Here is a 49,972-nt window from a genome sequence, read left to right on the forward strand (position 1 = left end):
GCCCGCCTGTTCAACGGCGGCGACAAGGACGAGGCGCCGCGCGGGCTCTACGTCCATGGCGAGGTCGGTCGCGGCAAGACCATGCTGATGGACCTGTTCTTCCAGCACTCGAATGTCGAGCACAAGCGCCGCGCGCATTTCCACGAATTCATGGCCGACGTGCACGAGCGCATCTACGACTACCGCCAGAGCATCGCGCGCGGACAGATCCCCGATGGCGACGTCATCGCGCTGACGGCGCATGCGATCTTCGAGGAGAGCTGGCTGCTCTGTTTCGACGAATTCCACGTCACCGACATCGCGGACGCGATGATCCTCGGACGCCTGTTCGCAAAGCTGTTCGAGCTCGGCACCGTCGTGGTCGCAACCTCCAACGTCGCGCCCGACGATCTCTACAAGGGCGGCCTCAACCGCGCGCTGTTCCTGCCCTTCATCAAGCAGATCACCGACCACATGGACGTGACACGGCTCGACGCGCGCACCGACTTCCGGCTGGAAAAGCTCCAGGGCGTGCCGATGTGGCTGACGCCGGCGGATGGCGATGCCGACACGGCGCTCAACCGCGCCTGGGCGAAGATGACGGGCAATGCCAAATGCAAGTCGCGCGATATCCAGATCAAGGGCCGCACCCTGCACGTGCCGTGCTCGGCTCACGGCGTCGCGCGCTTTGCCTTCGCCGATCTCTGCGAGAAGCCGCTGGGCGCATCCGACTACCTCAGGCTGGCGCACGACTATCACACCATCCTGGTCGACCATATTCCAGTGATGGACTTCTCCCAGCGCAACGCCGCCAAGCGCTTCATCACGCTGATCGACACGCTCTATGACAATGCCGTGAAGCTGATGGCCTCGGCCGACGCCAATCCGATCTCGCTCTACATCGCCGATGAGGGCACCGAGGCGATGGAGTTCAAGCGGACCGCCTCGCGCCTGATCGAGATGAGCTCGGAATCCTATCTGGCGCTGCCTCATGGCCGCAAGGACTCCACCGCCAGCGGCTCCACCAAGGGCCTGGTCGAGACTTAAGTCCTATCTTTCCGTCATTCCGGGGCGCGCGTCAGCGCGAACCCGGAATCTCGCGCGACAATCTCGAGATTCCGGGTTCGCCCGCGCAATGGCGCGGACGCCCCGGAATGACGGCCTGGGTTGTGCTGGCCGGAAACGCGGCAAGCCCGACAAATGGGCATCCACCGACTTGAACGGGGGAAGCGAAAGGGATAACCACCCTCTCAGTTTTCCCCTCCTCACGTGTCTAAAGGACAGGTTCACATGGCGCGCGACAAGATTGCTTTGATTGGCTCCGGCCAGATCGGCGGAACGCTGGCTCACCTCATCGGCCTGAAAGAGCTGGGCGACGTCGTGATGTTCGACATCGCCGAGGGCGTGCCGCAGGGCAAGGCGCTCGACATCGCGCAGTCCTCCCCGGTCGACGGTTTCGACGCGCATTACACCGGCGCCAACTCCTACGAGGCTCTCGATAACGCCAAGGTCTGCATCGTCACCGCCGGCGTGCCGCGCAAGCCCGGCATGAGCCGCGACGACCTCCTCTCCATCAACCTCAAGGTCATGGAGCAGGTCGGTGCCGGCATCAAGAAGTATGCTCCCGACGCCTTCGTCATCTGCATCACCAATCCGCTCGACGCCATGGTCTGGGCGCTGCAGAAGGCTTCCGGCCTGCCGCACAAGAAGGTCGTCGGCATGGCCGGCGTGCTCGACTCCGCGCGCTTCCGCTACTTCCTGGCCGACGAGTTCAACGTCTCGGTCGAAGACGTCACCGCCTTCGTGCTCGGCGGCCATGGCGATACCATGGTGCCGCTGGTGAAATACTCCACCGTCGCCGGCATCCCGCTGCCCGACCTCGTCAAGATGGGCTGGACCTCGCAGGCGCGCCTTGACGAGATCGTCGACCGCACCCGCAACGGCGGCGCCGAGGTCGTCAATCTGCTCAAGACCGGCTCGGCCTTCTACGCCCCGGCCGCCTCCGCCATCGCGATGGCCGAGAGCTATCTGAAGGACAAGAAGCGCGTGCTGCCCTGCGCCGCCTATCTCAACGGCGAGTACAGCGTGAAGGACATGTATGTCGGCGTGCCCGTCGTGATCGGCTCCAAGGGCGTCGAGCGCGTCGTCGAGATCGAGCTCGCCGGCAAGGACCGCGAGGCCTTCGACAAGTCGGTCGGCGCCGTGCAGGGCCTGGTCGATGCCTGCAAGAAGATCGCCCCCGATCTTCTCGGCCGTTAAGGCGCAACAATCCCGCCGAAGACCGACACCCGGTCTTCGGCGGTTTCACTTCCGGACCCCTGATGCAATCCTTGCTGAAGGCTGGGCGGGGTCTGGGTCCAGGATATCCGACGAGAGAGAATCCGGGTTGCAGTTCCTGTGGTATATGGTATGCCAGCCACAAGACTGAGGTGGGCCCATGAGGTCACCGCCCGCGGCTTCAGGGAGCGACCATATGAATATTCATGAATATCAGGCCAAGGCGCTGCTGAGCGAGTTCGGTGTGCCGATCTCCAAGGGCGTTCCGGTCCTGAGTGCCACGGACGCAGCTGCCGCAGCCATGGCGCTGCCCGGTCCGGTCTGGGTGGTGAAGAGCCAGATCCACGCCGGCGGCCGCGGCAAGGGCAAGTTCAAGGAAGCCTCGGCCGGCGACAAGGGCGGCGTCCGCATCGCCAAGTCGGCCGCCGAAGTCTCCGAATTCGCCAAGCAGATGCTGGGCGCCACCCTGGTGACGGTGCAGACCGGCCCGGCCGGCAAGCAGGTCAACCGCCTCTACGTCGAAGACGGCTCCGATATCGACAAGGAGTTCTATCTCTCGATCCTGGTCGACCGCGAAACCTCGCGCGTTTCCTTCGTCGTCTCGACCGAAGGCGGCGTCAACATCGAGGACGTTGCGCACAACACCCCTGAGAAGATCGTGACCTTCTCGGTCGACCCGGCGACCGGCATCATGGGCCATCACGGCCGCACCGTCGCGAATGCCCTGAAGCTCTCGGGTGATCTCGCCAAGCAGGCGGAAAAGCTCACCGCGCAGCTCTATGCGGCCTTCGTCGCCAAGGACATGTCGATGCTGGAGATCAACCCGCTGGTCGTGACCAAGCAGGGTCAGCTCCGCGTGCTCGACGCCAAGGTGTCGTTCGACGACAACGCGCTGTTCCGCCATCCCGAGGTGCTCGCGCTGCGCGACGAGACCGAGGAAGACGCCAAGGAAATCGAGGCGTCGAAATACGACCTCAACTATGTCGCCCTCGACGGCAATATCGGCTGCATGGTCAACGGCGCCGGTCTCGCCATGGCGACGATGGACATCATCAAGCTCTACGGCATGGCGCCGGCGAACTTCCTCGACGTCGGCGGCAGCGCCAGCAAGGAGAAGGTCGCGGCCGCGTTCAAGATCATCACCGCCGACCCCAACGTGAAGGGCATCCTGGTCAACATCTTCGGCGGCATCATGAAGTGCGACGTGATCGCCGAAGGCGTCACCGCTGCGGTTCGCGAGGTCGGCCTCAGCGTGCCGCTGGTGGTTCGCCTCGAAGGCACCAATGTCGAGCTCGGCAAGAAGATCATCCGCGAATCCGGCCTGAACGTGGTGCCGGCGGACAATCTCGACGACGCCGCGCAGAAGATCGTGAAGGCCGTCAAGGGAGGCTAAGGCCATGGCCCAGGACCATCTCTCCGCATCATCTCCACTTGCAGAGCATGCGCGTCTCGCCGCGTTCGCCGGCGAATGGAATGGTGAAGAGATGGTCTTTCCGTCGCGCTGGACTGCGGGCGGACCGGCCACCTCGCGCACCGTCGCGCGCATGGATCTCAACGGGTTCTATCTGATCCAGGACTCGGTGCAGATGCGCGATGGCAAGGAGGTCTTCGCCACCCACGGCCTCTTCACCTACGACCGCGACGACCGGACCTACAAATTGTTCTGGTACGATTCGCTTGGCTACACGCCGCCCTCGCCCGCATCAGGCGGCTGGGTCGGCAACACCCTGACGCTGGTGCGCGGCTCGCTTCGCGGCAATGCGCGCCACGTCTATGAGATCATCGACGACGTCTCTTACTCGTTGAAGATTCAGTTCTCGCCGGATGCGGAAGGCTGGGCCGACGTGCTCACCGGCATCTACCGCCGCATCCATTGACCCTCTCACTCCGTTAGTTTCGCGAAAGCAGACCTCATGTCCATCCTGATCGACAAGAACACCAAGGTCATCTGCCAGGGCTTCACCGGCAAGAACGGCACCTTCCATTCCGAGGCTGCGATTGCTTACGGCACCAAGATGGTCGGCGGCACTTCGCCGGGTAAGGGCGGCTCGACCCATCTCGGCCTGCCGGTGTTCGACACGGTGCGCGAGGCGCGGGAGAAGACCGGTGCCGACGCGTCGGTGATCTACGTGCCGCCGCCGGGCGCGGCGGATGCGATCTGCGAGGCCATCGACGCCGAGATCCCGCTGATTGTCTGCATCACTGAAGGCATTCCCGTCATCGACATGGTGCGCGTGAAGCGCTCGCTCGCCGGCTCGAAGTCGCGCCTGATCGGGCCGAACTGCCCGGGCGTCATGACCGCCGGCGAGTGCAAGATCGGCATCATGCCCGCCAACATCTTCAAGACCGGCTCGGTCGGCATTGTCTCCCGTTCCGGCACGCTGACCTACGAAGCCGTGTTCCAGACCACCCAGGAAGGCCTCGGCCAGACCACCGCGGTCGGCATCGGCGGCGACCCGGTCAAGGGCACCGAGTTCATCGACGTCCTCGAAATGCTGCTGGCCGACGCCAAGACCGAGTCGATCATCATGATCGGCGAGATCGGCGGTTCCGCCGAGGAGGATGCCGCCCAGTTCCTCAAGGACGAGGCCAAGCGCGGGCGCAAGAAGCCGATGGTCGGTTTCATCGCGGGCGTCACTGCCCCTCCGGGCCGCCGCATGGGCCATGCCGGGGCGATCATTTCGGGCGGCAAGGGCGACGCCGGTTCCAAGACCGAAGCGATGAAATCCGCAGGTATTACAGTGTCGCCGTCGCCGGCACGCCTCGGCCACACGCTTGCCGAAAAGTTGAAAGGCTAATTCACTCCTTCGTGCTTTTCCGGGCGAAGTTTCGCAGCAAATGGGGTAAAGGGTGCCTGTCGCGTCGAGCCCTGTCGGGGAGCTCGGCGCCAGCGCCGTTTGTTATGCGCGAACCGAAATCGCCAGGAACCCAGTATGTCTCGCCAGGACGCGAACGCAGCCTTTGCCCTGTCATCATTTTTGCAGGGCACCAACGCCACCTACATCGACGAAATCTACGCCCGCTACGAGAAGGACCCGTCCTCGGTCGACGCCGAGTGGCAGGAATTCTTCAAGAGCCTCAACGACCAGCCGGCTGACGTCCTCAAGAACGCCGAAGGTCCGTCCTGGGAGCGCGACAACTGGCCGCTGACCCCCAAGGACGACCTGACCTCCGCGCTCGACGGCAATTGGGCCGAAGTCGAGAAGGCGGTCGGCAGCAAGATCGCCGCCAAGGCGCAAGCCAAGGGCGCCGACATCTCCTCCGCCGACCTGCTCCAGGCCACGCGCGACTCCGTCCGTGCGCTGATGCTGATCCGCTCCTATCGCATGCGCGGTCACTTCCACGCCAAGCTCGATCCGCTCGGCATCGAAGCCCAGCGCAACCGCGAAGAGCTCGACCCGCGCACCTATGGCTTCACCGAAGCCGATTTCGACCGCAAGATTTTCCTCGATCACGTGCTCGGCCTCGAATATGGCACCTTGCGCGAGATCACCGCGATCTGCGAGCGCACTTACTGCCAGACGCTCGGCGTCGAGTTCATGCATATCAGCAATGCCGCGCAGAAGGCGTGGATCCAGGAGCGCATCGAGGGGCCGGACAAGGAAATCTCGTTCACGCGGGAAGGCCGCCGCGCCATCCTCACCAAGCTGGTCGAAGCCGAAGGCTTCGAAAAGTTCTGCGACACCAAGTTCACCGGCACCAAGCGCTTCGGCCTCGACGGCGGTGAAGCGCTGATCCCCGCGCTCGAGCAGATCATCAAGCGCGGCGGCAATCTCGGCGTGAAGGAAATCGTGCTCGGCATGCCGCATCGCGGCCGCCTCAACGTGCTGACCCAGGTGCTGGGCAAGGCTCATCGCGCGCTGTTCCACGAGTTCAAGGGCGGTTCGGCCAACCCCGACGCGGTCGAAGGCTCCGGCGACGTCAAGTACCACCTCGGCGCCTCCTCGGACCGCGAGTTCGACGGCAACCGCATCCATCTGTCGCTGACCGCCAACCCCTCGCATCTCGAGATCGTCGATCCCGTCGTGCTCGGCAAGGTGCGTGCCAAGCAGGACCAGCACGGCGATCCGCCGGACCAGCGCATCTCGGTGATGCCGCTGCTCATGCATGGCGACGCGGCATTCGCGGGCCAGGGCGTGGTGGCGGAATGCTTCGGCCTGTCGGACCTGAAGGGCTACCGCACCGGCGGCTCCGTGCACTTCATCGTCAACAACCAGATCGGCTTCACCACCTATCCGCGTTATTCTCGTTCGTCGCCTTACCCGTCGGACGTCGCGAAGATGATCGACGCGCCGATCTTCCACGTCAACGGTGACGATCCGGAAGCCGTGGTGTTCGCGGCCAAGGTCGCGACCGAGTTCCGGCAGAAATTCCACAAGCCGGTCGTGATCGACATGTGGTGCTATCGCCGCTACGGCCACAACGAGGGCGACGAGCCGGCGTTCACCCAGCCGGTCATGTACAAGCGGATCGCGGCGCATCCGTCGACGCTGTCGCTCTATGCCAAGCGCCTGATCGCCGAGGGCGTGGTCACCGAGGGCGAGGTCGACAAGCTGAAGGCCGACTGGCGCGCGCGGCTCGATGCCGAGTTCGAGGCCGGCACCTCCTACAAGCCGAACAAGGCCGACTGGCTCGACGGCAAATGGGCCGGCTTCAAGATCGCCGACCAGGAAGAGGATGCGCGGCGCGGCGTCACCGGCGTCGACATCGCGACGCTGAAGGATATCGGCCGCAAGATCACCAAGGTGCCGGACGGCTTCCGCGTTCACCGCACCATCCAGCGTTTCCTCGATAATCGTGCCAAGGCGATCGACAGCGGCAACGGCATCGACTGGGCGACCGGCGAGGCGCTCGCGTTCTGCTCGCTGCTTTCCGAAAACCACCACGTCCGCCTCTCCGGACAGGATTCGGAGCGCGGCACCTTCTCGCAGCGCCATTCGGTCCTGATCGACCAGGAGGACGAGAGCCGCTACACGCCGTTCAACCATCTCGGCAACGAGCAGGGCCATTACGAGGTCATCAACTCCCTGCTGTCGGAAGAAGCGGTGCTCGGCTTCGAATACGGCTATTCGCTCGCCGAGCCGAACACGCTGACCCTGTGGGAAGCCCAGTTCGGCGACTTCGCCAATGGTGCGCAGGTCGTTTTCGACCAGTTCATCTCCTCGGGCGAGCGCAAATGGCTGCGCATGTCCGGCCTCGTCTGCCTGTTGCCGCACGGCTATGAGGGCCAGGGACCGGAGCATTCCTCGGCGCGCCTCGAGCGTTACCTGCAGATGTGCGCGGAAGACAACATGCAGGTGGTCTACCCGACCACGCCGGCGAACTACTTCCACGTGCTGCGCCGTCAGCTGCATCGCGAGATCCGCAAGCCGCTGATCATGATGACGCCGAAATCGCTGCTGCGTCACAAGCGTGCGGTCTCGCGTCTCGAGGAGCTGGCGAAGGGAACGACCTTCCACCGCATTCTCTACGATGACGCCCAGATGCTGCCGAACGAGCCGATCAAGCTCGTTCCGGACGAGAAGATCCGCCGCATCGTGCTGTGCTCGGGCAAGGTCTATTACGACCTCTACGAGGAGCGCGAGAAGCGCGGCATCGACGACATCTACCTGATGCGCGTCGAGCAGCTCTATCCGGTGCCGTTGAAGGCGCTGGTGGCCGAGCTGTCCCGCTTCAAGAAGGCGGAAGTGATCTGGTGCCAGGAAGAGCCGCGCAACATGGGTGCCTGGCACTTCATCGAGCCCTATCTGGAATGGGTGCTGAACCAGGTGAACGGTGCGAGCCGGCGTCCGCGTTATGTCGGCCGCGCCGCTTCCGCCGCGACCGCCACGGGTCTGATGTCCAAGCATCAGGCGCAGCTGAAGGCGTTCCTGGACGAAGCACTGAGCTGAACTTTTTTGAACTGCGTCATGTCCCGCCGAAAGGCGGGTCATTCAGTAGGTCGCGACTGCGAACGTCCGGCCTGCTGGATGGCTTGCTTTTTGCGGGCGATGACACCTGAAAATTCTCGACCGCACCGGCGATCTCCTTAAGGAAAAGACCATGACTGAAATTCGTGTGCCGACGCTCGGCGAATCCGTCACCGAGGCCACCATCGGCCGCTGGTTCAAGAAGGCCGGCGACCCGGTCGCCGTCGATGAGCCCTTGGTGGAGCTCGAGACCGACAAGGTGACCATCGAGGTCCCGGCGCCCTCGGCCGGCACGCTGAGCGAGATCATCGCCGCCGATGGCGCGACCGTCGCAGTCGGTGCGCTGCTCGGCCAGATCACCGATGGCGCCGGTGCTGCCAAGTCCGCCGCCGCACCCGCCAAGCCTGCTGCAGCTGCTCCGGCGCCTGCCGCTGCCGCTCCGGTTGCCGCCGCTGCGCCAAAAGCGCCGCCGGCCGATGCGCCGCTCGCTCCGTCCGTGCGCAAGATTTCGGCCGAGAGCGGCATCGATGCGTCGACCGTTCCGGGCTCCGGCAAGGATGGCCGCGTCACCAAGGGCGACATGCTCGCTGCGATCGAGCGTGCGGCCTCCGCGCCGACCCCGGTGAACCAGCCCGCCGCCGCCGTGCAGGTCCGCGCGCCGTCGCCTGCCGATGACGCCGCGCGCGAAGAGCGCGTCAAGATGACCCGCCTGCGCCAGACCATCGCGCGCCGCCTCAAGGACGTGCAGAACACCGCGGCCATGCTGACGACCTTCAACGAGGTCGACATGACCAACGTCATGGCGCTGCGTGCGCATTACAAGGATGCGTTCGAGAAGAAGCACGGCTCCAAGCTCGGCTTCATGGGCTTCTTCACCAAGGCCGTCGTGCAGGCGCTGAAGGACGTCCCGGCCGTCAACGCCGAGATCGACGGCACCGATTTGATCTACAAGAATTACTATCACATCGGCGTCGCCGTCGGTACCGACAAGGGGCTCGTCGTGCCCGTCGTGCGCGACTGCGATCAGAAATCGATCGCCGACATCGAGAAGGCCATCGCCGATTTCGGTCGCCGCGCTCGTGACGGCCAGCTCAAGATCGACGAGATGCAGGGCGGCACCTTCACCATCACCAACGGCGGCATCTACGGCTCGCTGATGTCGACCCCGATCCTGAACGCGCCGCAGTCCGGCATCCTCGGCATGCACAAGATCCAGGATCGCCCGGTGGTCGTCGGCGGCAAGATCGAGGTCCGCCCGATGATGTATCTGGCGCTGTCCTACGACCACCGCGTCATCGACGGCAAGGAAGCCGTCACCTTCCTGGTTCGCGTCAAGGAGAGCCTGGAAGATCCGGCACGCCTGGTGCTCGATCTCTGATCCCCGATGCTTTGAAGACGCCGTCGCCTGCATGGGCGACGGCGTTTGTCGAATGATGGAGGCGGACGTGACCGATAAAGTCGTTGTCATCACCGGCGGCAGCCGCGGCATTGGTCGCGCCACCGCGCTTGCGGCCGCCGCGCGCGGCTATCGCGTCGTGGTCGGCTATGCCAGCAACAAGAAGGCTGCCGACGAAGTGGTAGCTACGATCGAGGCCAGCAACGGCAAGGCGATCGCGGTGAAGTGCGACGTTGCCGAGGAACGCGACATCATCGACCTGTTCAAGCAGGCCGACAAATTCGGCACGCTTGGCGCGCTCGTCAACAATGGCGGCATTGTCGGTAGAAGCGGGGTGCGCGTCGACGAGATGACGGCCGAGCGCATCCAGCGCGTGCTGGCGGTCAACGTCACCGGCTCCATCCTCTGCGCGCGCGAGGCGGTCAAGCGCATGTCGACCAAGCATGGCGGCAAGGGCGGCGTCATCGTCAATCTGTCGTCGGTCGCCGCCAAGCTCGGCGCGCCCAACACCTATGTCGATTATGCCGCGTCCAAGGGCGCGGTCGATTCCTTCACCATCGGCCTCGGCTATGAGGTCGCTAGCGAAGGCATTCGCGTTGCCGCGATCCGCCCCGGCCTGATCGACACCGAAATTCACGCCTCCGGCGGCGAGCCCGACCGACATCATCGCCTGGCCCATATGGTTCCGATGAAGCGCGTCGGCACTGCGGACGAAATCGCCAATGCCATCGTCTGGCTGCTGTCGGACGATGCCTCCTACGTCACCTCAGCCATTCTCGATGTGTCCGGCGGACGCTGACGCGCCGCGCGGACGCTGACACATCCTCATCACGCTAAACTTACGGGACTTTCTCTCATGGCACCCTTCGATCTCGTCGTCATCGGCACCGGACCTGGCGGTTATGTCTGCGCGGTGCGCGCCAGCCAGCTCGGCATGAAAGTCGCCGTGGTCGAAAAGAACGCGACGCTAGGCGGCACCTGTCTCAACGTCGGCTGCATGCCCTCGAAGGCGCTGCTGCATGCGTCCGAGATGTTCGAGGAAGCCGGGCACTCCTTCGCCAAGATGGGCGTGTCGGTGTCGTCGCCGAAGCTCGATCTTCCCGCGATGATGAACTTCAAGCAGCAGGGCATCGACGGCAACGTCAAGGGCGTCGAGTTCCTGATGAAGAAGAACAAGGTCGACGTGCTCAAGGGCACCGGCAAGATCCTCGGCACCGGCAAGGTCGAGGTCTCCGCCGACGGCAAGTCGCAGCTGATCGAGACCAGGAACATCGTGATCGCGACCGGCTCGGACATCGCGCGCCTCAAGGGCATCGAGATCGACGAGAAGCGCATCGTCTCGTCGACCGGCGCGCTGTCGCTGGACAAGGTGCCCGGCAAGCTCCTGATCGTCGGTGCCGGCGTGATCGGCCTCGAGCTCGGCTCGGTGTGGAAGCGGCTCGGCGCCGAAGTCGTCGTGGTCGAATTTTTGGATCGCATCCTGCCCGGCATGGACGGCGAGATCGCAAAGCAATTCCAGCGCATCCTCGAGAAGCAGGGTTTTGCCTTCAAGCTTGGCGCCAAGGTCACCGCCGTCGACACCTCAGGCAAGGCGCTGAAGGCGACCATCGAGCCTGCCGCCGGCGGTGCCGCCGAGACGCTGGAAGCCGACGTCGTGCTGGTCTGCATCGGCCGCGTGCCCTACACCGAGGGCCTCGGGCTGAAGGAAGCCGGCGTTGCGCTCGATGCGCGCGGCCGCGTCCAGATCGATCCGCATTTCGCCACCAGCCTGAAGGGCGTCTACGCCATCGGCGACGTCGTCGCCGGCCCCATGCTCGCGCACAAGGCCGAGGATGAAGCCGTCGCGGTTGCGGAGATCATCGCAGGCCAGGCCGGCCACGTGAACTACGACGTGATCCCGGGGGTGGTGTATACCACCCCGGAAGTGTCCTCCGTCGGCAAGACCGAGGAAGAACTCAAGCAGGCCGGCGTCGCCTACACCGTCGGGAAGTTTCCTTTTACCGCCAACGGCCGCTCCAAGGTCAATCAGACCACTGACGGCTTCGTGAAGATTCTCGCAGATGCGAAGACCGACCGCGTGCTCGGCGTGCACATCATCGGCATCGAAGCCGGCGAAATGATCCATGAGGCCTGCGTTCTCATGGAATTTGGCGGCAGTGCGGAGGATCTCGCCCGCACCTGCCACGCGCATCCGACCCGCTCCGAGGCCGTCAAGGAAGCCGCGCTTGCAGTCGGCAAGCGGGCCATCCATATGTAGGTCACGCTCAGGGCCGAATCGGGCGGGACATCACATGCTACGCCGCCTTCTTCAACCGGTCTGGGTCCTGCTTGCGATCATCTTTTTGATCGAAGCCTGGCTGTGGGACCATCTCGAGCCTGTCGTCGCGCGGGCGGTCGCACTGATCCCGCTCGCCCGCGTGAAGGAGTGGCTGGCCGACCGCGTCGATGCACTGTCCCCGGCGATGACGCTGATCGTGTTCGTGGTGCCGATCATCCCGCTGTTTCCGCTCAAGCTGATCGGCCTGTGGCTGCTCACGCATCAATACTGGCTGACCGGCGTCTCCACGTTCCTGTTCGCAAAAATGCTGGGCGTCGGCGTCACCGCCTTCGTATTTGACGTCACGCGCGACAAGCTGCTGGAGATGCACTGGTTCGAGCGCCTCTACGAGCTGGTGCTGCGGCTGCGTGCCAAGGCGACCGAACTCGTCGAGCCGATCAAGCGGCGCATCCGCGAGCTGATCAAGGGCGACGGCGAAGGCTGGTCCTCGCGCACGCTCCGTTTGATCCAGCGCTTCCGCAAGAGCGTGCACGAAGCGCGGTAGAGCGGCGGTCACCGCTCTATCCTCCGTCATTGCGAGCGAAGCGAAGCAATCCAGAATCTCTCTGCGGAGGCAGTCTGGATTGCTTCGTCGCATCCGCGCAAAATTGCTGCGCAATTTTGTCGCGAGCTCCTCGCAATGACGCGGCGAGAGCCGTGTTTCCCCCTACCCATGCAGATGCAAGAGATGCGGCGCCCAGGCGCCGAGCATGGTCATGCCGAGTCCAGCGATCGTCAAGAGCCCGGCGATCCAGGCCAGCGGCAGCATGCCGGTGATGATCGTCGCCGACGCCAGCACGATGCCGATCTGGAACGCGGCCGAGGCCAGCTCGAAATGATGATATTTCGCGGTCGCCTCGTCGCGCTCGTGCTCGGCGTGCTTGGCCTTTTCGGCGAGCTGCTCGGTACCTTCGCCGGTCTCGGGCTCGGAGCGGTAGCGCGCCGCGGTCTTGGTCCAATCGTCGATCTGCTTCTGCACCGCGGCCTTCATGGCGTCGTCGGTGGCAGCACCCAGCGTCAGCTTGCCCTGCTCGGCGGCGGTCTGCACCACGGTGCGGCGGATGCTCTTGGCCTGGAAGAACGCCCAGAGATTGGAAGCCTCGACGTTCTTGCTGATCGACTCGGTCTGGGCGCCCTTGCCGAGCGTTTCCGAGATCGCCAGGAACAGTGCCAGCACCGCGATCAGCAGGGCGATCTTCTTGTTCTCGCCCGATGCGTGCTCGGCATGCTCGGCGTGCTCCATGCTTTCGTGTGCGCTCATGATCCCTCCTGTCGCGGCTCCGCAACGATTGACCGAACCGCGCGGCTCGCGCAAGAGGCATGCTTGCCAGGAGCGAGCCATGACAGCTTGATGTCAGCAATTATCGGCGCGGATGCGCGCTCGCATAGACTTCCAGCAGCCGCTCGGAATCGATCCCGGTATACACCTGCGTAGTCGACAGCGAGGAATGGCCGAGCAATTCCTGGATGGCGCGCAAGTCCCCGCCGCGCGAGAGCAGATGCGTGGCGAAGGAGTGCCGCAGCGCGTGCGGCGTGGCGCTGTCGGGCAAGCCCAGCGCGCCGCGCAGCCGCTCCATCGCGAGCTGGATGATGCGCGGGCTCAAGGGACCGCCGCGCGCGCCGACGAAGATCGGTCCCTCCTGCGGCAACGCATGCGGGCACATCGCGACATATTCGTCGATCAGCGCCAGCACGTTCTGCAGCACCGGCACCATGCGCGTCTTGTTGCCTTTGCCTGTGACGACCAGAACGTCGCCTTCGCCGGCCTTCGGCACCTCGCGGCGCTTCAGCCCCAGCGCCTCGGAGATGCGCAGGCCCGATCCATAGAGCAGCGCCATCACCGCGGCGTCGCGCACCAGGATCCAGGTCTCACGTTCCTCGCCGGCGCGCTCGTCGGCGTCAGCCAGGCGCTTTGCCGATGCCATCGGCAGCGGCTTCGGCAAGGTCTTTGCGACCTTCGGTGCGCGGATCGCGGAGAGCGCGCCGACCTTGCCCTTGCCCTCGCGCTCAAGGAAGCGGCCGAACGAGCGCAGGCCCGCCAGCGCGCGCATCAGCGAACGGCCGGCAATATCATCGGCGCGGCGCATCGCCATGAAGGCGCGCACGTCGGTGGCTTCAAGCGAGGCGAACCGCTCCAGCGTCACGCGCTCGCCCCAATGGCTACACAGGAAATCCAGGCATTGCCTGAGGTCGCGGCCATAGGCTTCCAGCGTCTTCGGCGACAGCCGCCGCTCGGCGCCGAGATGCGACAGCCAGCGCGCCATCTCCTGCGCGATCGAGGGATCGGCGCTGGCGAGTTCGATGTGGGGGGCGGCCGCTTTGCTCATGCGCTCTGGACGTGGTGATTCCGCACAGTATATCGCATCCCACCAGTTTACTGTTCGCTAAGGCGGCTCCACAGCGCTAGCCTGAACGCCACTAGGTTCCGATTCTCCGTTCATGGATCACACCTCGCGCAGCTCGACCGCCCCCGCCAACGCAACCCGCATGGTCGACGTGCTGGTGCCTGTCGCGCTCGACCAGACCTATTCCTACAAGGTCCCTGTGGGCATGGAGCTGAAGGCCGGCGATCTCGTCGGTGTGCCGCTGGGGCCGCGCGAGGTGCTCGCCGTGGTCTGGGGCGAGAACGCCAATCCCGATCCGCGCCTGCACAATCGCCTCAAGGAGGTCAGCGAGAAGCTCGACGTCCCGCCGCTGAAGGGCGAGCTGCGCGCCGTCGTCGACTGGGTCGCCAATTATACGCTGAGCCCGCGCGGCATGGTGCTGCGCATGTGCCTGCGCATGGGCGAGAGCCTCGGCCCCGAACGGGTCCGTGCCGGCGTGCGGCTGACAGGCGATCCCCCACGGCGGCTGACGCCGGCGCGCTCGCGCGTCATCGAGGTGCTGTCGGACCGGCTGCTGCACGGCAAGTCCGAGGCTGCCAAGGAAGCCGGCGTCTCCGCCGGCGTGATCGACGGCCTCGTCGATGAGGGCACGCTCACGGTCGAGCCGATGCCGCCGCCGCCCCCGCCGCCCGCGCCCGATCCGGAGTTCGGCCGGCCGGATTTCTCGCCGCTGCAGCGCGCCGGCGTCGATGCGATGCGCGCGCTCGCGGCCAACGGCACCTTCCATGTCGCGCTGCTCGACGGCGTCACGGGCTCCGGCAAGACCGAGGTTTATTTCGAGGCCGTGGCGGAAACCATCCGCCGCGGCAAGCAGTCACTGATCCTGATGCCGGAGATCGCGCTGACCGGCCAGTTCCTCGATCGCTTCGCGCAACGTTTCGGCGTGCGCCCGATCGAATGGCACTCCGAGCTGACGCCGCGCACCCGCGCGCGCAATTGGGCTGCAATCTCCGAAGGCACCGCGCCGGTCGTGGTCGGCGCGCGCTCGGCGCTGTTTCTCCCTTACGCCAATCTCGGCCTCATCGTGGTCGATGAGGAGCACGACCAGGCCTACAAGCAGGACGAGGGCGTGCATTATCACGCCCGCGACATGGCAGTGGTGCGCGCGCATATCGCCAAAATCCCGATCGTGCTGGCCTCCGCCACGCCCTCGGTCGAGTCAGAGGTCAATGCGCGCAAGAACCGCTACCAGCGCATCGCGCTGCCCTCGCGCTTCGGCGGCCAGCACATGCCTGAAATCGAGGCCATCGACCTCAGGCGCGAGCCGCCCGCGCGTGGCCGCTACATCTCGCCGCGCCTGGCAGGCGAGATCAGAAAAGCCATCGAGAAGCGCGAGCAGGCGCTGCTGTTCCTCAATCGACGCGGCTATGCGCCGCTGACGCTGTGCCGTGCCTGCGGCCATCGCTTCGCCTGCACCATCTGCGATGCCTGGCTGGTCGATCACCGCTTTCGCCAGCGCCTCGTCTGCCATCATTGCGGCTTCTCGATGCCGCGGCCGCCAACCTGTCCACATTGCGCGGCGGAGGAATCGCTGGTGGCCGTCGGCCCCGGTGTCGAACGCCTGCAGGAGGAAGCGGCGGCGCTGTTCCCGGAAGCGCGCACCATGGTGCTGTCGAGCGATCTCATCACCTCGATCGAGACGATGCGCAGCGAGCTTGCCGAGATCGCGGAAGGCCGCGTCGACATCATCATCGGCACGCAGCTCGTCGCCAAGGGCCACAATTTTCCGCGGCTCAATCTCGTCGGCGTGGTCGATGCGGATCTCGGCCTTTCCAACGGCGATCCGCGTGCGGCAGAGCGCACCTGGCAATTGCTCAACCAGGTGATCGGCCGCGCCGGCCGCGAGCAGGGCCGCGGCGTCGGCTATCTGCAGACCCACCAGCCCGATCACCCCGTCATGAAGGCGCTGATCGCCTGCGACCGCGAGGCCTTCTACGACAGCGAGATCGATCTGCGCGAGAAGACGCTCTATCCGCCGTTCGGGCGCCTTGCCAGCCTGATCATCTCCGCCGGCGATCGTCCGAGCGCCGAGGGCCTCGGCCGCAAGCTCGTTGCACTCGCGCCGCGCGACGAGCGCGTCGTCGTGCTCGGCCCCGCCGAAGCCCCGCTCGCCGTCATCAAGGGCCGCTACCGCTTCCGCATCCTGGTCAAATCGGCCCGCGGCTTCGATCTGTCGGACTATTTGCGCAATTGGCTCGCGGTGTGCCCGAAGCCGACCGGCAACCAGAAGCTCGAGGTGGACGTCGATCCGCAGAGCTTTTTGTAAGGCCAAGCCGCGGCCATATCCGTCGTCATTCCGGGGCGCGCGTAGCGTGAACCCGGAATCCATTCATCCACCAACTCTGTCGCACGATGGATTCCGGGTTCGATGCTGCGCATCGCCTCGGAATGACGGGTCAATATTGGCGACGAAGTCAAACAAAAAGCCCGTGGTCCCCCAAGACCACGGGCTTGTTTCATTCGCGCAGCAAAACTGATGAAAACTGCGCAAGCGGGCCGAAGGCGCTTCTCGCGCCGTTAGGAGACGACTTCCGCTGTGACGCGGCCGACGCCGGCACCGGTGAGGCCGATGGCGCGGGCTGCACCCGTGGAGAGGTCGAGCACACGGCCGCGCACGAACGGGCCACGGTCATTGATGGTGACGATGACGCTCTGGCCGCCATGGGTCACACGAACCTTGGTGCCGAACGGCAGGGTCCGGTGCGCCGCGGTCATGGCGTTCTGGTTGAAGCGCGCGCCGGAGGCGGTGCGGCTGCCGGACTCGTTGCCGTAATAGGAGGCCATGCCGGAGAAGCTGTGGCCGGTGCCCTGCGACGGCGTCATCGACGCATTGGCGTTGAACCAACCGGAATTCGCGACGGTGTCAGCCTGGGCCTGGTGGCTGTGGTGGTGAGAACCCCGGTGGTGATGCCTGGATTTGGCGGAAGCTTCGGTGGCAGTTCCACCGACGAAGAGAGTTGCAGCGACGAAAGCAATCGCCGTACGCGGCCGGGTCACAGTTCCCAGCGTCTTCAATGACAGCATTTAATGGTCCCTACGCTAGTAATGCCACATATGTGGCAAGTGGAGCCCCCATCAGTTTGTGAGCGAGTTGGCGTTTCGATTCGCAATGAGGCGTGAATTGGGCAGTAAATCCGATCAATGTCGTCATGAAATATCTCGTGATCTGAATCGATATTCACCCAAAGTTCCGTGATCTTTCCCTTTAATGATTCATTAACTGATCGATTACTTGCGAATACTGTAAAACCAAGTTTGTTACTCTTCGAATTTAGAATTGGGTAAGTATTCGGCGGGCGGGAACGGCGCGCACCTGAACACGGCTCAGCGATCCGTGTTCATGGCCGCTATGCGCTGACGGCAGGAACGAAAGGGCACGCCGCCGACGAAAGGTTCGCGGCAATTCCGTGGCATGGCAGGTCGTCGCAATGATCGCGGTGAGGTGGGCCGCAACGTGCGACGAACTGGCGACAGAAGGTCGTGCCTTTAATTTGGCGTCATGTTGCACGTGCGCGCCTGCTATGTTAGCAAAGCCGCGATTTTAACGAGCCCGGCACTTCCCGTGCTGGTCGAAAATCGAAGTCCCGCTTGAATTCCAAGGGCTTGGATCGCTAGGCGCCGCTTTGTGGCGACGGTTTTTCCCTTGCGAATTTGACAGCTAAAAGAGCGCGTCTGTGGCTGCAGAAGATACGTCCGTTTCAGGTGTGTCGGGCCGTTATGCAACGGCCTTGTTTGAACTGGCCCGCGACCAGAAAGTGGTCGACGAGGTCAAGGCCGACCTCGACAAGTTCGAGGCTCTGCTGAACGAAAGCGCCGATCTGAAGCGCCTCGTCCGCAGCCCGGTCTTCGCGGCTGACGCCCAGTCCAAGGCCCTCTCGGCCGTGCTGGACAAGGCCGGCATCGCCGGCATCACCGCCAATTTCCTCAAAGTGCTGACCGCCAACCGCCGCCTGTTCGCGGTGGCTGACGTCATCCGCGCCTATCGGGCCCTCGTCGCCAAGTTCAAGGGCGAGGCGACCGCTGACGTCACGGTCGCGGAAGCGCTGTCGGACAAGAATCTCGACGCTCTCAAGGTTGCCCTGAAGTCGGTGACCGGCAAGGACGTCGCGCTCAACGTGAAGATCGATCCCTCGATCATCGGAGGCCTCGTCGTGAAGCTTGGCAGCCGCATGATCGATAGCTCGCTTCGCACCAAACTCAATTCGATCAAGCACGCGATGAAAGAGGCAGGCTGATGGACATCCGCGCCGCGGAAATTTCCGCGATCCTCAAGGACCAGATCAAGAATTTCGGCCAGGAAGCTGAAGTCTCCGAAGTCGGACAGGTGCTGTCCGTCGGCGACGGTATCGCCCGCGTCTACGGTCTGGACAACGTCCAGGCCGGTGAAATGGTCGAGTTCGAGAACGGCACCCGCGGCATGGCGCTGAACCTCGAAACCGACAACGTCGGTGTCGTTATTTTCGGTGCCGACCGCGAGATCAAGGAAGGCCAGACCGTCAAGCGCACCCGCGCCATCGTGGACGCGCCGGTCGGCAAGGGTCTGCTCGGCCGCGTCGTCGACGCGCTCGGCAACCCGATCGACGGCAAGGGCCCGATCCAGGCCGAGAAGCGCATGCGCGTCGACGTCAAGGCGCCCGGCATCATTCCGCGCAAGTCGGTGAGCGAGCCGATGGCGACCGGCCTCAAGGCGATCGACGCCCTGATCCCGATCGGTCGCGGCCAGCGCGAGCTGATCATCGGCGACCGCCAGACCGGGAAGACCGCGATCGCGCTCGACACCATCCTGAACCAGAAGCCCCTCAACGCGCAGCCCGACGAGAACATCAAGCTGTACTGCGTCTACGTCGCGGTCGGCCAGAAGCGTTCGACCGTCGCGCAGTTCGTGAAGGTGCTGGAGGAGCAGGGCGCGCTCGAATATTCGATCGTCGTCGCCGCCACCGCGTCCGATCCGGCGCCGATGCAGTACATCGCGCCCTTCACCGGCTGCACCATGGGCGAGTACTTCCGCGACAACGGCATGCACGCGGTCATCATCTATGACGATCTGTCCAAGCAGGCCGTCGCCTACCGCCAGATGTCGCTGCTGCTGCGCCGCCCGCCGGGCCGCGAAGCCTATCCCGGCGACGTGTTCTATCTGCACTCCCGCCTGCTCGAGCGCGCGGCGAAGCTGAACAAGGACCAGGGCTCGGGCTCGCTGACGGCGCTGCCTGTGATCGAAACCCAGGCCAACGACGTGTCGGCCTACATCCCGACCAACGTCATCTCGATCACCGACGGCCAGATCTTCCTGGAAACCGACCTTTTCTTCCAGGGCATCCGTCCCGCGGTGAACGTCGGTCTGTCGGTGTCGCGCGTCGGTTCGTCGGCGCAGACCAAGGCCACCAAGAAGGTCGCCGGCAAGATCAAGGGCGAGCTCGCGCAGTACCGCGAAATGGCGGCGTTCGCGCAGTTCGGCTCCGACCTCGACGCCTCGACCCAGCGCCTGCTCAACCGCGGCTCGCGCCTCACCGAGCTCTTGAAGCAGCCGCAGTTCTCGCCGCTGAAGATGGAAGAGCAGGTCTGCGTGATCTGGGCCGGCACCAACGGCTATCTCGATCCGCTCCCGCTCAACAAGGTGAAGGCGTTCGAGGACGGCCTGCTCTCGCTGCTGCGCGGCAAGCATGTCGACATTCTCAACGCGATCCGCGACAGCCGCGATCTCTCCGACGACGTTGCCGCGAAGCTGAAGGCTGTGGTCGAAGGCTTCGCGAAGAGCTTCGCGTAATCACGAGCCGTCATGGCCGGTTCGCCGGCCTTGATCGTTTCGCGAAAGGCACAACAACAAGAAGCGTGCCCGGCGCCCGGCCGGGCATCGCGGTAGGGACAGGCTAGCGGTCCGACATCGCGTCGAACCGCCGGGGTGAACGAAGAATGGCGTCACTTAAAGACATGCGCGTCCGCATCGCCTCCACCAAGGCGACGCAAAAGATCACCAAGGCCATGCAGATGGTCGCGGCCTCGAAGCTGCGCCGCGCGCAGACCGCGGCGGAAGCCGCCCGTCCCTATGCCGACAAGATGAGCGCGGTGATCGCCAACATCGCCAGCGCTGCCGCGGGGTCGCCCGGCGCCCCTGCGCTGCTGGCCGGCACCGGCCGCGACCAGGTTCATTTGCTGCTGGTCTGCACCGGCGAGCGCGGCCTGTCGGGCGCCTTCAACTCGTCGATCGTGCGCCTCGCCCGCGAGCGCGCGCTGGCCCTGATGAACCAGGGCAAGGAAGTGAAATTCTTCTGCGTCGGCCGCAAGGGTTACGAGCAGCTCCGCCGCCAGTTCGACAAGCAGATCGTCGAGCATCTCGATCTGCGCAGCGTACGCCAGCTCGGCTTCGCCAATGCCGAGGACATCGCCAAGAAGGTGCTGGCGCGTTTCGAAGCCGGCGAGTTCGACGTCTGCACGCTGTTCTACTCGCGCTTCAAGTCGGTGATCGCGCAGATCCCGACCGCCCAGCAGATCATCCCGCTGGTGGTCGAGGAAGGCGCTCCCGCCAGCACGACGTCCTACGAATACGAGCCGGAAGAGGACGAGATTCTCACCCGTCTTCTGCCGCGCAACCTCGCGGTCCAGATCTTCCGCGCGCTGCTCGAGAACAACGCCTCGTTCTACGGCGCGCAGATGAGCGCGATGGACAACGCGACGCGCAACGCCGGTGAGATGATCCGCAAGCAGACGCTGGTCTACAACCGCACGCGTCAGGCGCAGATCACCAAGGAACTGATCGAAATCATCTCGGGCGCCGAGGCCGTCTGATCACGGCGCATCGACACCCATCACACGCAACATCGCGGTCAGGCTGATCGCGGCTTAGAAGTTCGGATCGAAGGAGACATTCAATGGCAGCCCAGGTCGGTCGCGTCACCCAGGTCATCGGCGCCGTCGTCGACGTGCAGTTCGAAGGCCACCTCCCGGCCATTCTCAACTCGCTCGAGACCAAGAACGGCGGCAACCGCCTGGTGCTCGAAGTCGCCCAGCATCTCGGTGAGTCCACCGTCCGTACCATCGCGATGGACACCACCGAAGGTCTGGTCCGCGGTCAGGAAGTCACCGACACCGGCGCTCCGATCCGCGTTCCCGTCGGCGAAGGCACGCTCGGCCGCATCATCAACGTCATCGGCGAGCCGATCGATGAGGCCGGTCCCGTCAAGACCGCAGGCCTGCGCGCGATCCACCAGGAAGCGCCGACCTACACCGACCAGTCCACCGAGGCTGAAATTCTCGTCACCGGCATCAAGGTCGTCGACCTGCTCGCTCCCTATGCCAAGGGCGGCAAGATCGGCCTGTTCGGCGGCGCCGGCGTCGGCAAGACCGTGCTGATTCAGGAGCTGATCAACAACGTCGCGAAGGCGCACGGTGGTTACTCCGTGTTCGCCGGCGTCGGCGAGCGCACCCGTGAAGGCAACGACCTCTATCACGAGTTCATCGAGTCCAAGGTCAACGCCGATCCGAAGAATCCGGATCCGAGCGTGAAGTCGAAATGCGCGCTGGTGTTCGGCCAGATGAACGAGCCCCCGGGCGCCCGCGCCCGCGTCGCGCTCACCGGTCTCACCATCGCGGAAGACTTCCGCGACCAGGGCCAGGACGTGCTGTTCTTCGTCGACAACATCTTCCGCTTCACCCAGGCCGGCTCGGAAGTGTCGGCGCTGCTCGGCCGTATTCCTTCGGCGGTGGGTTATCAGCCGACGCTCGCGACCGACATGGGCGCGCTGCAGGAGCGCATCACCACCACGCAGAAGGGCTCGATCACCTCGGTGCAGGCCATCTACGTTCCGGCCGACGACTTGACCGACCCGGCGCCGGCGACCTCGTTCGCGCATCTGGACGCGACCACCACGCTGTCGCGCTCGATTGCTGAAAAGGGCATCTATCCGGCGGTGGACCCGCTCGACTCGACCTCGCGCATGCTCTCCCCGCTGGTCGTCGGCGAGGAGCACTACGCGGTCGCCCGTCAGGTCCAGCAGGTGCTGCAGCGCTACAAGGCGCTGCAGGACATCATCGCCATTCTCGGCATGGACGAGCTTTCGGAAGAGGACAAGCTGACCGTGGCCCGCGCCCGCAAGGTCGAGCGCTTCATGTCGCAGCCGTTCCACGTCGCCGAAATCTTCACCGGCTCGCCGGGCAAGTTCGTCGACCTCGCCGACACCATCAAGGGCTTCAAGGGCCTGGTGGAAGGCAAGTACGATCACCTGCCGGAAGCCGCCTTCTACATGGTCGGCACCATCGAAGAGGCGGTCGAGAAGGGCAAGAAGCTCGCGGCGGAAGCCGCCTAAGCTCTTCACCTCGTCATCGCCGGGCTAAAGCGCGAAGCGCGTCTTCAAACTGAAGTCCCGGCGATCCATCGAAAGAGAATTTTGATGGATGGACCCGCGGGTCGAGCCCGCGGGTGACCAGCAAAGCAAGCGGAAACACCATGGCCACCTTCCACTTCGATCTCGTCTCTCCGGAAAAGCTCGCCTTCTCGGGTGAGGTCGACCAGGTCGACGTCCCCGGCTGGGAAGGCGATTTCGGCGTGCTCGCCGGGCATGCCCCCTTCGTGGCTGCGGTGCGGCCGGGCATCCTGACCATCATCGCCGGTGGCCAGAAGCAGAAGGTCATCGTGCTCGGCGGCCTTGCGGAAGTTTCCGACGATCGTCTCACCGTGCTCGCTGACGTCGCGACCTCGCTGGACGAGCTCGATCGGGCGCAGTTCGCCGACAAGATCGCGGAAATGCATGAGAAGCTGTCGGAGCACGAAGGCTCCGAGCTCGATCTCGCGATTGCGCGGCTCGACCACTACAAGAGCATCCAGCAGGAGCTCAACACGACCGCGATGCACTAACGCCGGCGTCGCACTTGTGATCGCCGGCGTCGCACTTGCGATCGCCGGCGTCGCACTTGCGATAGCGCGCGCCGCGTTCGCGGTCACGCCCCGCGGCGCCGGCCTTTCAATTTCCGCAGCAAAATCAGCGCTCGTCACAGACCGTGGCGGGCGCTGAAACTTTGTTGCACCGCGCCGGCGATAGCGGCATTCTGCCGCGGCGAAGAGGTTCCAGGGCAGGTCGCAGATGAAGCGCAAGATCGCGGCGATTTTCGCGGCCGATATTGCCGGCTACTCGAGGCTCGTTGCGGAAGACGAGGAAGAGACGCTGCGGCGCCTGGCGTCCTATCGCTCCGTCATCGACGATTTCATCGCAAAGGCGAACGGCCGCATCTTCAACACCGCAGGCGATGCCGTGCTCGCGGAATTCCCGAGCGCGGTCGACGCGGTGCGCTGCGCGATCGACATCCAGGAGTCCTTGCGAACCCGCAACATGGCCTATCCGCCGAGCCGGCAGATGTCGTTCCGCATCGGCATCACCATCGGCGACGTCGTCGAGCGCGACGGCGATCTGCTCGGCGACGGCGTCAACATCGCAGCCCGGCTCGAGGGGCTCGCGGAGGTCGGCGGCATCTGCATCTCGCGCGCCGTGCATGAGCAGGTCGCCAACAAGCTGTCGGTGCAGTTCGCCGATATCGGCGCACAGGAAGTGAAGAACATCCCGACGCCGGTGCACGCCTACATGGTCGCGATGCGGCGCGAGGACGGGACTTACGCAAGACCGCAGCTGAAGAAAACGATCAAGGCTGCGCCTGCGCCGAACTGGATGTGGCCGCTGGTGGTCGGCGTGGTCTCCGTTGTCGCCATCGGCGTCGGCGGCTTCCTCTATTTCACCAAGCTCGAGACGGCGCAGGTCACGTCCAGTCCCGCGACGTCCACTGCCGCGGCACCCGCGCCGGGTTCGCTCACTGCGCCGTCACCCAGCCCGACGCCCACGATGGCGGCGAAGGCGCCTTCGCCGGTGCCGACATCGACGCCGACCCAAGCGGCTGCCGCGACACCGACGCCGATGTCGTCACCGCCCGCTGCCTCCACCGGCAAGATCGCGGTGGACGCGGTGCCGTTCATCGGCGAGCGCCAGCGTGCATTTCTCAGCAACGAATATGCGGCCGCCGGGGATTACAAGGCTTACGCCCTGAACATCGGCGGCTTCTTCGGCTCCGCGCTCAATAAGCCGACCGAGGAGGAGGCGCGCAACGCCGCGCTCGACCAATGCCAGAAGCGCGCGGACGCCGCCCAATCGCAGCGGCGCTGCGAGCTCTATGCCGTCGGCAACAAGGTGATCTATGGCCATGGGGAGCCGCCGATGCCGCCGAAGCCCTGGTATCGGCACGACGCCATCACCGAGCGCGCGTTCGTGCCGAAAGATTTTCCGATGCTGCGTGATCAGTTCAAGACCCGGCTCGAAAACATCTACATGACGGCGGCGAAATCGCGCACGATAGCGCTCGGCCCGGGTGGACAATATTTCATGGGGCTTGGCGGCACGACGGTCGACGATTCGGCGCGGCGCGCGCTGGAGTCCTGTGGCGCGATCGCAGGCGCGGCCTGCATGATCGTGGCGGTCGACGACGTCTTCGTCGTGCCGATCCCGACCCTGCTCCGGGTCACCGGCTTCTTCCACGCCGCGACCAATCCCTCGATCGTGGCCGATGCGCGCGACGAGGTCGTGCGCAAGCTCGGCGACGGCACGGGCTGGAATGCGGTCGCCGTCGGCATCGCCGGCCGCCCCGGTCTCGGCCTGAAAGCCGCCGACGAGCAGACCGCGGTCAACACCGCGCTCGCCGACTGCGCCAGGCATGACAGCGACTGCCACGTCATCGCGATCGGCCCGTTCGCGGTCGGGCCGATGAATTGATACGCGAGGCTATTTGGCGAAGGGTGCGAACTGCTCGGCCACCGCCCGGTAGACCTCGCGGCGGAACGGCACCACGAGGTCGGCGACGCGGTCGAGCTGCTCCCACCGCCACGCGTCAAACTCCGCGGGCTGGTCATTGCGCGGCGTCAGCGGGTCGATCTCGTCGTCCCTGCCGGTGAAGCGCAGTGCGAACCACTTCTGGCGCTGGCCGCGAAACTTTGCCAGCCGATGCGTCTGCGGTCCGTCATAGGGCGGGAATTCGTAACTGAACCAGTCGGTCTCGCCGAGATAGCAGGCGCTGACGACACTGGTCTCCTCCCACAGCTCGCGCATGGCCGCATCGCGCAGGTTCTCGCCCTCGTCGACGCCGCCCTGCGGCATCTGCCAGTCGAGCCCGGGCAGGATGATCTCGGGGCCGTCGCCCTTGAAGCGGTGCCCGATCAGCACGCGGCCATCGGCGTTGAACAGCGCTATCCCGACATTGGGGCGGTAGGGTTTTTCGGTGGTCACTTGCAAATGTCTCTCGTCGTCATTCCGGGGCGATGCGTAGCATCGAACCCGGAATCTCGAGGTCCCGGATTCGATGCTGTCGCATCGCCCCGGGACGACAATAAGGATCAACCATCCGCCAGCGCGGAAAATTCCTTCACCACGCGCTCATAGACCGGGCGCTTGAACGGGATGATCAGTGAGGGGAGGTTCTTCATCGGCTCCCAGCGCCAGCTGACGAATTCGGCCTTGTGGCCGCCGCCGCCGGGATTGGCGACATTGATCTCGCTGTCCTTGCCGGTGAAGCGCACTGCGAACCACTTTTGGCGTTGGCCGCGGTAGCGGCCCTTCCAGGCGCGCCCCGCGACCGTGCGCGGGATGTCGTAGATCAGCCAGTCCGGCACCTCGCCGAGCCGCTCGATCGAGCGCACGCTGGTCTCTTCATAGAGCTCGCGCTTGGCGGCTTCCCAATTGTCCTCGCCGGGATCGACCCCGCCCTGCGGCATCTGCCAGACATGGTTGTCGTCGACATGCTCGATGCCGCCGGCTCTGCGACCGATGAACACCAGGCCTTCCTTGTTGAGCAGCATCACGCCGACGCAGGTTCGGTAGGGCAGATCCTCATAACGCGCCATTCCGCCAAACCTCTCGCGTGCTGCCGGCCGGGCCATCGGGAAGCCCTGCCGTACCAATTCTTTGATTTAGCTGGATTTTGATTTCAGCATCGCGGATGTCAATGGCACCAATAGAATACCCCGGTCGTTCAATGTCTTGATCCAGGCCCCGATCCGCTCGATCGAGACCGGCAGGGCCGAGGCCGTGCCGATGGCGACGCCGCGCTCCCGCGCCGTCGATTCCAGCTTGTTGAGGGCGCGGTCGATCTCGGTCGGGGTCGGCACCGCGTCGAGCGCGATGTCGCCCCTGCCGAACGGCACCGCGAGGCTCCCGGCCGCCTGTGAGGCGATGCTGCGGGGCGAGGAGCCGTCATCGAAGAAGCCGAGGCCACGCCTGCTGGCCTCGCGGATGATCGGCTGCATCGCCGCGTCCGTCGCGATGAAGCGGGCGCCCATGAAATTGGTGAGGCCGGCATAGCCCTGCATCCGGCTGAGGTGCCAGTACAGGCGGTCGGTGTTCTGGTCTGCCGTCAGCGAGGTCAGCAGCGTCTGCGGGCCGGGATCGTTGTCGGGGAAGTCGTAGGGCTCCATCGGGATCTGCAGGAAGATCTCGTGGCGCTGGGCGCGGGCGCGCTCGGCGAGCTTGGCGGGATCGGACCCATAAGGCGTGAAGGCCAGCGTCACCGCGCCCGGCAGCTTCATGATGGCGTCGGTGGTCTTGGCGGCGCCGACGCCGAGGCCGCCGATCACGATCGCCACCACAGGCATTTTCGCGGCCTTGGCCCGGTCGGCCTCGGCGGCATAGACGTTGAACGGCTTGAGGTCGCCCGAGATCGCGGGGATCATGCCGTAGCGGGACTTCTCCAGCAGCTTTGAATCGACCCCGTTCATGACGGGCGGGGCTGCGGAAGCCGCCTCGCCTTTGTCGGCGGCCTCGCCCGCGCCGATCACCACGTCATGGCGTGCGCCGGTGGAGCCGTCGATCATGGTGACGGTCTTCTGCTCGCTCGCCTGCTTCGGCGCCTCCTTGGTCTCCTGCTTGCCTTCCTGCTTGATCTCCTGGCCATGACCGGAGGCGATAGGCTTCTCGTCGGTGGCCTTGGGATCGCGGATCGCGATCCGCATCATCGGCTCGCCCCCGAGCGGGTCCTTGTTGAAGATGGCAAAGCCGGCAAAGGTGACCAGGAACAGGCCGAGCATGACGGCGATCAGTTGCATGGCGGTGAACGGCAGCCGCAGCCGCCGTTTCCGGCGCGGCTTGTCCTGTCCGAGCGGGGCGCTCAGATCATCGGCCGTTTCAGTCATGCGAGATCCCGAATCACTCGACCCGACGATACCACGTCGAGGTCAAGCGGCGGCAGGCCGGGATAGGCCGGGGAGACCAGGAGTTCCCAAGCAAAAAGGGCGGCCTCCTGAAGCCGCCCTTTCGTCAGATCGGATAGGTTGTGCCTAGCTCGCCGCCTTGGTTGGCTGCCTTAGTTCGCTGCCTTAGTTCGCGGCCTTGGGCTTGTCCGCCGGTGCGGCCTTGTTGTCGCTGCCAGGCGTCGGCGCTGCGGAGGCGCTGTTCTTGATGCCGTGGAGCAAATCGTCGGCCATCTTGAGCGCCTTGTCGTCCTTGGCGTCCGGCGGGACGTAGGATTGCGAACCGGTCTTCTCGTCGCCGTCGTTCTTGAGGTGACCGCGCAGCGAAGCTTCGCCCTTGGTATCGGTGCGCGCCTTCAGCTCATCAGGCACGTCCTGCAGCACTTCGATATCGGGCACGATGCCCTTGGCCTGGATCGACTTGCCCGACGGCGTGTAGTAGCGCGCCGTGGTGAGGCGCAGCGCGCCGTTGCCGCTTCCGAGCGGGATGATGGTCTGCACCGAGCCCTTGCCGAACGAGCGCGTGCCGACGATGGTCGCGCGCTTGTGGTCCTGCAGCGCGCCGGCGACGATCTCCGACGCCGAGGCCGAACCGCCGTTGACGAGCACGATGACAGGCTTGCCCTTGGTGAGGTCACCCGCGTGCGCGGTGCGGCGCTGGGTCTCCTCGGCGTTGCGGCCGCGGGTCGACACGATCTCGCCCTTCTCCAGGAACGAATCGGACACGGTGACGGCTTCCTCGAGCAGGCCGCCCGGATTGTTACGCAGGTCGATGATGTAGCCCTTCAGCTTGTCGCCGATCTGGCTCGAGAGGTTGGCGACCTCCTTCTTCAGGCCTTCGGTGGTCTGTTCGTTGAAGGTGGTGATGCGGATATAGGCGATGTCGTCGGCCTCGACACGCGCGCGCACCGAGCGGACGCGGATGTTGTCGCGCACCAGGGTGACGTCGATCGGATTGTCCTGGCCCTTGCGGATGATCTTGAGCTTGATCTTGGTGTTGACGGGGCCGCGCATCTTCTCGACCGCCTGGTTCAGGGTCAGGCCCTGCACCGCTTCATCGTCGAGATTGGTAATGATGTCGTTGGCCATGACGCCGGCGCGCGAGGCGGGCGTATCGTCGATCGGCGAGACCACCTTGATCAGGCCGTCTTCCATCGTGACCTCGATGCCGAGACCGCCGAACTCGCCGCGGGTCTGCACCTGCATGTCGCGGAAGCTCTTGGCGTCCATGTAGCTCGAATGCGGATCGAGGCCCGAGAGCATGCCGCTGATCGCGGATTCGATCAGCTTGGTGTCGTCGGGCTTCTCGACATAGTCGGAGCGCACGCGCTCGAAGACGTCGCCGAACAGGTTGAGCTGGCGATAGGTGTCCGCTGTCGCGGCTCGCGCGCTGGAGCCCATGAACACCGCGCGCGGCTGGGTCACGAACAGCGTCAGCGCCGCACCGGTGGCCGCGCTGAGGAGGATAACTGAAGTCTTGCGCATCATCCGCGAACCTTCTCGCCTTCATTTGCGGCCCACCATGGGCCTGGATCGATTGGAGTGCCGTCTTTGCGGAACTCGACATACAGCACAGGTTGACTCGCGTTGGTGGCGAGAATGGAGGCGACTTGAGATGTCGACCCCATGGTCGCGACCGGCTCCCCCGTGAGCACAAACTGTCCGATGTTTACCGAAATGCGCTCCATCCCGGCGATCAGGACATGATACCCGCCCCCGGCATTGAGGATCAAGAGTTGTCCATAGCTGCGGAACGGGCCGGCATAGACCACCCAGCCGTCGCACGGGGTCGTGACCTGGGAGCCGGGCTTGGTGGCCAGCGAAATGCCCTTCTGGACCCCGCCGACCCCGTCGGAACCGCCAAAGTCCCTGATCTTGTTACCGTTAACCGGCAGCGGCAGGAGCCCCTTGGCCGAGGCAAACAGGATCGCCGGGCTGGTCCGGGAGCGGTCCTTGAAAATGGCCGGGCCCGGTTTGGCATTGGCCGCCGCGTTTGCAGCCGCAGCTTTCGCCTCTTTGGCCTCGGCCTGCCTGGCGGCCTCGGCGGCCTTCTCGGCCGCCTTGGCGGCACTTTGCAGGTCCTGCTCCATCTTGGCGATCAGCCCCTGGAGGTCGCCGACCTGCTTTGACAGCGTGATGGCGCGCGAATTCTCGGCGTCGAGGTCCTTTTCGCGCGAGGCCTGCTGGCGCTGCCGCTCCTCGACCAGGGCGGTGAGCCGGGTCTGGTCGCTGCGGATCCTGTCGCGGTCGGAGGCGAGCTGGTCGCGTTCGCTCGCGATGGTCTTGCGCAAGGCAACAAGCTCGCCGAGCTCGCTTGCGATCGTCTCGGCGCGGCCGCGCAATTCCGGCACGACGGCGCCGAGCAGCATCGCGGTGCGCAGCGATTGCAGCGCATCTTCCGGCCGCACCAGCAGCGCCGGCGGCGTACGCCGTCCGGCGCGCTGCAGGGCCGCCAGCACCTCGACGATGTCGGCGCGGCGCGAATCGAGCGAAGCGCGCGCCTGCTGCTCGCGGCCGTTCAGCGTCTTCAGCCGCGCCTCGGCCTCGTCGATCTTGGTCTCGACGGTGCGGACATTGGCGGCGGTGTCGATCAATTGCTGATTGAGCTGGGTGCGGTCCTGGCCGAGCGAGGCGATCTCGGCCTTCAGCTTGGCCTGCGCCTCCTCCGCGCTCTTCTGCCGGGCGCGCGCGGCTTCCAGCTCCTGCTCGCGCTGCTTGATCGCGTCGGGTGAGATCGCCGCGGTCTGCGGCGCCGGTGCGATTGCCTGACCTTGCATCTGAGCTTGCGCGAGGCTTTCTTCAGCGAAGAGGCTTGCGCCGGCGCAGCTCGCCATCAGCAGCAAATTGAGGATCGGCGCTCGCATCTGTTGCGCAAGGTGCTCGTTGTGGCGCGAATCACGCGCGATGGTAGGGGTGGCCGGCCAGAATGGTGGCGGCCCGATACAGCTGTTCCAGAAGCATGACGCGGACCATTTGATGCGGCCAGGTCGCAGAGCCGAACGCGATCGTGAGCTTGGCCTTACGGCGCAATTCGGGCGAAAGTCCGTCCGCCCCTCCGATCACGAAGATAGTATGACCGACGCCCTCGTCGCGCCAGCGTCCGAGATTCCGTGCGAATACGGTGGAATCGAGGTTCTGGCCGCGCTCGTCCATCGCCACCAGAATCGATTTTTCGGGAATGTGCGCCGATATCGCCGCGGCTTCCTCGGCCATGCGGGTTGCGGTGTCGCGCGCGCGGCTCTCGGGGATTTCGTGGATGGTCAGCTCGCGGAATCCGAGCTTGCGGCCAACCTCGTCGAACCGCTCGAAATAGCGGTCGGCAAGCTCCCGTTCGGGGCCCTGCTTCAGCCGGCCCACCGCAATGACTGCAACACGCATGAGGCTTCAGAGTCGTGTTTTCATGACCGCGCGCATTCCGCGCGCGCACGACGCTAGCATGCGCGTCAGCCGATTCGAAATCGGCCAAGCAGGCCGACCGGTCGAGCCTAGATCGCCTTCGCCGCCCCTGGGCCCTGCGTGTACAACCGCTCCAGGTTGTAGAACTCACGGACCTCGGGTCTGAACACGTGCACGATCACATCGCCGGAATCGATCAGCACCCAGTCGCAATTGGGCAAGCCCTCGACGTGGATGTTCTTGATGCCGCTTTCCTTGAGGCTCTTCGTCACGTTCTCCGCGATCGCGCCAACGTGCCGGTTCACACGGCCCGTGGTGACGATCATGTAGTCGGAGTATGCCGATTTGCCGCGAAGGTCGATGGTGACCGTCTCTTCCGCCTTCATATCCTCGAGGCGGGAGAGGATCAGGCTCAGCGTCTTGTCGGCGTCGGGTTGCGCCTTCAAGGCCGCAGCTTGGGTCGATGTTTTACGCGTAGGCTTAGCAACCTTGGGTAAAACAGACTTGGACAATACAGACGTGGTCAGGGACCATTCCTTTCACTGTATCGCGAACGCCGAATCCGGCGTCCACTGGCTACACTACATCATGTGGGGTTAAGGGTTTCAATATGCCAGAGAGCCCGTAAGTCCCCACATTGCGTCTCACTTCGTACCTTTCCAGCTTCCGTCCGGGTTCCTCAAGCCCGTCGAGGAGAGGTTGAGCTTCAATCCGGTCAGGAACACCCAGGCCGGCGCCGGCCGATCCGCAAGCGAGGCGGCTTCAATCTCCGGCAGGCGATAGCGCGCGAGCGCCTGGGCGGCGGGGGAGGCGAGGGCGCGGAAACTTTGCGGCGGACGGTCGATCACTGCCATCGGGACCTGGGCGGCGATGCGCCGCCAGTCCTGCCAACGATGGAATTGAGCGAGGTTGTCGGCGCCCATGATCCAGACAAAGCGCAAGCCCGGGAAGCGGCGGCGCAAGGTGTTGATCGTGTCGATAGTATAGCGGGTGCGAATGACGGATTCGAGACAGCTCACCTCGATCCGCGGGTCATCAGCGACGTCACGCGCCGCCTGCATGCGCTCGCCGAGCTCGTGCAGATTGCCGTTCTCCTTGAGCGGATTGCCTGGGGTCACCAGCCACCAGACGCGATCGAGTTGCAATCGCGTAAGTGCGAAGCGGCTGATCGCGCGATGCGCCTGATGCGGCGGATTGAACGAGCCGCCGAGCAGGCCGATGCGCATGCCCCCGGTATGGGGCGGGACCGCTTGCGCCACGAAGCGCGGCACGACGAAATTTTGACTCAATGCCCCGCGCCTCGCGACATCGCTTACGGCCGCGTCTGTCCGGTGCCGTGAACGCGATATTTGAAGCTCGTCAATTGCTCGGCGCCAACAGGACCACGGGCGTGGAAGCGGCCGGTGGCGATGCCGATCTCGGCGCCAAAGCCGAACTCGCCGCCGTCGGCGAACTGCGTCGAGGCATTGTGCAGCACAATCGCGGAATCGACTTCGCTGAGAAATTTTCTCGCCGCAGCCTCGTCCGAACTCACGATCGCATCGGTGTGGTGCGAGCCGTGGTCCTGGATATGCGCGATCGCGCCGTCGACGCCGTCGACCACCTTTGCGGCGATGATCGCGTCGAGATATTCCGTGTCCCAATCGTCTTCGCTGGCAGGCTTTACGCGCGCATCCGTCCCTTGCACGGCATCGTCACCGCGCACTTCGCAGCCGGCCTCGAGCAGCATCTCGACCAGCGGCTTCAGAGCCTTGCCAGCAGCGGCGCGATCGACCAGCAGCGTTTCAGCGGCGCCACAGACGCCGGTGCGGCGCATTTTTGCGTTGAGCACGATCTCCTTCGCCATGGCGAGGTCGGCGCTGGCATCGACATAGACGTGGTTGACGCCTTCGAGATGCGCGAACACGGGCACGCGCGCTTCCTGCTCGACGCGCGCGACCAGGCTCTTGCCGCCGCGCGGCACGATCACGTCGATCGAGCCGTTCAGTCCGGACAGCATCATGCCGACCGCTGCGCGGTCGCGCGTCGGCACCAGCGTGATCGCAGCTTCGGGCAGGCCGGCTTCGCGCAGGCCCTGGACGAGACATTCGTGGATCGCGCGACAGGAGCGAAAGCTATCCGAGCCACCGCGCAGGATCACGGCATTGCCTGATTTCAAACAGAGCACGCCGGCATCTGCCGCAACGTTGGGACGGCTCTCGAAGATCACGCCGACGACGCCGAGCGGCACACGCACGCGCTCGATGGTCATCCCGTTGGGTCGCTGCCAGCTCTCGGTGACGATGCCGACGGGGTCAGTGATGCCGCGCACGATTGCGATGCCCTCGGCCATGCCCTCGACTCGCGCCGGCGTCAGCGTCAGGCGATCTATGAAGGCGGAGGTCGCATCGCCCGAGGCACGGGCTTCCGCAACATCCTCGGCATTGGCGGCGAGGATCGCAGCTGCGTTGGCGCGGATCGCTCGTTCCATGGCCTCCAGCGCCCGGTTCTTCTGCTCCGGCGGCGCCAGCGCCAGCACGCGCGCGGCGGCGCGGGCACGGCTAGCGAGATCGGACATCAGCGCCTGAAGATCGGCATTGCCGTCAACGGCTTTGAGGGGGGCGGCCATGGGAGTTCAACCTTCTGCTAAGGCGGTGTCCTAGCACGGAAATCCCGCTTTTGCGAAGGGTGGGGAGGGTATGGCTGGGGCCCGGCTGGTGCTGCCGAGTCGGCCAATGGCCTGGTCAGGCCCGAAGCTGGACAGGTGCTTGCCAGGCGACCAAATATCAATAAATATCATTATCTGATAACGGAGCGGTCCCATGGCAAGCAGCTACAGCATCGGCAAGCATTTCGAGGACCTGATCGACAATCTGGTCGAGAGCGGCCGCTACGCCACCGCGAGCGAGGTGATGCGCGAAGGCCTTCGGTTGGTCGAGGAGCGCGAAGAGCGGCGCAAGATCAAGCTGGAAGCGTTACGGGAGGAAATCCAGAAGGGGTTCGACAGCGGACCGATGGAAGAAGTCGGTGACATGTTCGAGCGGATCAAGTCAGAAGGTCGGAAGCGTCTGGCGGCCAAGAATGGCAAAAAGACCGCTTAAGAGTCCGCAGACAGAAATCGACCTTACGGCGATCTGGGATTATATCGCCGCAGATAATCCGCGAGCGGCCGACGCGCTGCTTGATCGCATCGACGCAACATTCAATATGTTGGCAGGCACACCATTTGCCGGCCGCGATCGCAGCGAATTGCGCGCCGAGCTGCGTAGTTTTCAAGTCGGCAACTATTTGATCTTCTACATACCCACAGCTGACGGTGTTGAAGTTGTCCGAGTGATGCACGGCCGGCAGGATATCGGCGCCGACGACATGCAATAGTTGGCGGCCGGTTCGCCCTTACCCGCCCACCACCAGATCATCGCGGTGGATCATCTCGGACCTCCCGCTGATGCCGAGGATAGTCATCACCTCAGGCGAGGAGCGGCCCTTAATCCGCTCGGCGACCTCGGCGTCATAGGCGATCAGGCCGCGGCCGATTTCGCTGGTGTCGGGGCCGCGGACGATGACGGCATCGCCGCGGGCGAACTGGCCCTCGACCTTGATCACGCCGGCCGGCAGCAGGCTGGCGCCGGCGCGCAGCGCGGTCACCGCGCCCGCATCGATGGTCAGCGTGCCCTTCGGCTCCAGCGTGCCTGCGATCCAGCGCTTTCGCGACGTGATGGGATTGGCCGGGGTCAGGAACCAGGTGCAGCGGCCGCCATTGGCGATCGCCTGCAGCGGATGCTCGATCTTGCCCGATGCGATCAACATATGCGTGCCGCCAGTCGTGGCGATCTTGGCGGCCTCGACCTTGGTGCGCATGCCGCCGCGCGACAGCTCGGACTCGGCATCGCCAGCCACCGCCTCGATCTCCGAGGAGATGCTCTCGACCACCGGGATCAGCTTTGCGTTCGGGTTGTTCTTCGGCGGCGCGTCGTAGAGGCCGTCGATGTCGGACAGCAGCACCAGCAGATCGGCGCTTGCCATGGTGGCGACGCGCGCGGCGAGGCGGTCATTGTCGCCGTAGCGGATCTCGGTGGTGGCGACCGTATCGTTCTCGTTGATGACGGGGATGGCGCGCCACTCCAGGAGCTTGCCGATGGTGGAGCGGGCATTGAGATAGCGACGGCGCTCCTCGGTGTCCTGGAGCGTCACCAGGATCTGTCCGGCGCCGATGCCGTGGGCGCCGAGCACCTCCGACCAGATCCGCGCCAGCGCGATCTGGCCGACGGCCGCGGCGGCCTGGCTCTCCTCCAGCTTCAGCGGGCCGCGCGGCAGCTTGAGCCGGCTGCGGCCGAGCGCGATCGAGCCGGAGGAGACCACGAGGACGTCGCGGCCCTCCCTGTGCAGCCTGGCCATGTCGTCGGCGAGCGCGGCGAGCCAGGAAGCACGCACCTCGCCCCTGTCGGAATCGACCAGCAGCGCGGAGCCGACCTTGACGACGATGCGGCGGAATTGACTGAGTTCGGGACTGGCCATGTGCGGATGTTTTGGCGCTACGGAAATTGTTCCGGTGAGGCCCCGCTTTTGCAGCAGGACGATGGCCGGCGCAAGGCGGGCAGAACGGTAAAGGGCGAAGGTCGGCCTTGTCTTGCCGGCCAGCCCGGTTCTAATGCCGCCGACCAATCACAGGCTGGACGGGAAACGAATGGATCGCCGTAAATTCATGGCCGGATGTCTCGGTCTGCCGCTGCTGGCGCAGCACGCGGGTGAGGCGCACGCGCAGGCTGGCCTCACCAAAATTATCTTCCCGTTCGCGGCGGGGGCGGGCGGCGACACGCTGTGCCGGCTGATCGCGCAGGAAATCGCTCCGATGCTGCAGCGGACCGTCGTGGTCGAGAACCGCACCGGCGGCGACGGCCTGATCGGCATCAAGGCGGTGAAGGGCGCGAGCCCCGACGGCAGCATGGTGCTGGTGACCACGGGGCCGACCATGTACCTGCTGCCGATGGTGGAGACGATTCCGAGCTTCGATACGGCGAAGGATTTCATGCCGGTGTCGCTGCTGGCGCGGTTCGAGTTTGCGCTGGTGGTTGGCCCGGCCATGGATGTCGCTGAGTTCAAGGGATTCGTCGCCTGGCTGAAGGCGCATCCCGACAAGACCTCGTTCGGCGTGCCGAGCAACGGCACCATTCCGCACTTCGCCGGCTCGAAGCTGGAGAAGGATCTCGGCATTGCCCTGACGCGCGTGCCCTATCGCGGCAGCGCGCCGATCCTCAATGACATCATCGGCGGTCATATCTCGTTCGGCATTACGACATTGGCGGATGCGCTGCCGCAGCATCGCGCCAAGGGCGTCAAGATCATCGCGACCAGCAGCGCCGAGCGTTCGCCGTTTGCGCCCGAGGTGCCGACGCTGAAGGAGAGCGGCATCGATCTCGTTGCCGATGCCTGGTACGGCATGTGGCTTCCCGCCGGCAGCCCGCCGGAATTCGCCAGCAAGCTCGGTGCCGCCGCGAGTGCGGTGCTTGCCAAGCCTGAGGTGAAAGAGAAGCTCACGGCGATCGGGCTGATTCCAGTCGGCAGCAGCGCGGATGGCCTGACCAAGGAGCTCGCCGCCAACACGGCGTTCTGGCAGCCGATCGTGAAGGCGACGGGATACAGGATCGAGAATTGAGTCTCTCCTCCCGTCATTGCGAGCGCAGCGAAGCAATCCAGCGCCCCTCCGCGGAGAGATTCTGGATTGCTTCGCTGCGCTCGCAATGACGGCGCGTCTCAAATCTTCGCGCGCTGGGCGATGCCGTCCTTGATCGCGGCAAGCTCCGCTTCGTCCCAGATGCCGATCAAGATCCCGCCCTTCACCTGGAGCTGGTTGTCGGCATAGTTCGCGATCCTCTCGCGCGGCGTGGTGATGTGATCGTTCGGATGCAGGGCCCAGTCGAACAGCTCGGCCTGGAGCCGCGCGATGATCGCAGCGCATTCCGGATCGTCGCCGCGATCGACATATTCGTCGGGGTCGGTTTCGAGGTCGTACAGCATCGGGCGGAAGCCGGAGGCGTGGATGTATTTCCAGCGGCCGTCGAACACCATGAACAGGCGGCAGCGCTCGATCGGCTGGTTCAGCTTCAGCCGCACGTCCTGCATGGAATAGTCGTATTCCGAGAACGCCACCTTGCGCCAATCGGCTGGCCTCTCGCCGCGCAGCAGCGGCAGCAGCGAGCGTCCTTCGAGGATGTGGCCCGGCACCTTGCCGCCGAAATAATCGACGAAGGTCGGCGCGAGATCAATGCCTTCCACCAGCGCATCGCAGTGCGTGCCGCGCGTCGCGTCGGCTTCTTTCGACGGATCGATGATGATCAACGGGATCTTTGCGGACTGCTCGTGGAACAGGTCCTTCTCGCCCATCCAGTGATCGCCGAGATAGTCGCCATGATCGGAGGTGAACACGATCATGGTGGTTTCCAGGAGGCCGCGCGCCTGCAGAAACTTCATCAGCACGCCCATCTGGTCGTCGATCTGGGTGATCAGGCCCATATAGGTCGGGATCACCTTCTCTCTCGCCTCGTCGCGCGCCATGTTGCGGGAGTAGCGCATGTCCATGTAGGCCCCGAACACCGGATGCGGGTTCTGCCGCTCGCGCATCGAGCGGATCACCGGGATCATGTCCTCGGTCGAATACATGCTGGCATAGGGCTCGGGCGCGATGTAGGGCCAGTGCGGCTTGATGTAGGACAGATGCAGGCACCATGGCCGGCCATCGGTCTCGGCCTCGCTGATGAAATCCATCGCGCGGCGCGTCATGTAGGGCGTCTCGGAATGCTCGTCCGGCACGCGCGCGGCCTTGTCGGCATGCACCAGCAGCCAGCCGTTCTGCAACGAGCCATCTTCGGCTGCGCCTGAATTGGCCCAATGCTCCCACGGATTGGGGGCCTCAAAACCTTGCTTTCGCAGATATTCGTCGTATCTCGGGCGTGGCCGGCCGCTCGGATGCAATCCGTCGTCGCGCTCGTAGGGTTCGAAGCCGCATTCGGCGACATGCACGCCGATGACGGATTCCGGCGGGATGCCGAGCGCCTTCATGCCTTCGAGGTCAGGCGCCATGTGGGTCTTGCCGACCAGCACGTTGCGCACGCCGATCTTCTTGAGGTGATCGCCGAGCGTGGGCTCGCCGACGCGGAGCGGCCAGCCGTTCCAGTGCGAGCCGTGCGAGCGCATATAGCGGCCGGTGTAGAACGACATCCGCGAGGGCCCGCAGATCGGCGACTGCACGTAAGCCTTGGTGAAGAGCACGCCACGCCTGGCCATGGCGTCGATGTTCGGTGTCTTCAGCGTCGGATGACCGGTGCAGCCGAGATAATCGTAGCGAAGCTGGTCGCACATGATCCAGAGAACGTTCTTCGCGCGCGCCATGCTTTGCCTCCGCCCCCTTCTCGATCTTCTGGATGCTGCTCTATCGAGGGCGCGAAGACAACCTCTCCCACAGGGAGAGGTCGGCGCGTAGCGCAAATCGACCTCTCCCCGTTGGGGAGAGGTGTGGAGAGAGCATCGCCCTCTACGCCGACCACGGCTCCGCTTCGGCCGCACTCTTGGCCTTGGCTGACACCGGGGCCTCGCCGATCACATCGACCAGCGCGCGCAGCGCTTCCTTGACGCCCTGGCCCGTCGCGCCCGAGATCAGCAGCGGCGTCTTCTTTGCGGCGCGCTTCAGCCGGTCCTTCTGCTTCTTCAGCTCGTCCGGCTCGACCGCGTCGATCTTGTTCAGCGCGACGATTTCGATCTTGTCGGTCAGCAGCCCGCCATAGGCGTCGAGCTCCTTGCGCACGGTCTTGTAGGCCTTGCCGGCATGCTCGCTTGTCGCGTCGACCAGATGCAGCAGCACGCGGCAGCGCTCGACATGACCGAGAAAGCGGTCGCCGAGGCCGGTGCCTTCATGCGCGCCTTCGATCAGGCCGGGAATGTCGGCGAGCACGAATTCGCGGCCGTCGGCGTTCACGACACCGAGCTGCGGATGCAGCGTGGTGAAGGGATAGTCCGCGATCTTCGGCCGCGCGGCGCTGACCTTGGAGAGGAAGGTCGACTTGCCGGCATTGGGCATGCCGACGAGGCCGGCGTCGGCGATCAGCTTCAGCCGCAGCCAGATCCAGCGCTCTTCGCCCGGCTGGCCGGGATTGGCGTTGCGCGGCGCGCGGTTGGTCGAGGATTTGAAATGCGCGTTGCCGAAGCCGCCATTGCCGCCCTCGGCCAGCACGAACTTCTCGCCGACCTTGGTGAAGTCGTGGATCAGCGTCTCGCGATCCTCGTCGAAGATCTGCGTGCCCAGGGGGACCTTCAGCACGATGTTCTTGCCGTTGGCGCCGTGGCGGTCCGAGCCCATGCCGTTCTCGCCCTTCTGGGCCTTGAAGTGCTGCTGGTAGCGGTAGTCGATCAGTGTGTTGAGGCCGTCGGCGACCTCGATGATCACGTTGCCGCCGCGGCCGCCATTGCCGCCGGAGGGACCGCCGAACTCAATGAACTTCTCGCGGCGGAACGCCACGCAGCCGTTGCCGCCGTCACCGGAGCGGATATAGACCTTTGCTTCGTCGAGGAATTTCATGGGCCATAGGTAGGCCAGGCTGCCACCCGGGGCAACCCGGGTTTGCCCGCAAATCGGCCGAAATTTGAGCGATTTAGGCCCCTCGCTTAACCAGCCGGCCGGCGCCGGATCAGGAATTTCTGCGTGCCTTCCAGCACCAGCTCCTTGCGCTGGTTGAACACCGTGCTGCGAAGATTCACCGTGCCGGTCGTGCGGCCGGGCATGAGCTCGGTGACCTCGAGCGCGGGATAGATCGTGTCGTCGGCGAAGACGGGCTTGAGGAACCGGCTCGACTGCTCGAGGAAGCCGACCAGGGACTCCTCGACCATGAATGGAAACAGCCCGGCGCCGGGCGCGGTGTGGATCAGCGTCTGGAAGCCGTGGGCGAGCAGGTGCGGCATGCCGCGGGCGCGGCAATATTCCACATCATAGTGCACCGGGTGGGTGTCGCCGCTCGCGGTCTGGAAGGCCGCGAACACCGCGCTGGTCTGGGTCCGGCTCGGCAGCACGAAGCGCTCGCCGACCACGAAATCCTCAAACCAGCGTTGCGCTGGCATCATGCGGTGCTGGGCCGGGTCGAAATCCATCATGACGCAAGCTCTTGTCTCGGTGAGGTGCTTATCGCTACCGCGATGCGACGGGTGCGACAATCCATTCAATTCGGCTTGTGCGGGCTTGTCCCACGCGTCCACGTCATTAAAACCAACGCAAGCGGCTCTAGTCGCCGGCTTCCGACGCTCTCTCCGCTCGTCGTTGCGAGCGAAGCGAAGCAATCCAGACTGTCTCCGCGGGAGCAGTCTGGATTGCTTCGTCGCAAGAGCTCCTCGCAATGACGGTCTCCCTCTGACACGCGCCGATGCCCTTCTTCAAGAAACTCTCCGCCTATGACGACCGCTCGGCGCGCCTTGCCAGCATCGCTCTCATGGTGCTGTCGATCTCGATGTTCTCGTTCGGCGACGCCATCGGCAAATTCCTGGTCGGAACGTATTCGGTGGGGCAGCTCCTGTTCCTGCGCGCCTGCGCGGCGCTGTTGCTGCTGTCGCCGATGATCTGGCGGCAGCGTCATCAGTTCCTGCATCTGGAGCGGCCGGGCCTGCAGCTGTTTCGCGTCGTGCTGTCGACGCTGGAGGTCGCCGCCTTCTTCCTGGCGACGGTCTACCTGCCGCTCGCCGACGTCATCACCTATTATCTCGCCGGCCCGATTTTCGTTACCGCGATGTCGGCGATTTTTCTCGGCGAGAAGGTCGGCTGGCGGCGCTGGACCGCGATTCTGGTCGGCTTCTGCGGCGTCGTGATCGCGCTGCGCCCCTCGGTGCAGACGGTGAGCCTGCCGGCGCTGATCGCGCTCGGCGGCAGTCTCTCCTTTGCGACCTTGATGCTGATCACCCGCAGCCTGCGCAAGACGCCCGACATCGTGATGGCGTCCTCGCAATTCATCGGCACGTTGTCGCTGGGGGCCGTGCTGTCGGCCTTCCACTGGGTGCCGCCGACGCCGGGCAGCCTGGTGTTCTTCGTGCTGGCGGGATGCATCTCGGTGACGGCGCTGTTCTGCGTCAACCGCTCGCTGAAGCTCGCGCCGGCGAGCGTCGTGGTGCCCTATCAGTACTCCATGATCGTCTGGGCCGTGATCTTCGGCTTCGTCGTGTTCGGCGACGTGCCGTCCATCGCCACCATCATCGGCGCCGCGATCATCATCGGCGCGGGATTCTACATCTATTTGCGCGAACGCGATCTCGGCCGCGCAAGCGAAGAGGTCAATCCGCCGGTGTAACCACAACCTCGGTGTCGTCCCGGCGAAGGCCGGGACGACACCGTGAATGGAGCAGGCAGCCGGGCCTACCTCACCCGTCTCGCGCTGCTCCAGCTCTTCAGCGACGACCACACGCCGCGGGAGAGGCGGAAGCAGTCGACCGGCGTCGACGAGCCCAGCGCCAGGAAGCGATGCAGCTGCACGCCGCTCCACTGGAAGCCGCACTTTTCCAGCACGTTGCGCGAGGCCGGATTGGTGACGCGCGCACCGGCATAGAGATGGTCGTCCTCGAACTCCTCGAAGAAGAAGTCGATGGCGCCGCGCGCGGCTTCGGTGGCAAAGCCCCGGCCCCAATGCTCGACGCCGAGCCAATAGCCGAGCTCGGCATTGTCGGGCGTGGAGCGGTCGATGCCGACCATGCCGATCGGCCCGCTGTCGTGCTCGATCAGGAACACGGTCTCGGCTTCGAGCGCGGCAATGTGCCTGATGAATGCGACGGCATCGTCCTGCGAATAGGGATGGGGCAGGCGGCGGGTGTTTTCGGCGACACGGCGGTCGTTGGCGAGGCGGGCGATGGCGTGGGCGTCGGCAAGGGTCGGCCGTCGCAAGGTCAGCCGTTCGGTGGCGACGACGCCAGGTCTCGCCTCGGCCAAGGTCACGCTCGAGAAATCCTGCAACATGTCCGGCTCCGTCAAAGTCACAAAATCAAAAGTGAACACGACAAACGAAAAGGGGAGGCCGGTTTCCCTGCCTCCCCTGGAGCCTTCGATCTGTTCGATCTCTCGGACTCCGCCGGTTCGGTCAAGGACCCGGCGGACTCCATATGATCCACCGTCTATTCAGCCGCCTCTGCGAGCGGGAGCACCGCTACGAAGGTGCGTCCGTTGGCTTTGGCCTGGAATTCAACACGACCCTCGATCTTGGCGAACAGAGTGTGGTCCGTGCCCATGCCGACGTTGAGGCCGGGATGCCAGGTGGTGCCGCGCTGACGCGCAATGATGTTGCCGGGAATCACGTGCTCCCCGCCGAACACCTTGATGCCAAGGCGCTTACCCTTTGAATCGCGACCGTTGCGCGATGAACCGCCTGCTTTTTTGTGAGCCATGGCTCGTCTCCGAAATCCTGCGTATCTTCTTAGGTCAATTCCTTGACGGAATCATTTCAAAACGTCGCACGCCTCAATTCGTGAATTGGCGTGATCGGTCTTAAGTTACTCGGCAGCTTCCGCTGCAGGCGCCTTGGCAACCTTTTCCTTCTTCGGACGCGGGCCCTTGGTGGGCTTGGCGCCGTCGGCCAGGATCTCGGAGATGCGGAGCACCGTGATCTCGTCGCGATAGCCGCGCTTGCGGCGCGAATTCTTGCGGCGGCGCTTCTTGAACGCGATGACCTTGGGGCCGCGCTTGTGGTCGAGCACCTCGACCGCAACGGAGGCGCCGGCCACCGTCGGAGCGCCCAGCACCGGCGTGTCGCCGCCGAGCACCAGAACTTCATTCAACTGCACGATCGAGCCGACTTCGCCTTCGATCTTGCCAACTTCCAGGACATCATCCGGCACGACGCGGTATTGCTTGCCGCCGGTTTTGATGACTGCGAACATCGTTTTTTTCCTTCGTGTTCAATCCCGGCCTCATGACTATCTGCCAGGGGCCGGCTTTTTGTCAGTCGCTATGGGTTTAGGCGTTTTGTGCGGGCGGGGATTATCCCCTTGAAAACCCACGCAAAAACATGCGGCGCGAGAAACGCCCCGCGCCGGTTGTGCGGACTTATAGCCGCAAGTCGCCAAGAGTCAAGGAAAAGCGGGCGAAAAAGGCCCGGATTTGAAGGATTTGGCCAGACCGCCCGAATTGCTGCCGCCCGAATTGCCGCAGCCGAGCAACCAACCGGTTCCCTCGCCGTTGTCTTTCCAAATCCGAAAACGCGGGCAAGGGCATTTCATGGCAACGGACGAACTGGTCAAGACCACGGGCATCGCCAATCACGGCGGCGAGCGGCTGCCATCGGTCGACGTCGACAGCTTCAATATCGAGCTGAAGGACGACGACGGTTTTCTCGGCGACCGCGCCAGCAAGGGCGCGTTCCGCGAGATCCTCGAGCGCTGGCGCAAGCCGCTGCGCAAGACCGGCGAGGACCCGTTCGGCAAGGAGCCGTCGGAGAACATCAGCAAGAAGACGCTGGATTCCATCCTGATCAGCGACGACGTCGAGGCCTCCGCCGTGGTGCACAGCGCCATCGAGGAGTTCGCCCAGGAGCTCGCTTATGTCACGCGCCGGTTCCTGAAGACAAAGGCCTGGGCCAAGACCGAGCGCATCGTGGTCGGCGGCGGCTTTCGCGATTCGCGCCTCGGGGAGCTCGCGATCGCGCGCGCCGAGATCATCCTGAAAGCCGAAGACTTCAAGATCGACATGGTGCCGATCCGGCATCACCCCGATGAAGCCGGCCTGATCGGCGCGCTGCATCTGGCGCCCTCGTGGATTTTCGAGGCCTATGACAGCATCCTCGCGGTCGATATCGGCGGCACCAACATTCGTTGCGGCCTGGTGGAGACGGGCTGGAAGAAGGCCAAGGACCTCTCGAAGGCCAAGGTGGTGAAATCGGAGCTGTGGCGGCATGCCGACGACGAGCCGACGCGCGAGGGCGCGGTGAAGCGGCTCACCAAGATGCTGAAGGGGCTGATCGTCGCAGCCGACACCGATGGCTTCAAGCTCGCGCCCTTCATCGGCATCGCCTGTCCCGGCGTGATCAACGCGGACGGGTCCATCGAAAAAGGCGCGCAGAACCTGCCGGGCAATTGGGAGAGCAGCAAGTTCAACCTGCCGGCGAGCTTGATCGAGGGCATCCCCATGATCGGCGAGCACGACACCGCGATTCTGATGCACAATGACGGCGTGGTTCAGGGCCTCTCCGAGGTGCCGTTCATGCAGGACGTCGATCGCTGGGGCGTGCTCACCATCGGCACCGGCCTTGGCAATGCGCGTTTCACCAACCGCCGCCGCGACAGCGGCCAAGGTAAAGATAATGGCAAGGACCGGGATGCTGCGGAGGGGAAGAAAAAGCCCAAAGAAAACAACAAGGAAAACAACAAGGACTCTGCCAAGGCGGACTAACCAGCGTTTGGACACCGGTTCGCGTCAGGAAAACGCGTCAACCGGGGTAACCTTGACTGGTTAGGTTAAGGACAACTTTACGTTGCAGTTCCCGAAACGCACGCTAAGGTGGAACCGTCGACTCACGCAGGCCTGCGAAGCCGCCCTTCCTGGCCTGCTTTTTGATGAGCGGCACGGGACCGCCAGTGGTTTACCGCGTCTGGCGGTCCCATCCCGTTTTCTTCTTCGCCTCTCCCGCTTGCTTTGCGGGAGAGGTGCACCGAGCCAGGATCGGCCTGATTCAACCCAATCTCGGCGCGCTTTTGGGGGACTCGCCGGCAGCGGGGCTGAAACAGGCAGCGGATTTTCCCCTCTCGCGCCTTGTCTGGCCCGCCATCCTCGCTTATGAACGCCCCCAACCACAGGGGCCCTGCCTCACTATGGCGACCTTCAGGAGAGGTGGCAGAGTGGTTGAATGCACCGCACTCGAAATGCGGCATAGGTGCAAGCCTATCGGGGGTTCGAATCCCTCCCTCTCCGCCAGCCCGAATTTCAAATCAACTGTTCCAGTGCCAGACAATGGGTCGGTCCCGGTTAGATCCTCATGCCGGTTAGGTCGTGGATAGGGGCAGGACAGCGAGCCAAGGAGCGCCACCATCCCTTTGCCACCTTGTGCTGACTTGGCCTCAGGACAATTCATCTTTTAGTGCTGCAGCAATACGCGATGCTTTCGTCGGATTTCAGCAATATCTTTACTCTGATCGTAAGTAGATGCATGCCGCTGCGCGCGGGAAGAAAAGACCAAGGGGGTAGTCGTGCAGATGAGCCGAGTTGCATGACCAATCAAGGATACGATATCGTTGGCGATATTCACGGTCATGGGGATGCATTGCATCGATTGTTACGCAAGCTCGACTACGTCGAAGTCGAAGGTGCTTTTCGGCATTCAGAACGGAAAATGATCTTCGTCGGCGATTTCATCGACCGCGGTCCGCAGCAGCTCGAAGTTTTGCGTGTTGCCCGCGCGATGTGTGAAGCTGGGACAGCCAGCGCAGTTTTGGGCCATCATGAGTTTAACGCCATTGGCTGGGCCGCTTGAAGTGAGAATGGCGACTTCCTTCGCAATCACTCTCCAAAGACCGCGCGCCAGCACGCGGAATTTCTTCGTCAGTTCGAAGAAAACTCGGCGGCCCATCAGGATGCTGTCAGCTGGTTCAAAACCCTCCCAGTTTGGTTAGACCTTCCTGATCTTCGTGTAGCCCACGCTTGCTGGCATGAACCATCGCTAAAGGTCCTCAGGCCGTTCTTGGACGAACGAGGCGGTCTTACAGAGTCAGGAATCCGTGAGGCCTATCGTGACGGAACACCCGCCCATGCCGCCGTCGAAATACTCCTGAAAGGCCCGGAGCAACGTCTGCCCGAGGGAATCCATTTCTTTGACAAAGATGGTCACAAGCGGGAGGAAGTCCGGTTGCGTTGGTGGGACCCGGAAGCCGTAACCTTTCGAAGAGCCACCCTTTCGATGGATGGTCGCGAGGCTGAATTGCCCGACGCGGAGCTTCCTCGGGACTTGAGGTATCGTGGAAGCAAACCGGTGTTCTTTGGCCACTATTGGATGAATGGTTCACCGAGACTTACGGCACCAAACGCAGCATGTCTCGACTTTAGCATTGCGAAGGGCGGGTATCTGACGGCCTATCGATGGTCGGGGGAAACTCAATTGTCGGATAAGAATCTAATTTCGGTCGCGGCATAGGCGAAATCACAAAAAGCCAACAGGTTCATGTTCAGAAGCCGAAAGGGCCACGGGTATTCTCAGCCCGGATGCAGGCAGGCTCACTCCGATGTGGCAGCTGTGGAACTGGCGTAGAAACGGCATTGCATCCAAGGGAGCGGAGCCGAGGCGCGAGAACTTAAGCCGAATCTACTGTACTCTACTGGCAACTGAAACATGGAGGCAAAATGGGCATTGAGCTGAAGCAGGAGACTTTAGCGAAACTTCGTAACCAGCTTGGTCGTGAGCCAACCGATGCTGAGGTTCGTGCTGCTCGTGACGAACTACTTCGAAGGCATTATGCCGCCATGCTGACAACCGAGATGATGTTGCGTGACGAAGCGGATGAGTTCTCGCCGCGGTCATCCAAATAAGGCAATCTCAATCGCTCAAGCGCCCCGCAAGAGCCCCAAGGATTCGTCACCCCCGCCCTGAGCCCGCCCCGCAACATCGACCGGGATTTAGATTACCTCGTTCCGCGAGCTGGCGTGTCGCTAGCGTTGGAGAGCAGTTTGAGCTGCCCGCGCCGGGTATTCAGCTTTTAGTCGCAGTCGTGGCTGCATGCCGAGACTGGAGGATTTCGTGCCATACAAAGTCATGATCGACGACAATTTTCATTTCGGACGCGGAGACGAACGCAACGAGCATGGCGTCTTTTCGAGCGCTGAAGAAGCCATTGCGGCCTGCAAGCGCATTGTGGATGAGGATCTGAAAAATTCATACCGGCCTGGCATGTCTGAAGCAGAGCTCTACGAAACGTACACGATGTTTGGCGACGATCCGTTTGTCATGCCCATCGATAAGGCTGATAAATCAATAACATTCTCCGCATGGGATTATGCAAAAGAACGCTGCAAGGCTTTTGGGTTCAGCGGTACCGAGGGCTGAACTGAGATAGTGAAATTGATGCCCACGTCCATGCGTACATTATGTCTTGCCACGGCGTTGTCGATGCCGGCCGTAATCGCCCTCCGGTAGACCTTGTCAACACGCGAAATCACCACGATGATCCGCGCGTCGTAGCATCGCTCGCGAGGCCTTCATGCGAAAATGCGAAGTCGCCGTGCTGGGTCTGGGGCTGATGGGCGGAGCAGCGCTGGGCGCGTTGCTGGAGGCCGGCGTCGATGCGCTCGGGTTCGACCCTGTCGCAGCAGGTTCTGATCGCGGCTCGTCGCATGGGTCATGTCGCATTTTTCGTCGCTTCAATTTCGAAAATCCCAACTACACTGGCCTGAGCGACGAGGCTCATGCCGGCTGGATCCGGTTGCAGGCCGAAAGCGGTCAAACGGTTCTGACGGAAACCCCTATCCTGGAGGCCGGCCGCCCCGGCTCCGCCATGGTGGCGTCCTCGCGCGCGGCCGCGATCGCGACAGGGCGTCCGGATCCGATGATGACCGCTGCTGTCGCGAACAAGGAATTTCCGGCTTTCAACCTGCCTGACGATTGGGACGTCGTGGTGCAGGACGGTGGCGCGATCCTGCACACCGCTACAGTCATGAAACTGATGCGATCATGCGCCGCGAATCGCGTGATTCCGGAACGCGCGAGCTTCACGCCGCGCCACGACGGCGTCTCGATCCGCACGGCGAGCGAAGAGTTCTTCGCCGAGCGCGCGATCCTGGCGCTGGGCCCATGGCTCGGTCGCGCCCTCCCGCAACTCACCCCGCTGCTCAACGTCACCCGACAGGCGGTCGGCTGGTTCAAGCCAGCCCGCCCTGAGACTGTAGCGCTCGGTCGTTTCCCGATCTTCATTCTGGACCGAGGTCCTGACAACATCGTCTACGGCTTTCCGGATTTCGAACGGCGCGGCGTCAAAGCTGCGCCTCACAACCACGGGCCCGTGGTCGGCCCCGACGACTGGGGTCCGCCCGCCACCGATGCCGAACTCCGCCCCATCGGCGAAGCGCTGGCCGCGCTCGTCCCCGGCGCGGCCGGGCCCATCGTCGATCGCGACGTCTGCCTCTACACCAACACCGCGCCCGCCGACATCAGGCTGGACGCGGGCGATGAATTCATCATCGATCGCTGGCCGGAGTCCCGCCTCATCGTCTGCTCCGCGTGTTCAGGCCATGGTGCGAAGTTCGCGCCCGCCATCGGGCAAAGGCTCGCGCGCCTTGCCACCGATCCGTCCTACCAAGCCGAACCCTTCTTTCAGCTGTCCCGATATTCTCAATTCGCCTGAGCGGATGCTGGGATTTCGCGCCCCGCCTGTCGAACCTCCCGCCACGATGCCATCATGCACCTGTTTTGCCCGACGGAACAAGCGCAATTTCTGAAATTCCGTAGACGCTGGCAAAAGCCCTTGTTCTGACGGGAGCTGGCTACTGTGCATGGGGTTGTTTTCGACTTTCTTTCCGCCCGGCAAACGGAAGCCCGCAGGCGCCGTGGCCGTTTGAACCCGCCGCCGCCGCGTTCCGACCAATAGCCCACGGCCGGCAGTCGGCCAGCTGATCCACGACCATGTGATCCACGACGATGTTCGACAAAGCTTACCGGCAGCGCCTCGAGGCTGACCTTGCGCAATGGGAGGCCGATGGCGTGATCGCGCCGGCGGCAGCTGGCGCCATCCGCAATGCATTGCCGCCGCTCTCATCAGGCATCAACATCGCCGTCGTCGTTGCCATCGTCGGCGGCCTCCTGATCTCGGCCGCGTTCCTCGCCTTCGTCGCGGCACACTGGACCGAGATCGCGCGCCTGTTGCGGTTTGCGATCCTGCTCGCCGGCATGATCGTCTCAGGCGGCCTTGGCGCGTGGTTCGCTTCGACGGGCCGCAGCATTCTCGCCGATCTCTGCGCCAGCATCGGTGCCATCATCTTCGGCGCCGGCATCGCGCTGGTCGGCCAGATGTATCATCTCGGCGACGATTTTGCCGGCGGCATGCTGCTGTGGGCGATCGGCGCATTCGCAGCGGCGCTGCTGACCGGCTCGCGCGGCGCGCTTGCGGTCGCCCTCGTCGCCGCCTCCATCTGGACCTGCATGCGCGCCTATGACGCGCCTGATGTCCTGCATCTTCCGTTCCTGCTGCTCTGGCTGATCGCCGCCGCCGTTGCGCTCGCCTGGAATTCGCACGTCGCGGCCCATCTCGTTGCGATCGCGCTGCTGCCGTGGTGGATCGCGACAGCGCTGCGCTTCGATCTCGACGGCATGCAGCCGGCCTTCGTGCTGGCGAACGGAGCCGCGCTGCTGTTCGGCGCCGGCCTTGCGATCGCATCTCACGCCTCGCCGCGGGCGCAGCGGCTTGGCAGTGTGCTGTCGATCTACGGCGCGTTTGCGCTTGGCCTCGTTGCCTCCCTGGAGGTGACGACGATCGACGACATCTTCCCCTTCCGAACCGGAACGGCGCCAGCGCAGCCGCCATGGGCGATCCTGTGCGGAATTGCCGGCGTGGTTCTTGCGCTCGCCTCCGCCGGCGTGACAAGGCGCGCGGGTGAAATCCTCGCGGCCTGTGCCATCGGCCTCGTGCTGGTCGCCGCGCCGCTCTGGCCGGCGTCCGCGGCCGGCGAGCCCTGGTTCGCCTATGCCGCGCTGCTCGCTGCCATGCTGTGCCTCGTCGTCTCAGGCGTGCTCGATGACGTGCGCCCGCGCATCGTCGCCGGCTGGCTCGGCATCGCCGGCGTCATCGCGGGCACCACCTGGACCGTGAAGGGCTCGCTGCTGCGCCGCTCGGCTTTCCTGGCGGCGGCCGGTGTCATCGCCGTCGTGTTCGCGTCGGCACTCAATCGCATGCTGCCGAGGGCCGGGCGATGACGAGGCTCTCCGCACTCTGGCAGCGCATCCCGAAAGCCGTGCTGTTCGGCGTCGCGATCCTGCTGCAATGCGCGCTGTTGATCCTGATGGTCGCCGATCGCACGCAGATCCTGCGCGAGGGCCGTGAGGTGACCTTGCAGACCCGCCCCGTCGATCCCCGCGATCTCCTGCGCGGCGACTACGTCACGCTCGGTTACGACATCACGCAACTGCCGGCAGG

General features: G+C 64.3%; 46 protein-coding genes, 1 tRNA gene and 1 pseudogene. 29 read left to right on the forward strand and 19 right to left on the reverse strand.

Annotated features, from left to right (window positions below):
* The 10 genes from zapE to AOQ71_RS01185 all read left to right on the forward strand — a co-directional run.
* On the forward strand, positions 1 to 1,026 hold a 1,026-nt coding region (gene zapE, locus AOQ71_RS01140), incomplete at its 5' end, for a cell division protein ZapE (protein ID WP_245316603.1).
* A gap of 243 nt (positions 1,027 to 1,269) precedes the next feature.
* A complete protein-coding gene (gene mdh / locus AOQ71_RS01145) occupies positions 1,270 to 2,238 on the forward strand; it encodes a malate dehydrogenase (protein ID WP_057740738.1) in 969 nt (322 codons plus the stop codon).
* A gap of 214 nt (positions 2,239 to 2,452) precedes the next feature.
* Positions 2,453 to 3,649 carry an ADP-forming succinate--CoA ligase subunit beta gene (gene sucC, locus AOQ71_RS01150; protein WP_057740740.1) on the forward strand — a complete coding sequence of 399 codons (1,197 nt, stop codon included), beginning with the start codon at positions 2,453 to 2,455 and terminating at the stop codon, positions 3,647 to 3,649.
* Between the two features lie 4 nt (positions 3,650 to 3,653).
* Positions 3,654 to 4,133, forward strand: coding sequence for a DUF1579 family protein (locus AOQ71_RS01155; RefSeq protein ID WP_057740743.1), 480 nt, complete (start codon positions 3,654 to 3,656; stop codon positions 4,131 to 4,133).
* 36 nt (positions 4,134 to 4,169) lie between these two features.
* Positions 4,170 to 5,054: a succinate--CoA ligase subunit alpha gene (gene sucD, locus AOQ71_RS01160; protein ID WP_057740748.1), complete on the forward strand. Its 885-nt coding sequence runs from the start codon at positions 4,170 to 4,172 to the stop codon at positions 5,052 to 5,054.
* 135 nt (positions 5,055 to 5,189) lie between these two features.
* Positions 5,190 to 8,147 carry a 2-oxoglutarate dehydrogenase E1 component gene (locus AOQ71_RS01165; RefSeq protein WP_057740750.1) on the forward strand — a complete coding sequence of 986 codons (2,958 nt, stop codon included), beginning with the start codon at positions 5,190 to 5,192 and terminating at the stop codon, positions 8,145 to 8,147.
* A 151-nt stretch (positions 8,148 to 8,298) separates the two neighbouring features.
* Positions 8,299 to 9,543: a 2-oxoglutarate dehydrogenase complex dihydrolipoyllysine-residue succinyltransferase gene (gene odhB, locus AOQ71_RS01170; protein WP_057740752.1), complete on the forward strand. Its 1,245-nt coding sequence runs from the start codon at positions 8,299 to 8,301 to the stop codon at positions 9,541 to 9,543.
* Positions 9,544 to 9,598: 55 nt separating this feature from the next.
* Positions 9,599 to 10,360: an SDR family oxidoreductase gene (locus AOQ71_RS01175; RefSeq protein WP_083513842.1), complete on the forward strand. Its 762-nt coding sequence runs from the start codon at positions 9,599 to 9,601 to the stop codon at positions 10,358 to 10,360.
* Between the two features lie 57 nt (positions 10,361 to 10,417).
* Positions 10,418 to 11,818 (forward strand): dihydrolipoyl dehydrogenase, encoded by a 1,401-nt coding sequence (lpdA, locus tag AOQ71_RS01180; protein ID WP_057740754.1) that lies wholly within the window; start codon positions 10,418 to 10,420, stop codon positions 11,816 to 11,818.
* Between the two features lie 34 nt (positions 11,819 to 11,852).
* Positions 11,853 to 12,383 (forward strand): hypothetical protein, encoded by a 531-nt coding sequence (locus AOQ71_RS01185; protein ID WP_057740756.1) that lies wholly within the window; start codon positions 11,853 to 11,855, stop codon positions 12,381 to 12,383.
* A 162-nt stretch (positions 12,384 to 12,545) separates the two neighbouring features.
* Here AOQ71_RS01185 and AOQ71_RS01190 read toward each other — a convergent pair whose 3' ends face one another.
* Together AOQ71_RS01190 and AOQ71_RS01195 are read right to left on the reverse strand one after the other, a co-directional pair.
* On the reverse strand, positions 12,546 to 13,139 hold the full coding sequence (locus AOQ71_RS01190; protein WP_057740758.1) for a DUF4337 domain-containing protein: 594 nt from the start codon (positions 13,137 to 13,139) through the stop codon (positions 12,546 to 12,548).
* 100 nt (positions 13,140 to 13,239) lie between these two features.
* Entirely contained in the window at positions 13,240 to 14,205 is a 966-nt protein-coding gene (locus AOQ71_RS01195; RefSeq protein ID WP_057740760.1) for a tyrosine recombinase XerC, read from the reverse strand.
* 112 nt (positions 14,206 to 14,317) lie between these two features.
* Here AOQ71_RS01195 and AOQ71_RS01200 point away from each other — a divergent pair, with 112 nt between their 5' ends.
* Positions 14,318 to 16,528 carry a primosomal protein N' gene (locus AOQ71_RS01200; RefSeq protein WP_057740762.1) on the forward strand — a complete coding sequence of 737 codons (2,211 nt, stop codon included), beginning with the start codon at positions 14,318 to 14,320 and terminating at the stop codon, positions 16,526 to 16,528.
* A gap of 251 nt (positions 16,529 to 16,779) precedes the next feature.
* On the opposite strand, the gene AOQ71_RS01205 is transcribed toward AOQ71_RS01200, so the two are convergent.
* Positions 16,780 to 17,286 carry a septal ring lytic transglycosylase RlpA family protein gene (locus tag AOQ71_RS01205; protein WP_057740764.1) on the reverse strand — a complete coding sequence of 169 codons (507 nt, stop codon included), beginning with the start codon at positions 17,284 to 17,286 and terminating at the stop codon, positions 16,780 to 16,782.
* 650 nt (positions 17,287 to 17,936) lie between these two features.
* Between AOQ71_RS01205 and AOQ71_RS01210 the strand changes: the two genes are divergently transcribed.
* The 6 genes from AOQ71_RS01210 to AOQ71_RS01235 all read left to right on the forward strand — a co-directional run bounded on the left by AOQ71_RS01210 (position 17,937) and on the right by AOQ71_RS01235 (position 25,007).
* Positions 17,937 to 18,497, forward strand: coding sequence for a F0F1 ATP synthase subunit delta (locus tag AOQ71_RS01210; protein ID WP_057740766.1), 561 nt, complete (start codon positions 17,937 to 17,939; stop codon positions 18,495 to 18,497).
* A complete protein-coding gene (gene atpA / locus AOQ71_RS01215; protein WP_057740768.1) occupies positions 18,497 to 20,026 on the forward strand; it encodes a F0F1 ATP synthase subunit alpha in 1,530 nt (509 codons plus the stop codon). Before AOQ71_RS01210 ends, atpA begins: the two co-directional genes overlap by 1 nt.
* 146 nt (positions 20,027 to 20,172) lie before the next feature.
* Positions 20,173 to 21,045, forward strand: coding sequence for a F0F1 ATP synthase subunit gamma (locus AOQ71_RS01220; RefSeq protein WP_057740770.1), 873 nt, complete (start codon positions 20,173 to 20,175; stop codon positions 21,043 to 21,045).
* A gap of 83 nt (positions 21,046 to 21,128) precedes the next feature.
* Positions 21,129 to 22,562 carry a F0F1 ATP synthase subunit beta gene (gene atpD, locus AOQ71_RS01225; protein ID WP_057740772.1) on the forward strand — a complete coding sequence of 478 codons (1,434 nt, stop codon included), beginning with the start codon at positions 21,129 to 21,131 and terminating at the stop codon, positions 22,560 to 22,562.
* A 140-nt stretch (positions 22,563 to 22,702) separates the two neighbouring features.
* Positions 22,703 to 23,110 carry a F0F1 ATP synthase subunit epsilon gene (locus tag AOQ71_RS01230; RefSeq protein ID WP_057740864.1) on the forward strand — a complete coding sequence of 136 codons (408 nt, stop codon included), beginning with the start codon at positions 22,703 to 22,705 and terminating at the stop codon, positions 23,108 to 23,110.
* Between the two features lie 226 nt (positions 23,111 to 23,336).
* Positions 23,337 to 25,007, forward strand: a complete 1,671-nt coding sequence (locus AOQ71_RS01235; protein ID WP_057740774.1) for an adenylate/guanylate cyclase domain-containing protein — start codon at positions 23,337 to 23,339, stop codon at positions 25,005 to 25,007.
* A 9-nt stretch (positions 25,008 to 25,016) separates the two neighbouring features.
* On the opposite strand, the gene AOQ71_RS01240 is transcribed toward AOQ71_RS01235, so the two are convergent.
* The 9 genes from AOQ71_RS01240 to AOQ71_RS01280 all read right to left on the reverse strand — a co-directional run bounded on the left by AOQ71_RS01240 (position 25,017) and on the right by AOQ71_RS01280 (position 33,476).
* Positions 25,017 to 25,517: an RNA pyrophosphohydrolase gene (locus tag AOQ71_RS01240; protein WP_057740776.1), complete on the reverse strand. Its 501-nt coding sequence runs from the start codon at positions 25,515 to 25,517 to the stop codon at positions 25,017 to 25,019.
* 107 nt (positions 25,518 to 25,624) lie between these two features.
* A complete protein-coding gene (locus tag AOQ71_RS01245; protein WP_057740778.1) occupies positions 25,625 to 26,131 on the reverse strand; it encodes an RNA pyrophosphohydrolase in 507 nt (168 codons plus the stop codon).
* 66 nt (positions 26,132 to 26,197) lie between these two features.
* Positions 26,198 to 27,415, reverse strand: coding sequence for a divergent polysaccharide deacetylase family protein (locus AOQ71_RS01250; protein ID WP_057740780.1), 1,218 nt, complete (start codon positions 27,413 to 27,415; stop codon positions 26,198 to 26,200).
* A 183-nt stretch (positions 27,416 to 27,598) separates the two neighbouring features.
* A complete protein-coding gene (locus tag AOQ71_RS01255) occupies positions 27,599 to 28,960 on the reverse strand; it encodes a S41 family peptidase (protein WP_057740782.1) in 1,362 nt (453 codons plus the stop codon).
* Positions 28,957 to 30,336, reverse strand: a complete 1,380-nt coding sequence (locus tag AOQ71_RS01260; protein ID WP_057740784.1) for a murein hydrolase activator EnvC family protein — start codon at positions 30,334 to 30,336, stop codon at positions 28,957 to 28,959. Before AOQ71_RS01260 ends, AOQ71_RS01255 begins: the two co-directional genes overlap by 4 nt.
* Positions 30,337 to 30,367: 31 nt before the next feature.
* Positions 30,368 to 30,850 carry a 23S rRNA (pseudouridine(1915)-N(3))-methyltransferase RlmH gene (rlmH, locus tag AOQ71_RS01265; RefSeq protein WP_057740786.1) on the reverse strand — a complete coding sequence of 161 codons (483 nt, stop codon included), beginning with the start codon at positions 30,848 to 30,850 and terminating at the stop codon, positions 30,368 to 30,370.
* Positions 30,851 to 30,957: 107 nt separating this feature from the next.
* A complete protein-coding gene (gene rsfS / locus AOQ71_RS01270; RefSeq protein ID WP_057740788.1) occupies positions 30,958 to 31,314 on the reverse strand; it encodes a ribosome silencing factor in 357 nt (118 codons plus the stop codon).
* Positions 31,315 to 31,512: 198 nt separating this feature from the next.
* Positions 31,513 to 32,157: a nicotinate-nucleotide adenylyltransferase gene (locus AOQ71_RS01275; RefSeq protein ID WP_057740790.1), complete on the reverse strand. Its 645-nt coding sequence runs from the start codon at positions 32,155 to 32,157 to the stop codon at positions 31,513 to 31,515.
* A gap of 23 nt (positions 32,158 to 32,180) precedes the next feature.
* Positions 32,181 to 33,476 carry a glutamate-5-semialdehyde dehydrogenase gene (locus AOQ71_RS01280; RefSeq protein ID WP_057740792.1) on the reverse strand — a complete coding sequence of 432 codons (1,296 nt, stop codon included), beginning with the start codon at positions 33,474 to 33,476 and terminating at the stop codon, positions 32,181 to 32,183.
* Between the two features lie 193 nt (positions 33,477 to 33,669).
* Here AOQ71_RS01280 and AOQ71_RS01285 point away from each other — a divergent pair, with 193 nt between their 5' ends.
* Together AOQ71_RS01285 and AOQ71_RS01290 are read left to right on the forward strand one after the other, a co-directional pair.
* A complete protein-coding gene (locus AOQ71_RS01285) occupies positions 33,670 to 33,948 on the forward strand; it encodes a type II toxin-antitoxin system ParD family antitoxin (RefSeq protein WP_057740794.1) in 279 nt (92 codons plus the stop codon).
* A complete protein-coding gene (locus AOQ71_RS01290; RefSeq protein WP_057740795.1) occupies positions 33,929 to 34,225 on the forward strand; it encodes a type II toxin-antitoxin system RelE/ParE family toxin in 297 nt (98 codons plus the stop codon). The genes AOQ71_RS01285 and AOQ71_RS01290 overlap by 20 nt, the downstream gene beginning before the upstream one ends.
* 18 nt (positions 34,226 to 34,243) lie before the next feature.
* Here the strand turns inward: AOQ71_RS01290 and proB are convergent, their stop codons facing one another.
* A complete protein-coding gene (gene proB / locus AOQ71_RS01295) occupies positions 34,244 to 35,365 on the reverse strand; it encodes a glutamate 5-kinase (protein WP_057740797.1) in 1,122 nt (373 codons plus the stop codon).
* 169 nt (positions 35,366 to 35,534) lie between these two features.
* Here proB and AOQ71_RS01300 point away from each other — a divergent pair, with 169 nt between their 5' ends.
* Positions 35,535 to 36,503: a Bug family tripartite tricarboxylate transporter substrate binding protein gene (locus AOQ71_RS01300; RefSeq protein ID WP_057740799.1), complete on the forward strand. Its 969-nt coding sequence runs from the start codon at positions 35,535 to 35,537 to the stop codon at positions 36,501 to 36,503.
* 98 nt (positions 36,504 to 36,601) lie between these two features.
* On the opposite strand, the gene AOQ71_RS01305 is transcribed toward AOQ71_RS01300, so the two are convergent.
* The 3 genes from AOQ71_RS01305 to AOQ71_RS01315 all read right to left on the reverse strand — a co-directional run bounded on the left by AOQ71_RS01305 (position 36,602) and on the right by AOQ71_RS01315 (position 39,988).
* Positions 36,602 to 38,236 carry an alkaline phosphatase family protein gene (locus AOQ71_RS01305; RefSeq protein WP_057740802.1) on the reverse strand — a complete coding sequence of 545 codons (1,635 nt, stop codon included), beginning with the start codon at positions 38,234 to 38,236 and terminating at the stop codon, positions 36,602 to 36,604.
* Positions 38,237 to 38,378: 142 nt separating this feature from the next.
* Positions 38,379 to 39,419, reverse strand: coding sequence for a GTPase ObgE (gene obgE, locus AOQ71_RS01310; protein ID WP_057740805.1), 1,041 nt, complete (start codon positions 39,417 to 39,419; stop codon positions 38,379 to 38,381).
* Between the two features lie 86 nt (positions 39,420 to 39,505).
* Positions 39,506 to 39,988, reverse strand: coding sequence for a MaoC family dehydratase (locus tag AOQ71_RS01315; RefSeq protein WP_057740807.1), 483 nt, complete (start codon positions 39,986 to 39,988; stop codon positions 39,506 to 39,508).
* Between the two features lie 266 nt (positions 39,989 to 40,254).
* On the opposite strand from AOQ71_RS01315, the gene AOQ71_RS01320 reads away from it, so the two are divergent.
* Positions 40,255 to 41,169: a DMT family transporter gene (locus tag AOQ71_RS01320; RefSeq protein WP_057740809.1), complete on the forward strand. Its 915-nt coding sequence runs from the start codon at positions 40,255 to 40,257 to the stop codon at positions 41,167 to 41,169.
* A 65-nt stretch (positions 41,170 to 41,234) separates the two neighbouring features.
* On the opposite strand, the gene AOQ71_RS01325 is transcribed toward AOQ71_RS01320, so the two are convergent.
* The 3 genes from AOQ71_RS01325 to rplU all read right to left on the reverse strand — a co-directional run bounded on the left by AOQ71_RS01325 (position 41,235) and on the right by rplU (position 42,745).
* The gene (locus AOQ71_RS01325) at positions 41,235 to 41,828 is read right to left on the reverse strand and encodes a GNAT family N-acetyltransferase (RefSeq protein WP_057740812.1); all 594 of its coding nucleotides are present in this window, start codon (positions 41,826 to 41,828) and stop codon (positions 41,235 to 41,237) included.
* Between the two features lie 155 nt (positions 41,829 to 41,983).
* On the reverse strand, positions 41,984 to 42,253 hold the full coding sequence (rpmA, locus tag AOQ71_RS01330; RefSeq protein ID WP_057740814.1) for a 50S ribosomal protein L27: 270 nt from the start codon (positions 42,251 to 42,253) through the stop codon (positions 41,984 to 41,986).
* 105 nt (positions 42,254 to 42,358) lie between these two features.
* Positions 42,359 to 42,745, reverse strand: coding sequence for a 50S ribosomal protein L21 (rplU, locus tag AOQ71_RS01335; RefSeq protein WP_057740817.1), 387 nt, complete (start codon positions 42,743 to 42,745; stop codon positions 42,359 to 42,361).
* Positions 42,746 to 43,082: 337 nt separating this feature from the next.
* On the opposite strand from rplU, the gene AOQ71_RS01340 reads away from it, so the two are divergent.
* The 8 genes and pseudogenes from AOQ71_RS01340 to AOQ71_RS46895 all read left to right on the forward strand — a co-directional run.
* Positions 43,083 to 44,252, forward strand: a complete 1,170-nt coding sequence (locus AOQ71_RS01340; protein ID WP_057740818.1) for an ROK family protein — start codon at positions 43,083 to 43,085, stop codon at positions 44,250 to 44,252.
* A 432-nt stretch (positions 44,253 to 44,684) separates the two neighbouring features.
* Positions 44,685 to 44,774, forward strand: a tRNA-Ser gene (locus AOQ71_RS01345).
* A 292-nt stretch (positions 44,775 to 45,066) separates the two neighbouring features.
* Positions 45,067 to 45,330: a metallophosphoesterase gene (locus AOQ71_RS46575; RefSeq protein ID WP_205668182.1), complete on the forward strand. Its 264-nt coding sequence runs from the start codon at positions 45,067 to 45,069 to the stop codon at positions 45,328 to 45,330.
* Positions 45,331 to 46,193: 863 nt separating this feature from the next.
* Positions 46,194 to 46,379 carry a hypothetical protein gene (locus AOQ71_RS44615; protein ID WP_157083319.1) on the forward strand — a complete coding sequence of 62 codons (186 nt, stop codon included), beginning with the start codon at positions 46,194 to 46,196 and terminating at the stop codon, positions 46,377 to 46,379.
* A gap of 208 nt (positions 46,380 to 46,587) precedes the next feature.
* Positions 46,588 to 46,893, forward strand: coding sequence for a hypothetical protein (locus AOQ71_RS01360; RefSeq protein WP_157083320.1), 306 nt, complete (start codon positions 46,588 to 46,590; stop codon positions 46,891 to 46,893).
* Positions 46,894 to 47,047: 154 nt separating this feature from the next.
* Positions 47,048 to 48,187: an FAD-dependent oxidoreductase gene (locus AOQ71_RS01365; protein WP_057740826.1), complete on the forward strand. Its 1,140-nt coding sequence runs from the start codon at positions 47,048 to 47,050 to the stop codon at positions 48,185 to 48,187.
* 293 nt (positions 48,188 to 48,480) lie between these two features.
* A complete protein-coding gene (locus tag AOQ71_RS01370; protein ID WP_057740828.1) occupies positions 48,481 to 49,752 on the forward strand; it encodes a DUF2157 domain-containing protein in 1,272 nt (423 codons plus the stop codon).
* Between the two features lie 41 nt (positions 49,753 to 49,793).
* Positions 49,794 to 49,972, forward strand: a pseudogene (locus AOQ71_RS46895) (GDYXXLXY domain-containing protein); the annotation flags it as partial.

This window comes from Bradyrhizobium manausense, from assembly GCF_001440035.1.
GTDB lineage: Bacteria > Pseudomonadota > Alphaproteobacteria > Rhizobiales > Xanthobacteraceae > Bradyrhizobium > Bradyrhizobium manausense.

Coding starts and splice junctions, on each gene's coding strand:
- mdh (WP_057740738.1), top strand. CDS start 1,270: ATGGCGCGCGACAAGATTGCTTTGATTGGCTCCGGCCAGATCGGCGGA.
- sucC (WP_057740740.1), top strand. CDS start 2,453: ATGAATATTCATGAATATCAGGCCAAGGCGCTGCTGAGCGAGTTCGGT.
- AOQ71_RS01155 (WP_057740743.1), top strand. CDS start 3,654: ATGGCCCAGGACCATCTCTCCGCATCATCTCCACTTGCAGAGCATGCG.
- sucD (WP_057740748.1), top strand. CDS start 4,170: ATGTCCATCCTGATCGACAAGAACACCAAGGTCATCTGCCAGGGCTTC.
- AOQ71_RS01165 (WP_057740750.1), top strand. CDS start 5,190: ATGTCTCGCCAGGACGCGAACGCAGCCTTTGCCCTGTCATCATTTTTG.
- odhB (WP_057740752.1), top strand. CDS start 8,299: ATGACTGAAATTCGTGTGCCGACGCTCGGCGAATCCGTCACCGAGGCC.
- AOQ71_RS01175 (WP_083513842.1), top strand. CDS start 9,599: ATGGAGGCGGACGTGACCGATAAAGTCGTTGTCATCACCGGCGGCAGC.
- lpdA (WP_057740754.1), top strand. CDS start 10,418: ATGGCACCCTTCGATCTCGTCGTCATCGGCACCGGACCTGGCGGTTAT.
- AOQ71_RS01185 (WP_057740756.1), top strand. CDS start 11,853: ATGCTACGCCGCCTTCTTCAACCGGTCTGGGTCCTGCTTGCGATCATC.
- AOQ71_RS01190 (WP_057740758.1), bottom strand. CDS start 13,139: ATGAGCGCACACGAAAGCATGGAGCACGCCGAGCATGCCGAGCACGCA.
- AOQ71_RS01195 (WP_057740760.1), bottom strand. CDS start 14,205: ATGAGCAAAGCGGCCGCCCCCCACATCGAACTCGCCAGCGCCGATCCC.
- AOQ71_RS01200 (WP_057740762.1), top strand. CDS start 14,318: ATGGATCACACCTCGCGCAGCTCGACCGCCCCCGCCAACGCAACCCGC.
- AOQ71_RS01205 (WP_057740764.1), bottom strand. CDS start 17,286: ATGCTGTCATTGAAGACGCTGGGAACTGTGACCCGGCCGCGTACGGCG.
- atpA (WP_057740768.1), top strand. CDS start 18,497: ATGGACATCCGCGCCGCGGAAATTTCCGCGATCCTCAAGGACCAGATC.
- AOQ71_RS01220 (WP_057740770.1), top strand. CDS start 20,173: ATGGCGTCACTTAAAGACATGCGCGTCCGCATCGCCTCCACCAAGGCG.
- atpD (WP_057740772.1), top strand. CDS start 21,129: ATGGCAGCCCAGGTCGGTCGCGTCACCCAGGTCATCGGCGCCGTCGTC.
- AOQ71_RS01230 (WP_057740864.1), top strand. CDS start 22,703: ATGGCCACCTTCCACTTCGATCTCGTCTCTCCGGAAAAGCTCGCCTTC.
- AOQ71_RS01235 (WP_057740774.1), top strand. CDS start 23,337: ATGAAGCGCAAGATCGCGGCGATTTTCGCGGCCGATATTGCCGGCTAC.
- AOQ71_RS01245 (WP_057740778.1), bottom strand. CDS start 26,131: ATGGCGCGTTATGAGGATCTGCCCTACCGAACCTGCGTCGGCGTGATG.
- AOQ71_RS01250 (WP_057740780.1), bottom strand. CDS start 27,415: ATGACTGAAACGGCCGATGATCTGAGCGCCCCGCTCGGACAGGACAAG.
- AOQ71_RS01255 (WP_057740782.1), bottom strand. CDS start 28,960: ATGATGCGCAAGACTTCAGTTATCCTCCTCAGCGCGGCCACCGGTGCG.
- AOQ71_RS01260 (WP_057740784.1), bottom strand. CDS start 30,336: ATGCGAGCGCCGATCCTCAATTTGCTGCTGATGGCGAGCTGCGCCGGC.
- rlmH (WP_057740786.1), bottom strand. CDS start 30,850: ATGCGTGTTGCAGTCATTGCGGTGGGCCGGCTGAAGCAGGGCCCCGAA.
- AOQ71_RS01280 (WP_057740792.1), bottom strand. CDS start 33,476: ATGGCCGCCCCCCTCAAAGCCGTTGACGGCAATGCCGATCTTCAGGCG.
- AOQ71_RS01285 (WP_057740794.1), top strand. CDS start 33,670: ATGGCAAGCAGCTACAGCATCGGCAAGCATTTCGAGGACCTGATCGAC.
- AOQ71_RS01290 (WP_057740795.1), top strand. CDS start 33,929: ATGGCAAAAAGACCGCTTAAGAGTCCGCAGACAGAAATCGACCTTACG.
- proB (WP_057740797.1), bottom strand. CDS start 35,365: ATGGCCAGTCCCGAACTCAGTCAATTCCGCCGCATCGTCGTCAAGGTC.
- AOQ71_RS01300 (WP_057740799.1), top strand. CDS start 35,535: ATGGATCGCCGTAAATTCATGGCCGGATGTCTCGGTCTGCCGCTGCTG.
- AOQ71_RS01305 (WP_057740802.1), bottom strand. CDS start 38,236: ATGGCGCGCGCGAAGAACGTTCTCTGGATCATGTGCGACCAGCTTCGC.
- obgE (WP_057740805.1), bottom strand. CDS start 39,419: ATGAAATTCCTCGACGAAGCAAAGGTCTATATCCGCTCCGGTGACGGC.
- AOQ71_RS01315 (WP_057740807.1), bottom strand. CDS start 39,988: ATGATGGATTTCGACCCGGCCCAGCACCGCATGATGCCAGCGCAACGC.
- AOQ71_RS01320 (WP_057740809.1), top strand. CDS start 40,255: ATGCCCTTCTTCAAGAAACTCTCCGCCTATGACGACCGCTCGGCGCGC.
- AOQ71_RS01325 (WP_057740812.1), bottom strand. CDS start 41,828: ATGTTGCAGGATTTCTCGAGCGTGACCTTGGCCGAGGCGAGACCTGGC.
- rpmA (WP_057740814.1), bottom strand. CDS start 42,253: ATGGCTCACAAAAAAGCAGGCGGTTCATCGCGCAACGGTCGCGATTCA.
- rplU (WP_057740817.1), bottom strand. CDS start 42,745: ATGTTCGCAGTCATCAAAACCGGCGGCAAGCAATACCGCGTCGTGCCG.
- AOQ71_RS01340 (WP_057740818.1), top strand. CDS start 43,083: ATGGCAACGGACGAACTGGTCAAGACCACGGGCATCGCCAATCACGGC.
- AOQ71_RS46575 (WP_205668182.1), top strand. CDS start 45,067: ATGACCAATCAAGGATACGATATCGTTGGCGATATTCACGGTCATGGG.
- AOQ71_RS44615 (WP_157083319.1), top strand. CDS start 46,194: ATGGGCATTGAGCTGAAGCAGGAGACTTTAGCGAAACTTCGTAACCAG.
- AOQ71_RS01365 (WP_057740826.1), top strand. CDS start 47,048: ATGCGAAAATGCGAAGTCGCCGTGCTGGGTCTGGGGCTGATGGGCGGA.
- AOQ71_RS01370 (WP_057740828.1), top strand. CDS start 48,481: ATGTTCGACAAAGCTTACCGGCAGCGCCTCGAGGCTGACCTTGCGCAA.